Below are 57,671 nucleotides of genomic sequence, written 5' to 3' on the forward strand. Positions count from 1 at the left end.
TTTTTTTACCGCTTGGCATAGTTTTAAGTTTTAAATGTTTTTATTAATCTGTTAATTAATTTTTATTCTTTAGTTCAGCCACCTTCTTATCAATGAATGAAGATAAGGTTGGGTTAGCCGCTAATTTTTTGCTTGATAGGTAAGCATTTACTGCTTCTTTATTTCTGCCTAAATTTTCTAAAGCTGTTCCTAAATAAAAATAGGCTTCAGGGGTCGGAGCAGTGGCAATTACGGTGTTAAAACGAGGAATTGCTTTATCAAACTGACCTGATTTTATGGAGAACAATCCTAAATTCATATTAGCCTTTACATTTTTAGGTTCTTTAGCAACAACTTCTAGCAACATTGCAATACCTTGCATTGGTGCGCCTAAGCCGTTTACTATCGTTACACCTAAGCCTGTTTTAGCTTCAATGTTTGTAGAGTCTTTCTCTAATGCATTTTTGTAAGACGCGTTGGCTTTCTGCAATAAAGCAGGCTGCGCTATGCTATCTTGTGTGCTTTCAAAAGCTTTTATAAATTGATTACCGGCAGCTAACCACGATTTTGATGATGGTTCGCCTTCGGCCACAACTTCTAAATATAGTGCAGATGGAGTAATTTGCTCAACATCATCCCATTTCTGAGCCAGTTGTTTAGCAAGTTCAATCTTCTCTGCACCATTTGCGCCTTTGTAGCTTTTTTCTAAAACTGTAATATCTGTAGCCAAATTCTTGTTGATTACATTCTTTGCAGCAGTAGACGAAGTTTCGAGGTTTAGTACCGATGTAGTTGATGGAGAAGCTGCTCCGGCCACTGGGCCACTTGAAGGCATTTTTCCATTTTCTTCCGTTGGTTTAACCAAACCCTTAATGTCTCTTGTAAATAAGAATGCAACAAGCAATACAATCGCTCCAATAACAATGGTTTGTTTTGATCTGATGTTGCTATTCATATATAAGACTTAGGCTTCTACGTTAATTTTTTTTGAATTGCTTTTCACTTTGTCAACAAATACTTTTGCTGGTTTAAAGCTAGGAACGAAGTGTTCTGGGATAATTATTGCAGTGTTTTTTGAGATATTTCTCGCAGTTTTTTGCGCTCTCTTTTTAACAACAAAGCTTCCGAAGCCTCTAACGTATACATTTTCACCGCCAATCATGCTGGTTTTGATAACCTTGAAAAATGCCTCAACTGTTTCCTGTACATCAACCTTCTCAATTCCGGTTTTTGTTGATATTTCTGAAATAATATCTGCCTTAGTCATATTTTATTATTTATTATATATTATGTTTTAATATTACTACTGTTTTGGGGTTGCAAAAGTATTGCTTTTTAATGAGATAGGGAAATAAAAGATGATTTTTTTATCACTAGACTTATCAGGCAATTGCAAGTTTTTTTTTAATCGGATAAATAGACCGTAATTTGCAGTAATGACATTTCAAAATGAACTCATCAATTGGTACCTGATAAACAAGAGAGATTTGCCCTGGAGGCATACCAATGATGCCTATACCATCTGGTTATCAGAGGTTATATTACAACAAACAAGAGTAGAACAAGGGCTTCCGTACTTTAATAAGTTTTTGGAGAATTTTCCTACAGTTGCCGATTTTGCCAATGCTACCGAAGCCAAAGTTTTGAAGCTTTGGCAAGGACTGGGTTATTATTCGAGGGGCAGGAATATGCATGCAACCGCTCAAATTGTGGTGAAAGATTACGGTGGAATCTTCCCAAACCTGCATGATGAGCTCATAAAATTAAAAGGAATTGGCGAATATACAGCTGCTGCCATTTCCTCATTTTCGTCTGGAGAAGCACGGGCCGTAGTAGACGGGAACGTATTTCGGGTACTCTCCAGGTTCTATGGTTTAGCTACGCCAATAAATAGCCCTGCCGGCAAAAAAGAGTTTTATGCGTTGGCAAATGATTTGCTATATAAAGAAGATCCTGCGTTATATAACCAGGCTATTATGGAGTTTGGGGCCATGCAGTGCAAGCCAAAATCGCCCAATTGTAGCGTTTGTCCGCTTAATCAGAGCTGTTATGCTTTTAGTCATAACCAGGTTAATGTGCTGCCGGTTAAAATTCGCAAAGCCGAACAAAAGCACCGGTATATTAATTATTTTGTTTGTTTTGAAGATGAAAAAGTATTGATCAGGGAAAGACAAGCAGGTGATATATGGCAGCATTTATATGATTTCCCTAGCATGGAAACCACAGAAGAATGCGAGTGGAGCGATTCGTTATTCATCGATCAGGTACAATCTGTATTCGGAAATAAGGCCGATTTTACATTTATAAGCGCCAAAAAGCACATATTAACACACCAAATAATCCACGTACAATTTTTTGCATTAAAAAATTATATATTTAACTTTAATAAACAAAAGGAACTTAATTGGGTTTCTTTAGGTAAATTAGATGAGTTACCGCAGCCAAAAGTAATCCATGATTTTGTTCTGGAATATTTTTATAACGACAAAATGGAGTAACTAACCATCTTGTCCGGTGCGCATTTAGAAAACGAAACAACTAACCAAAAATATTTATGTCTGGGATTAACAAAGTTATTTTAGTAGGCCATTTAGGCAAAGACCCTGAAGTGCGACATTTAGACGGTGGCGTAACGGTAGCCAGTTTTCCATTAGCTACCTCGGAAACATACAACAAAGACGGTAAAAGAGTAGAACAAACGGAGTGGCATAATATTGTGTTATGGCGTGGCTTAGCAGAAGTTGCTTCCAAATACCTTCAGAAAGGCAAACTAGTCTACATAGAGGGCAAATTAAGAACAAGATCCTTTGAAGACAAAGAAAAGGTTAAAAAATATGTAACAGAAATTGTGGCCGAAAACTTTACCATGTTGGGCAGAAAAAGCGATTTCGAGCAAAGTCCAACTACACCAACACATCAAAGTTCTGAAACTAAAATTGAAGATGAATTTACAATTGGCCCATCTGATGAAAATGGAGATCTTCCATTTTAATTAAAGGTTAAAATGCATAAAAAAGCTACCTGATGAGAGGTAGCTTTTTTTATGTGCTTTTATTCCGTAACCTTAAAATAATGATAAAAAAAACTCCTGCCAGTTTTGCTGACAGGAGTTTCTTATTCAACACTAAAATAGTTAATTGATTTTAGTGTAGTAAATATTTAACTTTATCTTGTTTGCAGTTGAGCTGGTTGCACCTATAATAGATCTTTCTGCAGATGTAGCAGTAGATGTTCTCTGGAAATCGGTATATGATGTAGGGGCCAGGAATGTACCCTCGTCTTCGATGTTTTTATCAATCAAATTCTGAACGTAACTGGTTATGATAAAGATGTAGCGTTTCTTTAACGAATCGAAATAACCGCCAAAAAGTGCTGCACCACCAGAGGCACTATTAGTGAATGTTGTATAATCAGGTATATCGGCTGGTTGATGTGCAATATCCCAACGATATAAAGAAAGGCGTTGAGCGGCATTAAAAGGGTATGCCGGTGCATTTTCACCAATCTCTACAACTAATTCTGCCTTATTGATAATTGCTTTCCCGTACGTATTTTTAAAGCTTGTCAATTCTGGGAAAGTTAGCTTTGTTTTTACACCGGCCAAGCCTTGTAAGTAAGTAACACTATATGGAGTAGTTGGATTAGGGGCATCAATTTGTGTTTTCACTTCTGTGCCTGTATAATCATGTTTAATATTAGCTGCTACACCAGAAATTACATTTGCAGTTTGCGCAGGATTTGTAACCATCTTACCAATAGGGAAATTTACACTGGTAGTATCTATGCCGTTTGATGAGTTCGTTTTTTTCCAGACCAGCTGCAGGTAAGAGTCTGTTCCCGAAAAGTTAAAGAATGCAATGCCTCCAACACCTGTAGAAGATGTTTTATTGATCTGTGCATACAAACCTTTAAACGATTCTATAAACTTAGCATCTGTTGCTGTTCCTGCAGTACCCAGGTTTAATATAGCACTTTGTATAAATGCCTTGTTTAAAGGAATTCTGATCTGTGCCGGTACAGTTTTTAAGGTGTCAGCTTTGCCTGGAACAATAATAGATATTTTCCTTTTAGTATTCGGTGCCAGTTTGCCTGTAAAATTGCCTAAAAGCGTGTTATTAATCGCTTGTACATCGGAGCTTTTATAAGTTGTAACCTTATTGGCTAACTGATAAACATCAATGCTGTATTTAGAATTGGTGGTATCGCCGTAAAATTTTGTTAGTGTAGATGTTGTATCTAATTTTAATACCAAAACAGCAGAATCTAATACTGGGGACGTACCGAAATCGGTATTAACAATTGGATAAACCGTTAATGCTAAAGCTGCCTCCGTTTTTCCGAAGGTAGGGTCTGTCATGTATCCCAATGGATAACGGTTTAATCCATAGGTATTGGCAGGATCTTCTTCTACAAGTTGAGACTTAACTTGCGATACCACCAGCGTTCCGGTGATTGCAGCGTTCGGATCAACATCTAAACCAACACCATCAGGGTTTTTGCACGATGCAAAAAGAAAAAGACCTATCAACAGGGTTAATAAGTCTTGTTTTGTAAATTTCATATTTAAAATAATAATACCTTAATTAAGCAAGTGAAACCAGTTCGTCATTCGAAATTTCTTCATAAAAAGTATAGAAGTTTTCGAAATTCTCGGTTAAGTTAAAAGCTAATGTTGGCTTATTGGAATCTTTAACAAATTTTAACACATCTTTATTTAGGTTTTCATCTGCTAAAACTACTGCATCAGAGTGTGTTATCGCACCAATGTGCATGCTGTCGCAATCAGATGGTAAGAATGCTTTAGTATCATCCTCCGTCATATTTGCCATCACTGCTTTATTCGCGAAATTAGCATTTAATTTCTCTGTAAAGCCATCCTCATAAACAGAATATACCACTTTAGAATTCTTAAAAGTAGGATCGTTTTTATAAGTTGTTTTGATATAGGCAGGAACTAATGCACTCATCCAGCCATGACAGTGAACGATATCTGGTGCCCAGCCTAATTTTTTAACGGTTTCCAATGCGCCTTTGCAAAAGAAAATGGTGCGTTCATCATTGTCGTCGAAGAATTTCCCGCTTGCATCTCTAAATACTTGTTTGCGTTGGAAATATTCTTCGTTGTCTAAGAAATAAACCTGCATGCGTGCAGCTGGGATGGAGGCTACTTTAATGATTAAAGGATTATCGTTGTCATCAATTATGATGTTCATTCCCGATAAGCGGATTACTTCGTGTAAACGATTTCTTCTTTCGTTGATATTACCAAATTTAGGCATCAAGATGCGGATTTCGAATCCTTTTTCTTGCATTGCTTGTGGTAATTGGCGCGTGATTTCAGAAATTTTAGTAAGCTCGAGGAAAGGCGACATCTCGTGTGTAACAATCAGCAGCTTCGTTTTTGCCATCTCCATATTCTAAGAAAATATTAAGTTAAATAAAAGATAATGAGCTGCAAAGGTAAGCATAATAATACTATTTATCAATATAGCAAGCATTTGTTTGGTTTCGTTTAGATTAATTTACACCTTTACGGCTTTAATTTAGTTTGTCCAAATTGGAAATATTTAAAACCAAAGCAGCGCTTAAGGCTTTTTTAAAACCCTTAAAAGCATCAGGTAAAAAAATAGCACTTGTGCCTACCATGGGTGCCCTGCACAATGGCCATATATCGTTGATAAAACTGGCCCAACAAAATGCCGATATCATTATCTGTAGCATATTTGTAAATCCAACGCAGTTTACAGATCCTAAAGATTTAGAGAAATACCCGCGCCCAATCGAACACGATTTAGCCATGTTGGCCGATGCCGGTTGTAACGGTGTGTTTATGCCAAATGTAGATGAAATGTATCCTGCCGGAGCTGATGAAGCTTGGCACATTGATTTGGGTAATGCCGAATTTCTATTGGAAGGTGAATTTAGAAAAGGCCATTATCAAGGTGTAACGCAGATTGTAAAAAAATTGTTTGATGCCGTTGAACCAGATGTAGCCATGTTCGGACAAAAAGATTTCCAGCAGGTATTAATGATCAAGAATATGCTGGCTTATTTTAAGCTGCCTATTACCATTATTACCTGTCCAATTATCCGCGAAGCCGATGGTTTGGCGATGAGCAGCCGAAATATCCACTTATCAGCCGATGATCGCAAGCATTCGCTCGTGCTGAGTAAATCGTTGCAGTTCGTTATCGATCATTTTAACGAATATTCACTGTCAGAATTAGAAGATAAGGCCAAAGCACTTTACCATAATATTGATGACGTTGAACTCGATTATTTTACCATTGCCAATGGCGATACACTGGAACCAGCCAAATCAAAAGATGAAGATAACCTGGTTGCACTAGTTGCCGCAAAAGTGGGCTCAACCAGGCTGATCGATAATATGATTATCAAATGATGGGTAATGTAGTCGGTTAAAGCTTCATCGTCTTATGGTTGATGACCATGGCCCCTAAGCGATCAACTATGGACCATCAACTATCAACCTTTACACTCTGCTGCTTTGCGAAACTCCAAACTGATGACTGAAAACTCCAAACTGATTACTAACTTTGCCGAATGGTTATCACAATATTAAAATCGAAAATACACCGTGTTAAGGTAACACAAGCCGAATTGAACTATGTAGGCAGTATTACGATAGATGAAGATTTGATGGATGCAGCTAACATTATCGCTAATGAAAAGGTGCAGATTGTAAATAATAATAATGGTGCGCGTTTCGAAACTTATGTGATTAAAGGCGAACGCGGTACCGGAACCATCTGTCTAAATGGCGCAACAGCCCGTTTGGCTCAGCTTGGCGACATTCTCATCATTATGTCTTACGGCTCATTACCAATAGAAGAAGCCAAAAAATACAATCCAATATTGGTTTTTCCTGACGATAACAACCACTTGCTAAAATAACCTTGTGATATTCGACCTCAAAACAGCGCTAAAATATATCATCCTGTTTTTAATCGGGATAGGGGTTTTATATTTAGCTTTTAGAGGTCAGGATTTAGGAAAGATCTGGCAGGAAATTAAATCCGCCAACTACTTTTGGGTAATTACTTCTGCATTTGCCGTATGGATTGCGCATGTATTACGTGCTTTGCGCTGGCAGATGCTCTATCAGTCTATCCATTACAAAGTAAGTTTCTGGAATGCCTATCATGCCGTAATGATCGGTTACCTGGCTAATCTTGCTTTGCCACGCTTCGGAGAGATTGGCCGTTGTTCGGTTATCCACAAAGCCGAAAAGGTACCTATGTTTGCTTCTATAGGTACCGTAATTACTGAGCGGTTATTTGATGTGCTGGTACTTTTTCTAACCAGTTTGGCGATGCTGATTTTTCAGTATGATATTGTAGCCGATTTTCTTTACCAAACCATATATCTCAATCTTGTTAAAAAATTAAGTACGGTTAACTATTTGTGGTTGGTTGGCTTAGGTATCGTTATACTACTGCTCATTGCTATTGCAATATATTTTCTCCGTCAAAAATTCAGTAAAAAATTCTTGCGCATTTTTGTAAGCCTGCGTCAAGGATTTGGCTCATATAACAAGCTAAAACAAAAGGGATTATTTTTGACCTATACACTTGGAATATGGCTTTTCTATTCACTTTCCATGTATTTCGCCTTTTCTTCTATCCAAGCTACTTCAGGATTACATTTTAATGCTGCATTTACTGCAATTGTTTTCTCTGGGTTTGCTATGGCAGCCCCTGTTCAGGGCGGTATTGGTGTTTTCCACTGGATGGTTGCCCAATCATTGGTGTTGTATGGCATATCTTTTAAAGATGGGTTAGCATATTCAACCATTATTCACTCTTCGCAGGTTTTGCTCATATTGATTTTGGGCTGTTTGAGCCTTGTGCTGATTTTATTTAAGAAACAAAAGGGTAATTAATTTTTTTTAATTGGCCCTGTTCTCTTCTTCGCTTTTTTTGTTTTCTCTGGCTTTGTAAGTCGAACTTCCGAAATTACAAGTTAAACTAAAAACCAGTCTTTGCGAAGCGAAATAGTGGTAGAAATCGTTGTTGATAATACTTTTCTCTCTAAAAATAAGCCTTCTTTTAATGTTATCAAATGCATCGTAAAGTGTAAGTTTAGTATTGATCCTGTTTTTTAACCAGGCTTTTGACACACCAAAATCAATTCCATAAACTGGAGCCATAATATAAAGGCCATTGCCACTTTTCGATTCATAGGTATAACTTACATCCAATATCCAGTTTTTTAAGGTAAAAACCTGACTGCCATTCACCGTATAATTATATATGGGTATTTCGTAGGTAGCTCCAAAGTAAGGTGTTAGTTCCTTGTTGTAATAGAAGGCGATGTTGTTGTTCATTCGCCACCATTTGTTTACAGTAAGGGGAGAACTTATTTGCAAGTTTGCAAATTTTCTGTAGGGTAGGTTCCTGCCCAAAAAAATCAGTTCATTAGTTACTGGATTATATTCGGGATAACGCCCCATTGGATCTGTTTCCTTTCCTGCATTTAGCGAAATATTAAGGCTTTTTCTACTGTAAGACAGCGCGAAAAGACTAGTTGTAGAGGGCTGTAGGTAAGGGTTACCGATCCAATAATGCCGTGGACTGTAATAAAAACGAAAAGGATTTAACATGGCAAAGGTTGGCCTTGTTAATCGTCTGGTATAACTGAAATTGAGCTGTTCGCTTTCATTAATGGCATAAGTAATGTTTAAACTTGGGAGCCATCTTATATACTTTTTTTCTGTAATACTGCCAGTAGTAATCGAATTGGCTATGGTGTGCGTATGTTCTGCTCTTAAACTTAAACTGTAACTAAACTTACTCCATTGTCCAATATAAGAAAGGTAGCCCGCACCAATATACTCTTGATAACGGAACTGGTTACTCCGGTTGGGATCTAAGTCAAAAACATTATTGGCTAGTGTATCATAGCGGAGGTCGTTCTGAGTTTTTGTATATGCAAATTTTCCTCCGTATTCTAGTTTTCCTTTACCTATTTTTTGCGAGTAGTCTGCTTGTGCAACATGGATCATTATACTGTTTCTAGAGTCTGTTTTCCAGTAATTTAACAATTGATTGTTAAGTACATTATGATTCTGAATATCTTCGGTTTGTCGATTGTCAATTTGGGACAAAGAGGTAATTACGTGAAGTTCGCTATTCTTAAATTGGGCATCGTAATTGAGGCCGCCTGAATAATTATGTTGCTTAGGAAAGGCATTATTATCGCTTTTAACAAGCGCAATGGTCTTATCTAAGTTAGCGGTTTGGGTAAGCAATTGATTGCCAGACACCGCATTTCTGTCCATTTGGTAGGTGCGTACAAAAGCTTCAAAGTTTTGCCCTTTTTTTACCTCATAAGTTACCCTTGCCTGCACATTAAAGTTTTGGTTGGAGGTAATGGTTCTGGTATCGGTAGTCATCGCGTTTGTATTAGCTAAATACTGCAAAGAATAATACTTATAAAAAGTGCTTCCGCCGGTATGGCCCAACCTTAAATCGTACACAAACCGGTTTGTTTTAAGCACCAAGGATAGATTATTATCCAATAAACTGTAATTATTTCGCTGAAAACGGACATTATAGGTGCCTCTTACGCCTAAAGACTGATTTCTCTTCAGTTTTACATCGATAATTCCCTGATATTCTCCATCATATTTTGATGAAGGCTGGTTAATCATTTCAATCGATTCGACCATATCTGGCGACAAGCTACTGAGGTAGGAGATGATTTCATCGTTGTTCATATTTGTCGGCTTGCCATCAACAAATAAGGTTGGAGTCGCCCTGCTTGCCATTAATATTGTTCCATCCTCGTTAACCTGCAAGCCCGGTAGTTTCTTAAACACATCTAACAAATTAGAAGCAGACTTGAAAAACACATTATTGGCAATGCCGATTTTAATCTGACCATTTTTTGTGCTAAAATTTGGTGCTCCCCCTGTTATGGTTACTTCTTGGAGTAGGTTAGTGTCTTCCTCCATTAAAATGTCGCCCACATCAATTGTTTTCAGGCTGTTCTCATTTATCAATAACTCTTTTTGTGTTTTTTGGTAACCAACTAAAGTAACCGATAAAACGTATTTTCCGTTTGGCAGGTCTCTAAATTCGAAGAAACCGGTGGTATCGCTATTGGTATGTTTGATCACTGTAGGATGGTCTTTGTTGGCCAAAGCCAAATTGGCTAAAGGGATAGTCTGCTTGGTTTTACGGTCAATCAGTTTTCCTTTAATCGTTTGTGCATTTAGAAATAGAGGTATAAATAAGAATAGGCAGAATAACAATGTCGGTTTCATCTTCGTGTATTTGGATTTTGCAGAATGTTCCAAAACTAGAAGAGAAGGATAGATAAGGGGTTTTGAATCTCAGATTTAGGCGTTCAGAATTATAAAACGAGACCAAATTTAGTTTGATGAAACAACTAATAGTTGTTCCTTATAATGCATCGGGGTTGTTTGTTTGTGTTTTTTAAAAGCAGTGTAAAATGTAGATTTGGAGTTAAAGCCCACCTCATATCCAATGGCTTCGAGCTTAATGCCCCTGTCGTTAACAATCAGTTCACAGGCTTCGTTTATTCTAAATTCGTTAATGTAAGCCGCAAAGCTTTTACCTAAATTGTCGTTTAGCAATTGCGAAAGCTGGTGACCCGAAATGTTAATTTTTTTGGCTAAATCATTTAATTTTAGGTCTGGGGTCTTGTAAAGTTCGTCTTCCAAAATAATCTTCTGCAGTCTTTCTGTTAGTGTTACGGCATGTTCGTCGGTTATCTTCTTGTTGGCATAACGAACCAAATCCTGGCTGCCAGAAAAAAGATTGCTATTTTTTCTTCTGCTAATAAACAAGAAAGTGTTTAAGTAAAGAACGGCTGAGAAAAATAAAGCCCCACTTATGCAAGGGCCATTAAAAAATGAGAAGATGGGTAACTTAAATGCAGCAGGCACTATTACATTGCCAATAAATACAGATAGCAATAGTGTCTCTGTTGTAGAAATCTTGCCCCCTTTGCCGAAAATTTTGCGGAAAACATTTCTGAGCAACCAGGCAGATAGTGCAATATAAACGGTAAATTGTATTGAAATTATTCTACCGATATAATTTTCCCATATATCAGGCTTACTGTCATAGGGTGCAATTATACTGGCAATTACAATTGCAAAAATCCAAAAAAGATATGTTCCTTTCCGTGTAGTTTTATGCTTTGGATCTTGCTCCAAAGCCGATTGAATAAAATAAAAAAGCGAGGGGCCAACCAATGAACTTCCTAAAATGCCAATTTGAATATAAATGCCAGGTAAGGCCGGATAGAAATAAAAAAGAAGCGACTTGCTGATCTTTAAACAAAGAGAAACAAGCAAAAGCCCAAGAAAAAAAGAAGATGTGGATTTTGGTTTTTTGAAGAATAACAAATATGCACTAATGATAAAGCCATTAAATGCGCCCAGGGCACTAAAGAAAAATAATATTTGTTGCCCTAGGTTCATTTAACAAAAATAATAATCTTACATTAACACAAAGCCTATTCTAGCTAATACTTTCATTTTAAATGTGATAATATTTTTAAGGATTGTTTAACAAATTATAAAAGTATCATGAGATAAAATAAATTACTATGCAGCCATAGTAATTTCGATCATTAATGCTACATTTGATTTACTAACCTTTTATACATAAATGTTATGCATTTTGAATTAAGTGAAGAACAATTAATGATCCGGCAGGCTGCCCGCGATTTCGCGCAGCAAGAATTAAAGCCAGGTGTGATCGAACGAGACGAACATCAGAAATTTCCGGCCGAGCAGGTAAAAAAACTTGGAGAACTTGGTTTTTTGGGGATGATGGTGAGCGAAAAATATAACGGAAGCGGACTCGATGCCATTTCTTACGTTTTGGTAATGGAAGAGCTTTCTAAAATAGATGCCTCTGCATCGGTAGTGGTTTCGGTAAACAATTCATTGGTTTGTTATGGATTAGAGGCCTATGGCAGCGAAGCCCAAAAAGAAAAATATTTAAAGCCGCTTGCAGCCGGAGAAAAAATAGGTGCCTTTTGTTTATCGGAGCCCGAAGCCGGATCTGATGCTACCTCGCAACGTACAACCGCTGAGGATAAAGGCGATTATTATTTGCTGAATGGTACAAAAAACTGGATCACCAATGGAAGTACCGCATCAACCTATCTGGTTATTGCACAAACCCATCCTGAATTAAGACATAAAGGCATCAACGCTTTTATTGTAGAGAAAGGAATGGAAGGTTTTACTGTTGGACCAAAAGAAAATAAACTGGGCATTCGCGGATCTGATACACATTCTTTAATGTTTAATGATGTTAAGGTGCCAAAAGAAAATAGGATAGGTGAAGATGGCTTCGGTTTTAAGTTTGCAATGAAAACTTTAGAAGGCGGGAGGATCGGTATTGCGGCCCAGGCGCTAGGTATTGCACAAGGTGCTTTCGAGTTGGCCACACAGTATGCTAAAGAGCGTAAATCATTTGGCAAACCAATTGCTGAACATCAGGCTATTGCTTTTAAACTGGCCGATATGGCGACACAGATCGAAGCCGCAAGGTTACTGGTTTATAAAGCTGCGTGGTTAAAGGATCAGGGATTGCCTTACACACAGGCTGGTTCTATGGCTAAGCTGTTTGCTTCAAAAGTGGCGATGGATGTAACCATCGAAGCAGTGCAGGTTCACGGTGGTTACGGTTTCGTAAAAGAATACCATGTAGAACGTTTAATGCGCGATGCTAAAATTACCCAGATTTACGAAGGAACTTCTGAGATCCAGAAAATGGTGATATCGAGAGAAGTGATCCGGTAGTTTCCAGTTATTAATTTTCAGTTGGCAGTTCGAATTGAAAACCGCCAACTGAAAACTGAACTATTCCTTCTCCCCAACTACAGCGCTAAACACGGCTTTAATTAAGGCTACAACTATTGCCAGGAATGCAGCAGCGATAAAACCTGAAGTGTTAAAAGAGGTCATCATGTTATCAACCAATAAAATCATTAAAACGGTAATGATAAATGATACCAGTCCGAGCGTTAAAAAATTAACAGGGAATGTTAATAATCTTAAAATAAACCCGATGGTTGCATTTGCAAGTGCAATTAGCACGGCGGCAATTATTGCGTTTCCATAACCATCAACGCTTACGCCCGGCACTAGCTTTGCGCCTATAAAAAACGCCAGTCCTGTTAAAAGGATTTCGATAATAAATCTCATAATTGTTTATTTTTGTAAATGTTTAAATGCTTTTTTAAATACCAGGCTGTAATTGCTGTTGGCCTATTCGCACTTTCATGTTCGAATACAAACAACAGGCCAATAATTAAGTTTTCTGGGGATAGTTCATCAATAATAATTAAAAATATTGATGAGGCGAGTCTCTTACAGGTTAAAAATGCCTATCAGGCTAATGCAGATACACTTAATGTGATCTCAGTTTTGATAAAACCAGGCGACTTGGACAGTATTCAGGATGAGCTTGAGGTGCCTGGCGAGGTTAAGGTACTTGGCGATTCAGTCATATTTAATCCAGATCAGCCATTTCTTAAGGGTAAAGAATATCTGGTTGAGAGTTACATCGGAATAAAATTTGCAACTGTGGGCGATCTGATTATGGGGAAGGGTAAGCAGAATTTAAAAGCGCAGCGACAAACACTTAAACGGTAATAATCAGCATAATAATTAGCGCAAGTGTTTGATTTTTTCTAAAAAATTACTACATTTGCATCGTAATCGAAGAAAAGAGAAGGGGACAATGTCCCCTTTTTCTATGAAATCAGGTTAAAATATGCAGGTAGAAAAGAGAGTTGCAGCCCTCGTTGAGGAAAAAATAGCAGATCGGCCAGAACTCTTTCTGGTTGAAGTAAAAATGTTGCCAAACAATAAATTGATTATCCATGTTGATGGCGACGAAGGTATTAGCATACAGGATTGTGTGGCCATAAGCAGGCATGTTGGTTTTCATCTCGAAGAAGAAAACGCTATAGAACAGGCTTATAATTTAGAAGTTTCTTCGCCAGGTGTTGGCGAGCCTTTAAAATTAATCCGTCAATACAATAAAAATATTGGTCGTACGGTAAGCATTAAGCTGAAAGAAGGATTAAAAAAAGAAGGGAAACTGCTAGCGGTTACAGAAAATAATCTGCTGATTGAAGAATCGGTTAAAGAAAAAGGGAAAAAGGCGGTAGCAATTCAAACAGCTGTTCCGTTTAATGATATATTAGAAACAAGTGTGTTAATTTCATTTAAGTAAAAATGAGTACTACAACAATTAATTTGATCGACTCTTTTCAAGAGTTTAAAGATTTCAAAAATATAGATCGCCCAACGGTGATTAGTGTGCTGGAAGAAGTTTTTCGTAGCATGTTGCGTAAAAAATACGGAACAGACGAAAACTGTGATGTTATTGTGAATCCGGATAATGGGGATTTGGAGATCTGGAGAACAAGAAAAGTAATGGAGGATGGATTTTCTGAGGATGATGATTTAGAGATTGAGCTTGCTGAAGTTTCTAAATTAGACAGCAGTTTAGAAGTTGGCGATGATTATATCGAGCAGATTACTTTAGAGAGCTTTGGCCGTAGAGCAATTTTAGCTGCCCGTCAAACTTTGGTTTCTAAAGTATTGGAATTAGAGAAAGACGAAATCTTCAAAAAATATAAAGATAGGGTAGGCGAAATCGTAACAGGTGAGGTTTATCAGGTTTGGAAAAAAGAAACTTTGGTTTTAGACGATGAAGGTAACGAACTTTTAATGCCTAAAACAGAGCAGATTCCAGCAGATTATTTCAAAAAAGGAGATTCTGTGAGAGCGGTAATCTCTAAAGTAGAAATGATCAACGCTAACCCGAAAATTATCATTTCGAGAACAGCACCAGAATTTTTGCAACGCCTGTTCGAACAGGAAGTTCCGGAAATTTTCGACGGTTTAATTACCGTTAAGAAAATTGTTCGTGAACCGGGAGAGCGTGCTAAAGTTGCAGTTGAATCGTACGATGACCGTATCGATCCAGTAGGTGCTTGTGTGGGTATGAAAGGATCACGTATTCACGGTATCGTTCGCGAATTGAAAAACGAAAACATTGATGTGATTAATTTCACCAATAATATTTCATTATATATTACCCGTGCGTTAAGCCCGGCAAAAATCACCTCTATTAAATTGGATGATGAAACCAAACATGCATCGGTTTACTTAAAACCAGACCAGGTTTCATTGGCAATTGGACGTGGCGGACACAACATTAAACTGGCCGGTAAATTAACTGGCTACGAAATTGATGTGTATCGCGAAGCTGGAGAAGAAAACGACGAGGATGTTGATTTAGAAGAATTCTCAGATGAGATTGATAGCTGGATCATTGATGAATTAAAGGCTATCGGTTGCGATACTGCTAAGAGTGTACTAGCACTTACAGTAGAAGATTTGGTAAAACGCACCGACCTTGAAGAGGAAACCATTAAAGAAGTGGTTCAAATTTTGAAGTCAGAATTTGAATAAGTGGTGTAATTGCCAAATAAACACTACTTTTGTATTAAATAAAAAACAATAACAGGAGCTAAATGTCAGACGACAAACCAATCATTTTAATTAAAGCTATTAAAGAACTTAATATAGGCATGGGTACGGCCGTTGAGTTTTTAAACAAAAAGGGATTCTCTGCCGAGAAAAGCCCTATGTTTAAACTTACGGGAGATATGTATAATGCCTTATTGAAAGAGTATCAGGGAGATAAGATCGTAAGAGAAGAAGCCAAACAAATAGTGATTGGTAAGATACGTCGTGACGAGCCTGAGACTGAAAAGCCAGTAGAAGCGCCGAAGAAGAATACCGATTTTGAGAAAAATGAAGAGATTTTAATTAAAAATGCTCAATCATTTACACCTCCGGTAGAGAAACCAAAGGTTGTAGAAACCCCTAAGGTAGAAACACCAGCGCCAACACCGGCCCCTGCGGCAGCAGTAGAGCCGGTAAAAGAAACTAAGGCAGAAGATAAGGTTGAAGAAACTGGATTGCCAGGGGTTAAAATTGTAGGAAGGATCGATTTAAACGATCTTAACTCGAAAACACGCCCGGCTAAGAAAGAAGAAACACCTGCTGCACCGGCACCTGTTGTAGAACAGCCAGTGGTTAAAGCACCTGAGCCTGTAAAACCAGTTGAACAACCTAAAGCGGAAGAAAAACCGGTTGAGATTAAAAAGGAAGAAACACCTGCTGCACCAGCGCCAGTTGTAGAGCCACCAGTGGTTAAAGCACCTGAGCCTGTAAAAGCAGTTGAACAACCTAAGGTAGAAGAAAAACCAGCTGAAGTAAAACCGGTAAGCAACGAGCCTGAGGTAATTAAAGCACGTACCGTTAAATTAACCGGTCCGAATATTATTGGTAAAATTGTTTTACCAACAACGCCGGATAGAAGAAACGGTCCAGTGGCATCATCTAGCGATAGTGAAGCCGCTAAACGTAAGCGTAAACGCAAAAAAACTCCGGGAGCACCGGGTCAACCAGGTCAACACGGTGGTCAAGGCCAGCAAGGACAGAATAATCCTGCAGGTCAAGGTCAAAGTGGTACACCAGGACAAGCCCGTACACCTTATCAAGGTAATAGACCAGGCGGTGGAACTCCATACCAGGGTAACAGACCAGCCGGACAAGGCGGAACTCCTTATCAGGGAAATAGAAATAATAACAATAACAGACCAGGTTTCCAAAATAGAAATGCTACACCAAGCGGACCTAAAGAAGAACCTACTGAGAAAGAAATTCAAGATCAGATCAAAGCAACACTTGCCCGTTTAAGTGGTGCGGGTAAATCAGGTAAATTTGCACAACGTGCTAAATTACGTCGTCAGAAACGTGATGATGTAGCATCGAACGCAGAAGAGGCTGCAAATGAGCTAGAATCGCAATCGAAAATATTAAAAGTAACAGAATTTGTTACGGCTAATGAGTTAGCGAGCATGATGGATGTACCGGTTACCAAAATTATTGGTACCTGTATGAGCCTTGGTATGTTCGTTTCCATTAACCAGCGTTTAGATGCTGAAACCTTAACCATTGTTGCAGATGAGTTTGGTTACGAAATTCAATTCGTTAAACCGGATGAGGATGAAGAAAATGTAATTGAGGAAGAAGATAACGAGGCAGATTTAATCGAAAGAGCTCCGGTTGTTACGATTATGGGTCACGTCGATCACGGTAAAACCTCATTGCTGGATTATATCCGTAAAGCAAACGTGGTAGCTGGTGAGGCAGGTGGTATTACCCAGCACATTGGTGCTTACATGGTAACTACACCGACCGGTAAAAAAGTAACCTTCTTAGATACTCCGGGTCACGAAGCCTTTACAGCGATGCGTGCACGTGGTGCTAAGGCTGCCGATATTGCCATTATTGTTATCGCGGCTGATGATGCGGTGATGCCTCAAACAAAAGAGGCGATTAACCACGCACAGGCTGCGGGTGTACCATTGGTATTTGCTTTCACTAAAGTAGATAAACCAGGTGCAAATGCAGATAAGGTACGTGAGCAGTTATCAGTAATGAATATCTTGGTTGAAGATTGGGGCGGTAAATATCAATCGCAGGAAATCTCAAGCAAAAGCGGCTTAAATGTTGATTTACTTTTAGATAAAGTATTATTAGAAGCCGAATTATTAGAACTGAAAGCAAATCCGAATAAGAGAGCTACAGGTACTGTAATTGAGTCGGCATTAGATAAAGGACGTGGTATCGTAACTACAGTATTGGTTCAGGCCGGTACATTAAGAGTGGGAGATCCAATCTTAGCGGGTAGTTATAGCGGACGTGTAAAGGCATTAACCAACGAGCGTGGTGCTAAAGTAGATTCTGCAGGTCCATCGCAACCGGTACAGGTTTTGGGTATGCAGGGTGCACCTACAGCAGGCGATCGATTTAATGCTTTAGAAAGTGAAACCGAAGCGCGTGATATTGCAAACAAACGTATGCAGTTACAACGTGAGCAGGGATTACGTACACAGAAACACATTACACTGGATGAGATCGGCCGTCGTTTGGCTATCGGTAACTTTAAAGAGCTTAACATCATTGTTAAAGGTGATGTGGATGGTTCAATCGAGGCATTAGCCGATTCATTATTGAAACTATCAACTGAGCAGATCCAGATCAATATCATCAGTAAAGGTGTTGGTCAGATTTCAGAGTCTGATGTATTGTTAGCTTCGGCTTCTGATGCGATTATTATTGGTTTCCAGGTTCGTCCATCAACAGGTGCACGTAAACTTGCAGAAGCTGAGCAGATCGATATCCGTTTATATTCTATCATCTACGATGCAATCAATGAGATTAAATCAGCGATGGAAGGTATGTTGGATCCAGAATTTGAAGAGAAAATTGTGGCTAACGTTGAGATTCGTGAGACTTTCAAAATTACTAAAGTGGGTACCATTGCAGGTTGTATGGTATTGGATGGTAAGATTACCCGTAACAGCAAAATCCGTATCGTTAGGGACGGTGTTGTAGTGTACACAGGTGAACTGGCATCGTTAAAACGCTTTAAAGATGATGTGAAAGAGGTTAATAAAGGTTACGAGTGTGGTTTAAACATTCAGAACTTTAATAACATCGAAGTTGGCGATATTGTAGAGGCTTACGAGCAAGTAGAAGTAGCTCGAAAACTGTAACAGTTTTTAAAATATAGAATTTAAAGTGGCCTCAAAAGGGCCACTTTTTTTATGTTTATAATATTTTAATCTTAAAAATATCGGATAATATTAAGTTTACATCTTAAAAATATCGGATAATATTAAGTTTATGTCTTAAAAATATCGATATTTGTACTTATGGAAAGATCAGAAGCACTAAAATCTTTAAAGGGCCATTTGAGTAAGCCTCAGCATACTATCGTGATAGGTCCAAGGCAGATCGGTAAAACCACATTGGTTAAACAATTGGCTGAAGAGTTAAATCAAGCTAATGAACTGGTTTATTTTCTGACTTTTGAAGATCCTATTATTTTAGAAGCTGTAAATCATCATGCTGAAAATATCTTTAATTATACATTATTACCAGCTGATGTTCCTACAGATAAAAGATTATATATTATTATTGACGAAGTTCAATATGCAAAAGATCCCAGTAATTTTTTAAAACTTTTGTATGATAAGTATTCCCCAAAATTGAAAATCATTGCAACAGGAAGTAGTGCATTTTACATTGATAAAAGCTTTAAGGATAGTTTAGCCGGAAGAAAAAAGGTGTTTGAATTTTTTCCTTTGGCTTTTGATGAGTTCCTGCACTTTAAGGGTGAGGATAATTTAATTGCAGAGTGGGAGCAGATGAAGAAAAGGGCTGCATATCAGGGGCTTCAACGCAACCGTATAAATTCACTTTTTGAAGAATATTTAGTTTATGGCGGTTATCCAGCCGTAGTTTTGGCAGATACTGAACAGGAAAAGCAGGAAATGCTTAAAGAACTTGTAAATAGCTACATGAAAAAAGATGCTTTAGAAGCGGGCATTAAAGAAGAATTAAAGTTTTTTCAGCTGGCAAGGTTATTGGCCGATCAAGCAGGTAATCTGGTGAATAATCATGAACTGGGAAATACCTTGCAAATGGCCGGTTCTACGATAGAAAACTACATTTATTTAATGCAGAAAACCTTTATTGTACAATTGCTTTCTCCTTTTTACGGCAATGTTCGGAAAGAATTAACCAAAATGCCAAAGATTTATTTTAATGATAATGGCCTGCGTAATGCATTGTTAAATAACTTTTCTAAACTGAACGATAGAGCAGACAAGGGAGAGTTGTTAGAAAATTATGTCTATTGTAGGTTAAGGCAGTTATTTGATACAGATAATCTGCACTTTTGGCGTACTGCTGATGGTAATGAAGTAGATTTTATTGTAGAAAAACACTTAAACAAAGGTATGGCTTACGAGGTGAAGTATAATGATATTCAGTTTAAGCCAACCAAGTATAAAAAATTTGTAGAGGCATATCCTGATTTCGATTTAGAATGTGTTTGTAAGATACTTACAAAAAATGATTCGATAGAGGCTATCAGATTATAGCTTGTTGATGGGATGATGATATCAAATGACACATTAACAACGCTGACGCCCTTTTTTTACTGGGCAGTAGATTAATAGGAGATATTACTACAGGCAAGATATATTTTCAAGATGGCCCAGTGTTTTAAGGTATATTACGGGCCCAGCAGTAGCTGATAGATATAGTATTAATTTAGCATATGCACAAGAAATTAATGGCTTAGGTACATACATCGTGGGTGCTTCTTTACAATAGTTCTACGGGAGGACATTTCTATACTCTTAATAGAAGCCCAGGATTTGCTGGATGCTCTTATAATAGTCAGTTTTTTATGCCTTCGTTAATTAATTATTTTAGGAATAGAATTAAAATAATTTTGTACTGTAATATTTTACATACATAAATGTTAAAAGAGTTCCGAATTAATTCGGAACTCTTTTTTTTAACAGATATTTGAGATTTATCTACCTATACTATTTAATGGATTCTGAATTAAAAACCTTACAAACACAGCAGAAAAAGAGTTTTAACTTCGTTGATACAATTCGGTGCATTTCAATGATAGGAATTGTTTTTGAGCATTCTGCAATACTTTGGGGGGCTAAATATAACAATACAACCGATGTTTGGCTACAAGTTACTACTATGCAATTTTGGAAGTTTGCTACAATTGCCTTTTTCCTTATTGGTGGTTTTTTAATTAATTACAAATTTACAGAGTATACACCAGGCCAATATTTATCACGGAGATTTAAAAATACTATCAAGCCATGGCTATTCTGGATCATCGTATTGGTTGGCCTCAATCTCATTCATAAAGTAGTATTAAATATTAAATCTGGGGACTCTATATTCAACGGAAATCCTATTGGTTATTTTGCTGAAGAATTTAGGTATATCTTGTTTGAAAGCAGTTTTTGGTTTATTCTTAATTTCTTAATTTGTATAAGCATCCTACTTATCTTTAAAAAATATCTATATAAGCTTTGGTTTGGGTTAATTTGGGCAATTATATCGCTTCTATATAGTCTTAATTTATATTACGAGTGGTTTGTGACTCATCATTCAGCCGCCCTGTTTGGATTTGTATTTTATTTATGGCTTGGTGTTTATCTAAATCGCTATTTCGACAAAGTAATGGCTTATGTAAAGCAGTTAAAATGGTCTCATATTATTTTGGTTAATATTATCTTTTTTTCATTGGCATGTTTAGAAGTAATGTACTTAAATCATCATGGTTCTAAAGATGAATACAATACCCTTCGGGTTACCAATATTTTTTATTCATTAACTATGTTTACTTTACTTTTAAAAATGGGCGGAATAAAATTTATTGATAATATATTGAAGCCTAGACAATCTACATTTGGAATTTACCTTATCCATCAAATTTTAATTATTATATTACTTCCAGAGATCTTCAAATGGGATAAGTGGAATTTCAATTACTTTTCTGTAGAACAAAATATCTTGTACTCGATATTCAGATTTTTGGTCGTTTATACGATTGCTTTTGGAATTACAAGATTGCTGCTTAAAACCAAAATTAAATGGACTGTTGGAGGTTAGTTAAGAGAAAAATACAACTGGAAATTCAGCCTTTTGGAGATTGTTATAAAAAAGATAAAGGTTAAATAATCTTTCTGAAAAGAAACCAAAAATTCGTCTTTGGTATTCATATTCACTTAATTTTACCGTCTTCTCTAACTCAAATAGTATTGGAAACAACCAATTACAATAATCAATTAGAACCTCTTTCCTGGCTATAAACATGTTATAGCAATGCATTTTTTTTTCTGTGTCGAAGAATTCATTGAATGCCTTTTCCATATCTGGATAAAGTTTTACGACCGCATTTTTCATCAAATACCAATCTTCCCTTATGTGATAAAAGATATAATGCATCTTTATTGATACCTCTCCAGATAATTCAAGCGCTAAGGGAGCTGCAGTAGGTACAACTACTTTTCCAGAATGAAGTTGATTAAGCAGTGCATCTTTTAAACTTTCATTGTTTGCTGTTTTTAAAGCCTCTTCGCTAAAAGGGGCATAATAAACATCTCTAGGATCAACAATGATTTTTGTATTGAATAACTTCTTCTTAACTCGTACTTCGGGCAATGTGAAATATCGTCGGTAATGACATAAGCCTACAAATTCCGAATCAACTTTTTCTATGTTTTTCCAAATCCAAAATAATGCCGTTAGTTCACTAAACGTTTTGTTCTTAACAGCTATATTTTCGCCTATATCATCAGATATAAAGCCTAATTCTAGTTTAGAAAAAGTTTTTCCAACTTGAATAGGCTGGATGTAATCGCAATGAGGAACCGCAAATTCTTTATGATAAACAGAGTAAATTGTTAAGTCTTTATTCACTTCTTAATTCTTTTTTTGATTTTGCTAGAGCAGATGCAATCACCTGATGCATGTCATAATATCTATATTCAGCTAATCTTCCTCCAAAAATTACACCAGTTTCCTTTTCAGCTAACAATTGGTACCTTTTCAACATAGCCATATTCTTTTCGTCATTAACCGGATAATAGGGCTCAGCATCTTTGTTATCCTTTAACGGGTACTCTCTTGTAATTACCGTTTTAGGCTGTGCGCCAAATTCAAAATGCTTATGCTCATAAACACGGGTATAAGGGGTTTCTGCATCTGTAAAATTCATCACAGCGTTGCCCTGGTAGTTTTCGGTATCATGAACTTCCAACTCGTACCTTAAACTTCTATACTCGAGCTCGCCAAAACGGTAATCGAAATAAGCATCTATCTTTCCTGTATATACAATTTTTTCTGCTACATTTAGCCATTCAGATCTATTATCAAAAAAGTCGGTATTTAATCTCAGCTCACAGTCAGTTAATAAACCATCTATTATCTTGTTGAATCCACCAATAGGGATTCCCTGGTACTTGTCATTAAAATAATTATTATCGTAGGTAAATCTAACAGGAAGACGTTTAATGATAAATGCTGGGAGAGCTGTTGCTTTTTTGCCCCATTGTTTTTCGGTGTAATGTTTGATCAGCTTTTCATAAATATCTGTACCTACAAGTTTTAAGGCCTGTTCTTCCAGATTTTGTGGCTCTTCTATATTCAAATGTTTAATCTGTCTGGCAATTTCTTCCTTCGCCTCTTTCGGGGTTTTTGTTCCCCAGAGCGAATAAAAGGTGTTCATGTTGAACGGCAGATTATACAGTTCTCCTTTGTAATTGGCTATTGGCGAATTAGTGTAGCGGTTAAAATCGGCAAACTGATTTACATAGTCCCATAAAAACTTATCATTCGTATGAAAAATATGGGCACCATACCAGTGCACATTTATATCCTCAATTTTTTTACAATGGATATTTCCCCCCGCGTGATCCCTTTTATCAATAACAAGGCATTTTTTGCCAGCTTTGGTCATCTCGTGTGCGAAAGTGGCACCAAAAAGTCCAGAACCAACAATTAAATAATCATATTTTTCTTCACTTTTCATTTATTATTATGGCTTATTGATTCTGTTTTCGATAGTAGACCTCATCTTATCAACCGCACATTGGTAGGTGAGTTTCTCATGGGCAAATTTTAATGCGCTCTCCGTAATCTGTTTATAAAGCATGGGGTCTTTCTCGATCCGGTGGTATTGGCTCACCAGATCGCTCAGGTCGTTGTTTACAGGGATATAATGCTCGTATGGCCTTAAATCATAATGGAAGTATTCTTTCCACTTTCTTTCCTGTAAAAATACAACCCTCTGGCTGTAAAAAAGAAATTTTAAGCGGGCAGAATAGCTATTGCCTTCCACATCTATTAAATATTTGTACCGGGTATGTTGGGGCAGGGTAAAATATGGAACATCCTTTTTATGGATAAAATAATCATCCACATAGGTATTATAAAAGTCAAAAATATCTGGGGCCTTATTCCCGATTTCTATCAGTTTCTCTCTGATTATATTGGTTTTGACATTTCCGGACCAAAATATACGTGGGTCAGCCCAGGTTTCTTTTCCTTTGGCCTCAATTTCGGCCACTGTATCCGAAAAACTGTTGATACCTGCTTCTTTCCAGCTTTCAAAGGCAAAATCAGGGATCAGAAAATCCTGCTTTTGATCGTCGTCTATGCAATAATAAAAAGAATCATCTTCATAACCACCGGCAGGTTTATCATTGATGAAAAATTTAAAGTGCAAGTCCTTGTCCGTAACCAGTTCTTTAAGGCAGTCGATCAAAATCTTTGCTGTAGCCTGTCCCCTCGTCTGACTCTTGCCTACCAGGTTAACTGCCGTAAAACCGTTCTTTTTTACGAGTTCTACATGTGGCCATAGGTTTCTGTATTTTTTTTCTAGAAACTTATGGGTAACGCTTATTTTATTGATCTTCTTATAAAGAAATGAGGTTAAACCCATACCGAATTATAAATTTGGATGCAAAGGTATCTGATTTTCTACAATAGGTACTGTTTTTTATTTTATTTTTGAAGGAAATGATATCAATAATTATAGCCTCCGTAAATAAAGATCAGCTTTCTGATATTAAGGAGAACATTGCCGCAACCATAGGAGTTGAACATGAAATTATCAGTTTTGATAATGCTGATGGAAAACGTGGATTATGCGAAATTTACAATGAAGGGGCAAAGCGGGCCAAATATCAGCTACTTTGCTATATGCACGAGGATATCAGTATTAAAACGAAAGACTGGGGTATTATTGTTGCGGATATTTTTAATGAAGATCAGAAAATAGGATTGATTGGCATAGCCGGAAATAGTTATAAAACTAAAGTTCCGTCTGGATGGTTTTGTAGCGCCGGTGAAAAAAAAATCAATTATGTTAATATCCTTCAACGCTATAAATTTAGCGAAGAGAAAACAAAACACATTTCTCAAAACGTAAAAAATGAAAAGTATTCAAGCGTAGTTGTTGTAGATGGAGTTTGGTTCTGTACCAAAAAAGAAATAGTTGAAGCTAATAATTTTGATGAGGAAACATTTAAAAAGTTTCATTGTTATGATCTGGATTTTTCACTTCAAGTACATAAAACACACCGTGCCGTTGTAACTTTTGAAGTATTATTAGAACATTTCTCAGAAGGAAATTATTGTAAAACCTGGATAGAGGAAACATTAAAATTACATGAAAAATGGGCCGCTGATTTACCGATAGATGTAGAGGGGTTATCAAAAAAAGAAAGTTTCTTTGCTGAAAAACATGCATTCAAATTCTTTCTAAAGCAGATGAAAATATCTGGGTATAAAAAGATCGAAATATTTAAAATATTTTGGCGAAGTAAACTAAGAAAAAACAACTTTAGTCTATTTTTAATGCTAAATAAAGAAATTTGGCGCAGTTAAATCTGATAACCTGCTTCTTTAAAGTATGGTTGCCAAAAATGGATGTTTTTGTCCCACGCATGGCAACCAAAAGGCATGTTTCCTTTAATTAAAGCCATTGCCCTTTGTGGAGCTGTTTCAATGGAAAAGTTTAATGCCTTTTTGTAAGTAGGGATCTTTATTCTCTTCTTCTTTCGATTCACTTCTACGGTCCAAAACATGTCTTCATGATAATCGCTGCTGTTCCGGCCAACGTAATTTTCTACGAGTTCTTTTTCTTGAATACAGATATTATAAAAAGATTCAACTTTTCTCAACGAAAAGCCTCCATTGCCGACATGATTGTACAATTGTCGCTCGATATCAGGTCGACCTTGTTTATCAAGTAAATTATATCTTCTATGCAGGTAGGACCTAAGTTTCTCTTTAGTCTTTTTAAATAAAGTTGGGAATTCTTTTTCCCTCAACCATGGAGCGCCTATATAATCATAACCTAAACTGCACCAATATTTTAGTTCATTTTTAAACACGAAGGCATCCAATTGATAGATGAGTAGATAGCTATAATTCAAGAATTTCTCATAAAAGAGTTCCGAAAGCATTAAATCGTTGTAACTAAATACGCTCTTAAAATAAAAACTTGGTAAAGACACCTCACTATAAGAGAATCCTATCTGCATATTCGATATGTCTAAATCATCTGGTTTGAGTATTACAATATCATAATCAGACAATAACTTTCCACATTGGGTCAAAGCTATCTTTTCATAAAATGAAAGCTCGGACTTATAAACTGGTATTACAATTACACAAGAACTATCCATTTTAATTTCTATTAAACTTTGGCAAAAATAAAAGTATAATATTCATGAAGCCTTTCAAAATCTTATAAGCTATCGGATATTTTTTTATATGCATAAATTGTTCTGCCTTTTTAAACTTTATCTCTTTCAAATATTCATAGTCCTTAACAAATTCAGGGAAATATCTGTTCAAAGAAGCATCTCTTTCTTTATCGATTTCTGGATGATTCTTTGAATTTGCGGATATTCCAGTTCCATCATAAGCTACAATTACACAATCTAAGTGTTTGTATGAAGCCTCGCGTTTGCAAATTGCATAGGTGAAGAATTCCCAATCAGCTACAATTTTGAGGTTTTCATTATATAAAAAAATATCCTTAAATAACTTTGCCTTAATAAAACTTGCCTGATGAGAAATATTTTGTTCATAAAAAAAAGCGAAATTTAGCTTTTTAGGAAAAGTGCGAATCTCTTGTTTTATTCCATCAATGTGTAGGATATCTCCATAGTAAATATCATATTGACCATTTAATTTGGCATTCAATCTCTCTAAAATGGTATTGTCAATTAAAGAATCTCCACTATTTAAAAACATTAAATAATCGCCTGTTGAAATCTTAATGCCCTTATTCATTGCGTTATAGATACCACTGTCAGGCTCAGATACATAATAGCTAAAAAATGAAGAATATGTATTAAGAACATCTTTACTTCCATCCAAACTATTTCCATCAATAACGATAAACTCAAAATCTTGCCAAGTTTGGCTTACCACGCTTTGAATTGTTTTTTGTAACCCCGCCTTATTGTTGTAATTGATAGTTATAATTGATAATTTTTTACTCATAATAAAAATTTTGAAAAAATGTACTTTTATCCACTATTAATGACTTCATTTTATTAAAATAATTTTGGCTAATACACTATATCTAGGTATGCTTTAATTTATTCGCAATCGATTTCTTTAATTCATATCTCTATTAAATTATCTTGAAAGAACAGCCTTTCCATTGTACTTCCTTACAACAAAAAGGTTATTAATACCCTCAACTTTATTTGAGTGATTAAACTATTTCAAAAACAGTTTATCAAGATTTTTATAACAGCGTTCCTTTTCGTAATTGATGTTAAAAGCAGCAAAAGCATTTTCTGCCTGTTTTTTATATTCCGATTCGTCTGTTAAAAGTAGCATGATATTATTTCCGAATTCAACGGGGTCATCACTAACCAAACAGCCATTGTCGGTCTTGTTGATCAGCCCATCGATCCCACGGGTATTACAAACGATTGGCAAACCATAAGATAACGCTTCTACTACTTTTATCTTGGTTCCAGTACCGGTAAGCATAGGGCATAGTGCTATTTTAGCATTTTGGTAATAGATTGATAGATCTTCGGCAAAGTTTATGGAAACAATATTTGGTGCCTTTATTGAAAGATGCTCGTTTATCTGCCCAATGACGCATATCTGCAAGCCGGTTGGTAATAACGGATACACATGCTTAAAAAACCACTTAGCGGCTTTTTGATTATGTACATTATCGCTGGCCACATATATCAGATCAAACGACTTCTCTTTTTCAACATGAAGGTTTTCAGGTTTATCGAGCATCATTGGCGCTAACACCACCTTGTTCTTACAGAATTGACTAAAGATATACTGTTCTTCGACAGAAATGGCTAAAGTAATATCAAACAAAGAAATCCTTCTGATTTCTTCTTTAAAAGATTGGCCAATATTAACTTTTTTTTGAAGTTGAGCGGTTATAAAATCGTGTGTATCAATTATTTTTATCGATTTTTTTGTGAAATGGTTATCCTCTACCAATGTAGCCCAACTGGCATAATTGATAAAGATGTAATCGTAATCGTTGTTTTTTAGAATTTTTTTGAAAGCCCTTTTAAACCTTAAGGTGACCAATTCAGGAAATTGAAGCGGGAAGAACCAAGCCTTATTCTGATAGAAAAAATTGGGCAGTTTATAAAAAAGCAGATAATAGAGTATGTTTTTTTTAGATGGTTTTTTTTTAATTACATAAGTATTACTGGCCAGGCCTGCTTGCTCAAATGCTTTAATATCTGTTTCGTTCCATTTTCCGGTGAAATACTCGCTTACAAAATCAATTTCAAAATCCCTTGATTTAAAATAGCTTAACATGCTTAAAGCCCTGGTCCTGTTGCCCGCATTTTTTTTCAGCGGATTATCAGGCATAAAAAATAATACTCTCCTCATCTAAATATTTAGTCGTTAAAGGCCTGCATGTCGATTAAGCGCCTATATAAACCATTTTTGTTCATTAGCTCATTGTGGCTTCCGGTTTCTACTACGCTGCCTTTATCTATAACAACAATTTTATTGGCATGTTGTATCGTACTTAAACGGTGAGCAATTACAATTGAGGTGCGGTTTTTCATCAGGTTATTTAAGGCATCCTGAACTAATTTTTCAGATTCTGTATCTAAGGCTGAAGTGGCCTCATCCAACAACATGATTGGTGGATTAGCCAATACAGCCCTTGCAATACATACACGCTGTTTCTGGCCTCCTGAAAGTTTATTTCCTCTATCGCCGACAAAAGATTGATAGCCATCTTCTGTATTCTCGATAAAATCGTGCGCATTTGCAATTTTCGCTGCGGCAACAACTTCTTCCATTGTGGCATCTGGTTTGGCAAACGCGATGTTATTAAAAATGGTATCGTTAAATAGAAAAGATTCTTGATTAACGGTTCCCATTTGTGCCCTGATGCTTTCGACAGTAAGTGCTCTATAATCGTGGCCATCAATTTTAATCGTTCCTGATTTTGGATCATGGAAACGTGGAAGCAGATCCATTAATGTGCTTTTTCCGCCTCCGGAAGGCCCCACAAGAGCTACTGTTTGTCCTTTTTCAATATCGAAGCTTATCGAGTTAAGAATTTGTTTTTCCCCATAACTGAACGAAATATTTTGAAGGCTGATTGTACTGTTAAAATCATCAAGAACTTTCGAATCGGGTTCATTAACCAACAACGGTTTGGTGTCTATTAGGTCTAAAACCCGTTCGCCTGCAGCAATTCCAGAATGGATTCCACTAAATGAATCTGTTAATGCTTTTGCAGGACGCATTACCTGGGAAAAAATAGCGATGTAAGCAATAAAATCTGATGCTGTTAAAGCATTTTTATCATTATGTAATATTAATGATCCACCATACCAAACGATAATAGAAATCATTAAAACACCTAAAAATTCAGAAACTGGTGAGCCGAGTTGTTGGCGTCTGACCATTTTGCGTGTTAAGTTGGAATAGTATATATTTTCCTGGTTAAATTTGTCTTTAATTCGTTCCGTTGCATTAAAGGCCTTTATGATTTTAATCCCGCTTAATGCCTCATCTAAAAAGCCAATCATTTTTGCAAAAGATTCATGCGATTCTTTTGCCTGCTGCTTTAACCTTTTTACAATTTTACTGATAATAAATGCAGAAATTGGAATCACCAGTAAAGAGAATAAGGTAAGCTTTGCTGAAATATTAAATAAAAGAATAACATATACAATTAGTGTTACAGGTTCTTTAAAAACAACCTGTAATGTATTGGTAACCGTAAATTGAACCACCTGTACATCAGAGGCTACTTTAGAAATAATATCGCCTTTTCTCTCATTGTTAAAATATCCTACATGAAGATTCATCACATTGTTAAAGACCCGCTTTCTAAAGTTTAGCAATGTATGAACTCTCAGATCTTCCATGTAACGCTGAGAAAAATACCTGAACAAATTGGAAAGCAGTACAGAGATAACAATGATAATACAGATGTACATCAGTGTACTTTCTATAGTGTTAACCTTTATTGAATAGTTAACAAAATCTCTTAACTTGCCCAATAAGCTAAATGAGGAGGCTGCTTTATCTGTTAAGCTTGGCGTTTGGCAAGCTTGCTTGTTTGCATTTAAAAGTGTTTCGAACAGCGGCGATAACAAAGCCAGGTTAAAGGTTCCGAATAGAATAGAAAGTAAAGTTGCAATAACGTAAGGTATGGCAAACTTTTCAATAGGCTTGGCAAATGATAATAAACGAAAATAAGTTTTCATTAAATATTGTATATATAACAGAACCCAGGAAGTACCTAGTCAGGAAAAAATATAATAAAATCCGAGCAAATGTACGGTTTTTCATACATATGAATAAGATACTGAAACCCAACAAAATTAAAATTACAATTCTTGGGTTATGGCTGGATTGAAACGCTGTTTTGTGGGGATGTTTGCGCTAACAGTTGGCGCTAATTATTTGATTCTTAACATATAATGCGGGGGCGGGAACTGTTACTATAACCTATGTATATTTTTACACCTGTTAATTTTGCCGTTAAAACTTACTTTTTGTTATTTTTCCAAACATTCCTGATATAAATTAAGATACTGGTTGGCTGCAATTTCCCACGAAAACTTTTCTGCTTGGGCAATTGCTTCTTTAGCGCGGTTATTTTGAGCAAAATCATCCATTCCTTTTTTAAATACTTCCTGCATGTGTTCAGGTTCAAAATTATCAAAGTAATAAGCCACGTCGCCACCAACCTCTGGGAGTGAGGTGAATTTTGAAAGGAAAACAGGTTTTCCAAAGTGCATGGCCTCTATTACAGGAAGACCAAAACCTTCAGCAACGGAAGGGAATAAAAAAGCAGCGCAATTTTTGTAGTACCAAGCTTTATCTTCATCACTAATTGGCCCGGTAATGTGTACCCTATCCAAACAATTATGTTTTTCTGCTTCTTCTAAAATCCGCTGTTTATGAGGTGTTTCCCTTCCAGAAATTACCAGTTCAAAATCGTTATCTTTTAATAATGCAGGTAATAAGTGAAAACCTTTTTGTACCGAAAGCAAACCAATGGTAAATAGGAATTTCTTTCTAGGTTTAAAAGCTGGCTGATGATTTTCATCTGAAACTAATTTATCGGCCCCGTTATAAATTACACTGATTTTATTTGCTGACTCAGGGAAATAGTGTTTCACATCATTTGCAACAAACTGCGAAATACATACAATTTTATCACACTGTGATATTAGCTTGCCTAGTTTTTTTAGATATACCTGAATTCTGTGTGGCTTGCTAAACTTTAAATGAACCTTATTCATGTCATGAATGGTCATTATTTTTTTTGCATTAACTTTTTTTGGCCGTAATCTGCAGGTCTGATCAGAGAGATGAACAACTTCGAAATCATTTTTTTTCTTAAAAAATAACCGATCTAATCTCGAAAGATAAATGATATCAACTAAGCCGTTAAAAAGATATTTTGTCTGTTTGAAAAGATAAAATTTTAATTCAAACTTTCCTTTGTTTTCCTGGATTAATGCATCGCCTAATCCTTTCCCAAATGAAAAATAACCACAATTGGCATCTTTCATCGAATCAAAAGTTACTAAGACCTTAGGCTTTTCCATTAATTAAATCGTGTATTTAGAAGAAAACAATTCTGCAAATATAGCCAGATTTAAATTGTAGACTACTTTACAATTTTATAATTCCGGTATTCGAACAAACGTATTCCTGTTAAATCTTCAATTTTTTGCAAGACTCTCCTGCGAAAATTCATTTTTGGAGTTTCTTGAGTTAAATCTTTTTCAAATTTCCAGTTTGCAGCAGCAATTCTTTGCTGCATTACTTTTGGATGGCTACCCTTAAAATGAACTAAACGATCGGCATTGTGCATATCATAGGTTTCCTGCACAGGATAATGCTCTTCAATCCATTCTTCTGTTTGATAGAACTGATTAAAGTTTCGCACTTTGCCTTGTAATCCTTTTGGTGGTTTAACCCAGCCATAGTGATAGATGTAAGCATCAATTAGCTTAACCTTAAGTTTTCTGTCATTAATTCTGAAGCCTTGCGCGTCGCGGTAAGATTTTACCCCGGGTAAATTTTTTATAATCCGAACCTCTCTTCTATACCATCGTCTGGATTCAGCCAGATAATCATAAGAAGCATAAAAATGTTTGTATTTTAGAAGTAAGGCCTCTACATTGCTGTTGTTAAGCGCTAGCTCCATTTCTTTTTTGATCAAGGGGAGATAATCTTCATGTATGGCTTCGTCACCTTGAATGTAGATCATCCAGTCGGTATCTTTCCCTATTTCTGCTAAGGCTTTGTTGGTTTCATCAGCAAAAACACGACCGCCTTCCCTTATGCTATCATCCCAAACGGTATCGATGGTCCTGATTTTAGGATCAATGCTTTTAACCATTTCAGAAGTCTCATCAGATGAGTTGCCCAGCGCAACTATAAAATCGTCACACAAAGGTAATACGGAAAGTATGGCTTCTTTTGCGGGATAATCGTTTACAATTGCATTTCTTAAAAAGGTAAAACCGGTAACTTTCATTATAGGGATGCTTTGTAGCTGATAATTTTTGTTTATTTGTACAAAGATAGTTTTATTGATGAATACGCATCTATCCATTTTAAGCGAAGTAAAAGCTGGGAATTACAAGGTTTTGGCAAGAACATTAACCCTTGTTGAAAATAACATTACACCGGCTGATTCGATTTTAAGAGATTTAGATGGCCAGGTTAATGTGCCGGTTTTAGGCATTACCGGACCTCCAGGTGCTGGTAAAAGTACCTTGGTAAATGCAATAGCTGGTCATTTTGTGGCGAATGGAATGCGCATCGCTATATTGGCCATAGATCCCACCTCTCCATTTAATTTTGGTTCTTTGCTGGGCGATCGTATCCGCATGGCTGGTCAGTTTAACAATCCAAATGTTTTTATCCGTTCATTGGCTACCCGGGGCGCGCTGGGTGGTATTTCGGCGAAGACCATCGAAATGGTCGATGTTTTAAAAGCAGCTAATTTTGATCTGATTATCGTAGAAACTGTTGGTGTTGGGCAATCGGAGGTAGAAATTGCCGGATTAGCAGATAAAACCATCGTAGTGCTGGTTCCCGAATCGGGTGATGAGGTGCAGAATATCAAATCTGGTTTGATGGAGATTGCTGATTGCTTTGTGATAAATAAGGCTGATAGGGAAGGTGCAGCTATTTTTGCTAATAATTTAAAGAAAATTGTTCATCAGGGCACGAAGACTATCCCAATATTAAAAACAGTGGCCGATAAAAATACAGGTATTGATGAACTATGTGCATGGATAATCAAGCCGCTTCCTCATGATCATAACCGGAGGGCTTTTCTGTTTGCAGAGAAAGCCTGGAAACTCATTCAACACGAGAAAATGGGGGGTGTAGATAAAAAAAGGCTGCTAGAAAAAGTTCAGGCAGCCTTGAAAGAAGATGATTTTAATATCTATCGTTTTGCTGATGAATTTATCAGTAATGGTTAAGCTATAAATTGTTGCAAACGGTTAACGGAAAAACTGCCAAAGTAAATTGGATTAACTGTTCATAATATCCTCAATTTCTTCAGCTTCTAATGGGATATCGGCCATTAAATCTATATTTCCATTGGCGGTGATCAGAATATTGTTTTCTAAACGGATGCCTAAGCCTTCTTCCGGAATATAGATTCCTGGTTCAACAGTTAAAATATTGCCTGCTGCAAATGGTGTGTATCTTCCGGCAAAGTCGTGTACATCAATGCCTAAATGGTGTGAATTGCCATGCATAAAATATTTTTTATAAGCTGGCCACGCTGCCGTTTGGTTTTTCACGTCTGTTGTCGAAATAAGTCCAAGCTTAACCAGTTGTTCAGTCATAATTTCGCCAACCTGTTCGTGGTAGCTATTCCATATGGTTCCTTCGCCAATTAATTTAATCGACGCTTTCATTACGTGCAATACTGCATTGTATACCTGCTTTTGTCTTTGGGTGAACCGACCGTTAACGGGGATAGAGCGGCTCATATCTGCATTGTAATTGGCATATTCGGCCCCAAAATCAAAAAGTATAACGTCGCCGTCTTTACATTCCTGATTATTATCATTGTAGTGGAGGATGTTTGCATTATGACCGGAAGCAATAATAGGGGTGTAGGCATGGCCTGTTGCGCCCTGGCGGATAAATTCGTGGATAATCTCCGCTTCAATTTCATATTCCTTAACACCAGGCTTGGTGAATTTTAATACCCTGATAAAGGCATCACGTGTTATTGCCGAAGCTTTTTTAGTTAGTTCAACTTCAACATCTGATTTAACTGCACGTAAATTTCGCATAATTGGTGCCGAACGTTCATAATGATGCAATGGATACTTGGCCCGCATTTTTTCAATGAAACGGATATCGCGATAAGGAACTTCATGGGCATACCTATCGTTTTCATTTGTATTTAAATAAATATATTCAGCATAGTTAACAATACTATGCAATATGTTATCGAAATCTTCTAACCAATATACTGCTTGAATACCCGATGCGGCTTTAGCCTGCTCTTTAGTATACTTGTATCCTTCCCAAACTTTAATGTAATCGTTGGTCTGTCTTAAAAACAGGACTTCTCTGTACAATGGATTAGGACAATCAGGAAATAATAGCAATATTGTTTGTTCTTGATCAATTCCAGATAAATAAAATAAATCAGGGTTTTGCTTAAAAATAAAGTTCTGATCACCGCTTCTAGGAAATTCATCGCTTGAGTTGAATATAGCTAATGAATTGTTTTTTAGGTTGTTAGTGAATTTTTTTCTGTTTAAAATAAATAATGACTGATCAATAGTAGGATATTTCATGAAAATGGTATTTTTATATGGGCAATGGCCAAATGTAATAAAATGATTAATTACTGTGAAGTTTGGAACGGAGTTTGTATAAAAGTTTGAAAATTTAAAATTTTGTTTAATTTTGGCATTACTAAAAAATTAATCAATTAAATTGTTTAACCCTTAAAAAAGAAAAAGATTATGAATTATTCTACTTTAAAGAAAAGTGTTGCGCTTTCTTTAGTGGCATTAACAGGAGTTGCTTCTCTTGCTGTCGCTCAAGATGCACCTGCAACAACTTCTGGCGTCAAGGTATTTGGCGGTAGAGGTCAGTACAGAACTTGGTCTATCGGTGTACATGGTGGTGTTTTAATGCCAGTTGTTGCTATCGGTGGTACTAACGACTTCAACAAATGGGATGCTAACTTAGGTTACGGTTTAAACATCCGTAAACAATTAGGTCACTCATTCGGTTTGGAATTAAACGGAACGCGTGGTAAACTTTCAGGTACTAACGAAGGTATTTCTAACCCTGCTGTTAGAGAATTTGAAACTGAATTACAATATGCTGTAGATTTACGTGGTGTTGTTAATGTTGGTTCTATTGATTTCTTACGTCGTGAGAACTCTGTAGGTTTCTTCTTAACAGCTGGTGCTGGTTATATGGCTTATGCTCCAAAAATCATTACTGGTGCTGGTCAAACTATCGACTGGAAAGGTAAAGCTGTAGGTCCTGCTGATGACAGACATGATGCTAAAGATTACGTAAAAGGTTTCTATATCCCAGTTGGTGCTGGTGTTAAATTCAAAGTTTCTGAGCGTGTTAACTTTAACTTAGGTTACACAATGAACTTTGTTGATGCTGATAACTTAGACGGAGTTTATGCAAAAGGTCAAACTAAAGATAAATTCTCTTACGGTTATGCTGGTTTAGAATTCTCTTTAGGTTCTTCTGCTAAACCAAGTTTAGAGTGGACTAACCCATTAGCTACTATGTACGATGAGTTAAAAGATCCAACTTTACGTCAAGAAGTTGAAGCATTGAAAAACCGTGTTTCTGCTGTTGAAAAATCTGTTGAAGATTTGAAAAAAGATACTGATGGTGACGGTGTTGCTGATCAATTCGATAAATGCCCAGGAACTCCTGCTGGTACTGCTGTTGATGGTTCAGGTTGTCCTCTTCCAAAACCACAAGTTGATTCTACTGCTACTAGCAATGTAACTGGTTTCGAAAAAATCGGTTTCGATTTCAACTCTTCAGTTTTAAAAACTGAGTCTTACCCTACTTTAGATAAATTATCTTCAGTGTTACGTGAAAACGGTGGTAAAGTAACTGTAAACGGTTACGCTTCAAGCGAAGGTACTGCTGCATATAACTTGAAATTATCTAAAGACAGAGCTAACTCTGTTAAAACTTACTTAGTAAACTCTGGCGTTAACGCTAGTCAAGTTGCTACTAAAGGTAATGGCGAAGCTAATCCAATTGCTTCTAACGATACTGAAGAAGGTCGTATCCAAAACCGTCGTGTTGAAACTGCTAGAAACTAGTATTTCAATATAAGATTTAAAAAAGTCCTGATGAAAGTCAGGACTTTTTTTGTGCCTTTTAATTTTCTGTGTTAAGCTTTTTAGCTAAGTTTGTGTTATGTACTTCTTTAGAAAAAAGGATCCGAACAGACCAAATAATATCAATCTGAAAATTATGCATTTTATAAATGCATTGGCCATCTTAATTTTTCTTGCAGGTATCATCTACAAGCTAATCCAATGGCTTGCTAAATAACCCCAAATTGTATGAAACAAATTATTAAAACAACTAATGCTCCAGCTCCAATTGGACCATATAGCCAAGCTGTACAAGCCGGAAACTTTTTATTCGTATCAGGCCAGGTAGCTATTAATCCTGAAAATGGAGAATTAAATATTGGTAATATTGAAGAAGAGACACACCAGGTAATGCGTAACCTTAAAGCAGTTTTGCTTGAAGCAGGTTTAACTTTCGATAACGTAGTAAAGTCTACCATCTTCTTAAGTGATATGGGTACCTTTGCTCAGGTAAACGAAGTTTATGGGCAGTATTTTACGGCTGATTTCCCTGCACGCGAAACGGTTCAGGTTTCGGTATTGCCGAAAAATGTTAATGTAGAAATTTCTGTAATTGCCATTGTAGGCTAATTTTGGCAGATAGTAAAAGCAAATATTTTATAGCGGGCATTGTTCCTTACATTATCTGGGGAACAATGTCTATACCTTTGCGTAACATCAAAGGTTTTCCGCCACACGAAATTTTATACTACAGGATATTTATTTCCATTATCGTAGTTTGGGCAACCATTCTTTTATTCAGAAGGGAAGCATTAAAGGCTGATCTGAATTTCTTAAAATCGTTAAGCACCCGTCAGAAAACCAGACTATTGCTGCTTACTGTAGTGTCGTCATTTCTGATCACGGGAAACTGGTTTACCTATATTTATGCGGTAAATAGTGTAAGTTTAAAAGCAGCTGCCTTTGCCTATATGGTGTGCCCACTGTTAACTGCACTTTGTGGATTTATCATTTTAAAAGAGCAGTTAACTAAGTCTAAAATTATTGCCCTGATCATTGCATTTATAAGCATCATTCTATTGGCAACGGGCTCTTTACACGAAGTAATGTGGGCCATTATCATCGCATCGTTTTATGCCATATATGTTATTGTGCTAAAAGTAATTAAAGATGTAGATAAGTTTAACTTTTTAGGCGTTCAGTTAATTTTATCAGGATTAATGATGCTGCCTTTGTATTTTCTCAACGCTGCGCCTTTTCCTACCGAAACCTTCTTTTGGTTGCATATATTGTTGATTGCCATTGTATTTACCATTATCCCACTCTTTTTAAATTCTTATGCACTGTTGGGCATGCCTTCGTCGGCCTTGGGTATTTTAATCTATCTCAATCCAATAGTTGCATTTACCGTTGCATTTTTCTACTTTGAAGAGAAAATAGATCTGCACCAATTTTTTGCCTATTTGCTTTTGCTGCTATCGATCGTTATTTTTAACGTACAGTTGTTAAAGAGTGTTGTTTACAAGAAACAGTAAAATATTTTGTTTAATCCGGTATTAGATACACCTGTTGAGTTTTTAAAAGGCGTTGGGCCAAGCCGTGCCGATGTTTTGAAAAAGGATCTCGGCCTTTTCACTTATCAGGACATGCTTGCCCACTATCCGTTCAGGTATATCGACCGTACAAAATATTTCAAGATTAACCAGATCAATCCTGATTCGCAGTATATCCAGATTATTGGACGTGTGATCAGCAAAAAGGTAATCGGCGATAAAAGAGCAAAACGTATTGTTGCTGTTTTTAAGGATGAAACCGGAATTATGGAATTGGTTTGGTTCCAGAGCCTAAAATGGGTTGATGATAATATCACTGTTGGCACCGCTTATGTGGCCTTTGGGAAACCAACCATCTTTAACGGAACATTCAGTATCTCGCACCCAGAAATGGAACTGTACCAGCGTAAACAGGTGGGACGAGGGAATTTAACCTTGCAGCCGGTTTATAACTCAACAGAGAAGCTTAAAAAATTTAATCTCGATTCAAAAGGCTTACAACGTTTAATTGCTGGCTTGTTGGATCAGATTATTCCCCAGGTTCCCGAAAATTTGCCACAATACATTATTGATAAGTATCAGCTGCCGGATAAGAGATTGGCTCTGCTGAATATTCATTTTCCTAAAAATGTGAAGGATTTAAGTGCAGCGGAAAGACGCCTTAAATTTGAAGAGTTATTCTTCATCCAATTACAGCTTTTGCATAATAAACATTTACGCCAGTTAAAATTTAAAGGTGTAACTTTTGAAAAGGTAGGTGAAAAAGTAAACCGCTTTTATAATGAATTTTTGCCTTTCGAATTAACCAATGCGCAAAAGCGTGTGGTTAAAGAAATTAGGATAGATACACAGCGTGGTGTGCAAATGAACCGGCTTGTTCAGGGCGACGTAGGAAGCGGTAAAACTGCGGTTGCACTAATGAGTATGCTTTTGGCAAATGATAACGGCTACCAGGCTTGTATGATGGCTCCAACAGAAATTTTGGCCCGCCAGCACTATGCCTCTATTACAGAACTTGTAACCAACGACCTGGTACGTGTTGCTATCCTTACTGGAAATACCAAAAAGAAGGAGCGTACTGTTTTGCATGAGCAATTGGAGAATGGAGAAATCGATATTCTGATCGGAACACACGCCCTGATTGAGGATAAGGTTCAATTCAAGAACTTGGGGCTGGTTGTGATTGATGAACAACACCGTTTTGGTGTAGAGCAACGCGCTAAGCTTTGGCGGAAAAATATTATTCCCCCACACATTCTGGTGATGACCGCTACACCAATTCCACGAACTTTGGCCATGACCTTGTACGGCGATCTTGATGTTTCGGTTATTGATGAATTGCCCGCGGGCAGGAAACCGATAGAAACCAAACACCTTTTTGAAAGCCAACGCCTCAGGATGTTCGGTTTTATGAAGCAGGAAATAGCCAAAGGCAGGCAGGTTTATATTGTTTATCCTTTAATTAAGGAAAGTGAAAAATTAGATCTTTTACATCTCGAAGCCGGAATTGAGCAATTGAGTTATCAGTTTCCAAGGCCAGATTACCAAATGAGTATTGTACACGGGCAGATGCCCAATACTGATAAACAGTTCGAAATGCAGCAGTTTATTGATGGTAAAAGCCAGATTATGGTTGCCACCACCGTAATAGAGGTGGGCGTAAACGTACCTAATGCTTCGGTAATGGTAATTGAGAATGCCGAACGGTTTGGGCTTTCACAACTGCACCAGTTGCGTGGTAGGGTAGGCCGCGGTGCAGAACAGTCTTTCTGTATATTAATGAGTGGAAATAAACTGAGTAAAGAAGGCAAGATCCGTTTAGAAACGATGGTAAGAACCAATAACGGCTTCGAAATATCAGAAATAGATTTACAGCTCCGTGGCCCAGGTGATATTACAGGAACTCAACAAAGCGGTGTTTTAGACCTGAAGCTTGCCGATTTGGCAAAAGACCAGATTATTTTGTCTGAAGCACGTAATACGGTAATCGCACTTTTTGAGGACGATCCGCAGCTGGCAAAACCAGAAAATGCAATGCTAAAAGCTTATCTGCAAAAATTGGAAAGAGGCATTTCGTTCGATAAGATAAGTTAACCATCAATTTCTCTAATTTCTTATCCTGCTTACAATAATATTTAGTTATGTATTATTTGTCCTACTTCGTGTAGTTTTGTAATCGTTTTTTTACGAGTCAACCCCTTATAATTATTATTTTACCCCCTTTTTTTAATTCCTAATATCCCTATCTTGCATAATAGCCAAATATGAAATGTTTAGTCGGTAAGTCTAAGTCAGCATACATCCTATTCAGCAGTTTTTACTAAACCTTAATTGGTTTTTTTATCAGATATGAGGGATTCATAATGGTTAACAGCGATTTATTGGTCAACAGAGCGGGAGGAAATAGTTTTCTTATGGGAAATTTTTGTAGATAATTGTCTCAATATATCAAATTATTAATAATGCAAATATTGACCGTTCATGATTACTCATGAGTATTAAATTGTATTACAATCAATATCTAACCAAAATAAATTGAAAACTATGAAAAAAAATCTATTGAGGACTTTTGCCAGAAGTAGCATGTTTCTTGTTTGCGGTGGTTGTCTCGTTTTTTCTCCACTTGCCAGCATGTCTGCCAAAGCATCATTACACGAAAAAGAACCCTTTGATTTTTACAGACCTCCGCTTCAGGACATCATTGTGAAAGGACAGGTTACTGATGCCAAAGGCCCCATTCCTGGTGTAAGTGTTAAGTTAAAAGGAGGGGCAGCAACTACAGTAACAGATGCTTCCGGAAAATTTAGCATAAAAGTACCGGAAGACGCTACTTTAGTATTTACCTATGTAGGTTATGTAGACCAAGAAATTCAGGTAAAAAACCAAAGCAATATTAATGTCCGGTTATTAGAGAACAACCAAAACTTATCTGAAGTAGTGGTGGTAGGGTATGGAACCCAAAAAAAGGCAGTTGTATCTGGTGCTGTAGCATCGGTTAAAGGTACAGAGCTGGCCAAATCATCCTCAGTAAATTTAACCAATTCATTGGCTGGTCGTTTACCTGGCGTTACGGCACTGCAAGGAAGCGGGGAGCCTGGATACGACGGCTCGACGATCCGGATTCGCGGTATAAATTCGCTTGGTAATAATAATGCCTTAATTGTAATCGATGGAATACCTAACCGGGCAGGTGGGATCGAAAGGTTAAATCCGAACGATATAGAAAGTGTATCGGTGCTAAAGGATGCATCTGCAGCTATTTATGGCTCGCAGGCTGCAAATGGGGTAATCCTCATCACTACTAAATTAGGAAAATCGGGGAAACCACAATTTTCTTACGATTTTAGTTATGGCCTACAACAACCTACACGTATACCAAAAATGGCCAATTCCACTCAGTATGCTGAGATTTTAAATGAACTGAATATTTTCGGCTCTGATCTTAATCCGAATGAATGGTCGGCAGCGTGGAATAGTTTCAAAACAACAGGCACTTATTTATCTACCGGCGGTAAAACGATTAATGCTGCTTACAAACCAGATGAAATCCGGAAATTTGGTGACGGCTCAGATCCGCTAAGGTATCCCAATACTGATTGGTTTAAAACTGTTTTTCAAAATTGGTCGCCTCAACAAAGACATAATGTTCAGATTAATGGTGGCAGTGAAAATGTGAAATATCTGGTTTCACTCGGCTATCTTGATCAAGATGCATATTATAAGAATTCTGCTACTGGCTATCAGCAATACGATATGCGTTTTAACCTGGAAGCAAAAGTAAGTAAATATATTACCACCACATTGGGCGTAACTGCGAGGGAGGAAAACCGCAATTTTCCGACGGTTAGTGCGGGCGATATATTTAGATTTTTAATGAGAGGACGTCCTAATGAAATAGCCATATGGCCTAACGGTTTGCCGGGTAGAGATATTGAATATGGTTATAATCCGGTGGTTTCTACTACTGATTTAACAGGGTACAATAAAGATATCAGAGATTACTTTCAAACAACAGGGAAAGTTGAAATTAAAATCCCAGGGGTAGAAGGATTAAAAGTAACCGGAACTGCAGCCATAGACAAATATTCTGGCAGGCAAAAAAACTGGCAATTACCATGGACACTTTACGATTGGGACAAGAAGACTTTTCAAGCGGATGGAGTAACGCCTGTATTAACAGGTACAATAAGATCTCAATATACCGATCCAAGACTTAGAGAAACAGCTGGCGGCCAATTGGCTGTAAACTTAACGGGTATGATCAATTATGATAAAAAAATCGGCGATCATACTATAGGATTAATGGCTGGTGTAACCCGCGAGAAAATAACGAATGATGGTTTTACTGCATTCAGAAGGTATTTCTTGTCATCAGCAATTGAGCAATTATTGGCGGGTGATGAGAAAGAGCAGTCGTTAGGTAATAATCCTGGCGACCCGAACAATTTATTCAACCGTGCACGATTAAGTTATTTCGGACGCGCAGGCTATAATTATAAAGAAAAATACCTGGCCGAATTTCTTTGGCGTGTAGATGGTTCTTATATTTTCCCAACAGCCAGACGTTTTGGTTTCTTCCCTGGCGTATCGGTGGGATGGCGCTTATCTGAAGAACTCTTTTTTAAAAACAATGTTAGGTTCGTGGATAATCTAAAATTGAGAGCTTCTTGGGGACAAATGGGTGCTGAAGCCTACTTCGGAGATGCCTTGCAGGAGTACCAGTACCTCAGCTTAATGAATTTTGGAAGTTATGTTTTTAATGATTTGATTACAAAATCTTTGACCGAAGGCAAGGTGCCTAATTTAGATTTCGGATGGGAAGTTGCTAACAATACGAACATTGGTTTGGATGCATCCTTTTTGAAAAACAAACTCTCTCTTGAGTTCGACTATTTCTACAATAAACGTACAAATATCCTCATCAGCAGAGGAAGTTCTGTGCCTGAAAGTTCAGGGATTACAGACCGTTTACCGCCTGTTAACTTGGGTAAAGTAAATAACAAAGGTTTCGAATTTAAATTAAGTTATAACGACCACGTGGGTGATTGGAATTATGGCGTGAGTGTAAATGGTGGTTATGCTAAAAATAAAATCATATTTTGGGATGAAACACCGGGTGCCCCAGAGTGGCAACGTTCTACCGGTAGGGTAACTAGCTCATGGTTGGTATACGATTATGATGGTGTTTTTAAAGATCAGGCAGAAGTTAATGCCAATACGCTTAATTATAGTGCACTTACCGGCAATCTTCGCCCTGGCGACATGAAATTTAAAGACATTAATAATGATGGTAAAATCAATGCAGATGATAAAATACGTTTAGACAAAAACGGAACACCAACCTTCACGGGAGGGTTAAACTTGAATTTGCAATATAAAGGATTCGACCTTTCTGTACTTATCCAGGGGGCCACAGGGGGGATGCAAATCGTAGGGATAACCGAATCTGGGGATATAGGTAATTTCTTAGAATGGTCGTATCAAAATCGTTGGAGTATCGAGAATCCGAGTTCAGTAAACCCACGTTTATCAAACAGGGGCGCTACTTATTATACCGATAGTAATAATGCCTTAAATAATACCTATTGGCTGCGCAGCAACAATTACATCAGGCTAAAAAATGTCGAGTTGGGTTATACATTGCCAACCACATGGGTTGAAAAAATTGGACTAAACAGTGTACGGGTTTATGCAAACGGCCTCAACTTGGCAACGCTTGACAAAATCAAGATATGGGATCCTGAATCAACCAATACAAGTGGTCAGTACTATCCTCAGGCAAGGGTAATCAACATGGGAATTAAGGCCGCTTTTTAAAATGTATAATAGTTTATCAATTACAATGAAACCATCATCATTTTCAAAATCACACAGTGAATATTTAAATCATGATAGCTTCATCGCAGTTGAAAATAAATTTAAAGGATGAAAAATATGAAAGCAACAAACAAAAATATAAATCTATATATATTGGTTTTTATAACTTTTCTTGCAGTTTCTTGTAAGAAAGATTTTATGGATGTAAACCCACCCGATAAAATATCTTCGGAGCTGGTTTGGAAAGACCCTGCACTTGCACAGGCTTTTGTAAACGATATCTATAACGGATTGGGGAATGGTGGTTTTTCTGAGGAAATGCTGGCTTCTGTTTCTGATGAAGCGATGTTTACCCACCCCACAAGAGGGATCGATTTAGTCAATAACGCTACCATTAATCCATCTACATTAGGTTGGGTAAACGATACCTGGGCTTATAAACAGATGTATAATCGAATCAGAGCCTGCAATACCACTGTTGAAAGAATTGTTGGCGGCGACAATGCACTTTCTAGCCAGTCTTTAAAGGATCAATTACTAGGTGAAGCCTATTTTTTACGTGCTTATTTTTATCAGCAGTTGTTGCGTTATTACGGAGCCGTACCCATCATCACCAAAACATATGCTTTAACTGATGATTTTAAAATAAAACGCAACACTTACGAAGAATGCGTGAATTTCATTATTAAAGATTGCGATGAAGCCAATAAGCTGTTAGCAGGTAAAACACTCGATAAAGGCCGTACAACGGCACTTGCTGCTTTGGCGCTAAAATCGAGGGTACTGATTTATGCTGCAAGCGATTTGCATGACAGGACGAAACTTAATGCTAAAATTCCAGGAATAGCTGCTCAAAAATTAGATTTCTTAAGCTATGCGAGTGGAAATCAGACCGATCGGTATAAGTTAGCACAAACTGCTGCCAAAGCCGTTATGGATTTGGGTACAGGCTATAAATTAAATCTTTCTGCTCCCGCTTCGGTAATAGATGGCCAGTTAAATTTTAAGAGTATAGCTATGGGTGGAGCGAGTAAAGCACCAAATATAGATGCATCAGCTGCATCTGAACTTATTTTTGCCCGCTATTTTATTATTCAAAGTAATATCAAACATGCACAGCAAAATGGTCCGAACGGTTACCACAACTGGGCAGGTAATACACCAATAGGTTTATTGGTTGATGATTACGAAATGGCGGACGGGACAAAGTTTAGCTGGAACGATCCGGTACAGAAAGCAAATCCTTATGTAAATAGAGACCCACGGTTTTACGCCACAATTTTATACGATGGTGCCGGTTGGAAACCTCGCGATAAAGCATCAGGTAATGTTGATCCTGCCAGTCAAATCCAAACTGGAGTATACGATTTAATGGATAACAATACGAGAATTGACTTTAGAGGTTTAGATACACGTGCAAGTTCTATCGAAAACTGGAACGGCAGCTGGACAGGTTATTACTACCATAAATTTATCGATCCAGATCCAACTATTGTAGATGCCTCGATGTCGCAAAATGTGCCCTGGCCTTTCTTTAGATATACCGAAGCGGTATTTAATTATATCGAAGCGAGTATTGAGCTTGGCGAACTGAGTAATGCTACAAACTGGTTAAATAAAATTCGTTTCAGGGCGGGTATGCCTGCGGTTACAGCAACAGATCAGGCTGGCCTTAGAGAGGTTTACCGCCATGAGCGCCGTATAGAAATGGCCTATGAAGAACAACGTTATCACGATACGCGCAGGTGGTTAATTGCTGGCGAAACACTAGGCAGAAAGGTTACTTATATCAAAGTTACGGGTAAATTTAAACCAGGTAAAACGATGTCTGCCCCTTACCATTATGACCCTACTGTATATGATTATACTTATAGTCCAGTTGTAGAAAATGCACAAGAAAACAGAAGTTGGGACAATAAACTTTATTTCAGGCCATTTAGCCGCGATGAAGTAAACAAAAATAATTTACTAGAACAAAACCCCGGTTACTAAGCTAACCAATCTAGATACCCGATGGATAATATTATTCATCGGGTTTTTTATGCAATAATATCTGGAGCTGGCCGATCGGGTATTTTTACTTTTCAATAGAAAAAACAGGTAAGCTTAAGCCTTTGGCCATTCCCGTATTTAATTTTCAAAGCGTAGTTTTGCAAAAAAAAACTTTTTTCTGTGGCAGATTCAGACCCCAACTCCGTTATTGTAAAACCAGATCCATTCGCGGCCCTGCGATATAAAGAATTTAGATCATTTTTGGGCATGCGGTTCTTTTTTACGCTGGCTTACCAAATGCAGGCCGTTGTTATTGGTTATCATATTTACGATTTAACACACGATCCGCTCAAACTCGGTTTAGTTGGTTTATGCGAAGCTATTCCTGCCATTGGGATTGCATTGTACGGGGGCTACATTGCTGATAAAAGCGAAAAACGCGGGTTGTTAATCAAGATTTTCTCAGGTGTTTGGCTGGCTTCAGTTTTAATGTTGATTATTACCAGTAAATATCTTCACCTTAAGGAAGACCTTATTGTACTTATTATGTATGGATTGGTTTTCTGCATTGGCTTAGCCAGAGGTTTTTTTGGCCCGGCAACATTTTCTTTAATGGCCAAAATTGTACCGAAAGAATTGTATCCAAACTCAAGTACTTGGAACAGTAGCAGCTGGCAACTGGCTACTATTATCGGCCCATTAGTTGGAGGTTTGGTAAATTGGTTGTGGGGAATTACAGCAGCATATAGTGTAATTGTAGGTCTTGTTACCATATCATTGATCTGCATATTTACCTTCAAAAAACACCCAGCCACCTATGTGCCTACACAGAATATATTCCATAGTTTAAAAGAGGGTATCCAGTTTGTTTTTAAAACCAAAATGATGGTTTGGGCCATGAGCTTAGATCTGTTTTCTGTCTTTTTTGGTGGGGCTGTAGCCCTGTTGCCTATGTTTGCCAAAGATGTTTTTCACTTAGGCTCTTTTGGATTGGGCATGATGCGCGGTGCAGCATCTTCGGGCGCTGTAATTACCATGCTGGTCATGACCCGCTTTTCGCCAATGGGAAAACCCTGGCGCAACCTGTTAATCGCCGTAACCGGATTTGGCCTCAGCATAATTTGCTACGGTTTATCTAAAAATTTCTATTTAACATTATTTTTTTTATTCCTGGAAGGATCATTTGATAGTGTAAGTGTAATCATCAGACAAACAATTATGCAATTACTTACCCCTGATGATATGCGGGGACGGGTTTCAGCAGTAAACAGCATGTTCATTGGTTCATCAAATGAGATTGGCGAATTCGAGTCGGGTTTAACGGCTAAGCTGATGAACCTGGTTCCGGCGGTTGTATTTGGAGGGAGTATGACGATCGCCATAGCGGGTATTACCTGGCTTAAAACACGATCTTTAACCAAGTTGAGTTTGCAGGATATCAATGAGCAGACAACCAAGGCTGCTTAGTTCCTAAAAGTGTGGTCAACTTTAATAGGCAGTTTGCCAGAAAGTTAACAACGCTGGAATTCAACAATAAATTAAGTATTATTGTGATGAAAGACAAGAATGGTCCGTGGGGACACGAACCAAGGCTATAACATCATTAGGCCCAGTTTGTTGCAAATAATTTGGGCATGCCCCAAGCTGCGCAAGGGTCGGGCTATCCGTTACAATCTTTTTTGAAGAAAAATCAAAAAAGGATTTCCACTGCTATCCCTCATGCAAAACTATCGACGCCCGCATGCTATTTAACTTTTATTGTGCCCTAGTTTCTTGGTGGTGAAAAAAAATGGTCCGTGAGGGCACGGACCATGGCTAAAATTAAAATTTCTTATTCTTACCCCAGATCAGGTAGATAATGGAACCTAAAAAGGGGGCAAGCAGGATAATGATAAACCAAAGTACTTTTACCGAGAAACCAATGCTGTTATTTCGCGATATATGGTACAATGCCGCTAATATTAATGCCAGCCAAAGTATGGCTGCTATAATAATGATAATTGCAATCTGGTTGCTTTCTATTTGAGCTAGTAACATGACAAATTCTTTTTGTTCCTAAGCTTCAACAACTCTTTCGCCAATTTGTTGGCGCCACATGGCCTGATATAAACCATTTTGTGCAATTAGCTCTTCATGTCTTCCCTGCTCAATAATGTGGCCTTTCTCTAAAACATAAATTTTATCAGCATGTTTTATCGTTGATAAGCGATGCGCGATCAAAATGGTAATGTGATCGGTTAAATCTGATACCGAACGGATGGTTTTGGTAATTTCTTCTTCTGTAATCGAATCCAACGAAGAAGTGGCCTCATCAAAAACCAAAATATCTGGCTGACGGAGCAGCGCCCTCGCAATAGATAAACGTTGTTTTTCGCCACCAGAAACCTTAACCCCACCCTCACCAATTAACGAATCTAAACCTTTATCGGCACGGGCCAGCAAAGTTTGACAGGCTGCCTGATTTAAAACTTTATAACATTCTTCATCCGTAGCATTAGGGTTAACAAACAGCAGGTTTTCCCTTATTGTACCAGAGAATAATTGCGTGTCTTGCGTTACGAAACCGATTTTCTCGCGTAAAGCATCAAGATCGATATCGTTGCTTGGAATACCATTGTATAAAATCTCACCATCTTTTGCCGGATATAAACCTACCAATAGTTTAACCAGTGTACTTTTTCCAGAACCTGATGGGCCTACAAATGCAATGGTTTGCCCGTGATGGGTTTTAAACGAAATATTATCTAAAGCATTTCTATTGGCTGTTAGGTGTTTGAAACCCACATTGCTAAAGGTTAAATCCTTAATTTTTGCTATAGAAGTTGGATTCTCAGGTTTTTTATCAATCGGTGTACTTAAAATCTTTTTAAAGTTGCCTAACGAAACTTCTGCCTCACGCCAGGTTAAAATCACATTGCCCAGCTCTTGTAGCGGTCCGAAAAGGAAGAACGAGTAAAAAAGGAATGAGAAATACTGCCCGGCAGAAATCGTATTGTCGAAAATAAGTAGCAGTAAAACGAGTACCATTGTACTGCGTACCAGGTTAACGGTAGTGCCCTGAACAAAACTCATACTGCGCACATATTTCACTTTTTTAAGCTCCAAGCCCAAAATTTTGTATGTGGTTTTATTCAGCCGGTCAATTTCCTGATCGGCCAAACCTAAACTCTTAACCAGTTCGATGTTTCTTAACGATTCTGTAGTAGATCCTGCCAAAGCAGTGGTTTCGCCAACGATAGAGCGTTGGATGGTTTTAATTTTGCGACTTAAAAACCAGCTTACGAAACTGATAATCGGAATAGCCGAAAAATAAACTAAGGTAACTTTGTAGCTTACCGAAACCGAATACACGATAACGAAAATCATTCCGATTAAACTTACAAAAAGGATACTGATAAAGGCAGTGATAAACTTTTCCGAATCTAAACGTACTTTTTGTAAAATACCGAGGGTTTCTCCACTGCGTTGATCTTCGAAAACCTGATAAGGCAGTTTTAGAGAATGTTGCAAACCATCAGCATACATTTTCGCGCCAACTTTTTGAACAATCACACTGGTGAAATAATCCTGAAAGTTTTTAGCGATACGCGAAACCATGGCTGCACCAATAGCCAGCCCGATTAAACCAAGAGAGCCCCAAAGATATTGGTTATAGGTTAACGAATCTTTTTTATTGATGAAGCGGTCTAAAATGCGACCGGTGATGTATGGATCTAAAAGTGAAAAACCAATATTTATGCCTGCCAGCAATAACGCTAAAGCCACAATCCACTTGTGGTTTTTCAGGTAGTTAAGTAATAATCCCATTAAGTTTTGTTGTTTGTTAATGCAAACATAAAAAAAGGGAACGGATAAAAATCCATTCCCCTTTTTTATGACTTTAAGCTAAGAAACTTAGCTAAATCTTATTTAGAATCCGTAGCGTAAACCAATTTGTATCTGCCAAGGGTTACCCGATGGCGTAACAATACCAGTGTTATTTACACGGTAAGTATAAGCTTTGTTTGTAGCATCGAATGCGCTAACGGCATATAAAGCCTGGTTGCCCAAAGTTTCATTTACACCCCATTTTTTGTTAAGTAGGTTTGCAAAATTAAATACATCTCCGGAGAATTCAATGCTATGCTTTTTATTTAACTGTAGTTGATAGCTTAATTTTAAATCAACAATACCAAAAAAGTCATTTACTCCGCCATTTCGCTCTGCTATCTGACCAGAATATTTATTAATATAATCTTTTAAACTTTGGCTTGCGCTTGGATTATCCAATAATGCCTGTAAGCCTGTTCGGATATTTGCAGGAATATTTTGATTGTTTCTATCGAATACAAAAGCTAAATCATTTGTAGCCACAAAATCTCCATTAATATTGCCGCCAGCCAATAAGCTATATCGTGTACCGCCAATACCAGAGTAACGAACGCCTAATCTAAAGCCATAAAAACTTGGCGACGTTCCATAAATAACAACCTTATTACGGAATTGATTATCCGAATAAGACATTTTGCTCAAATCTCTTGGATCATCTTTAACAGGTAGTGATAAAGTAGCAGAGTTTGCCACGTTGCCATTATACGAGGTATTATCTTTCGTGTCGTTATAAGTATAACTTGCAGAGATTTCTCCGTCTTTAAAATAATTCCAGGTCGCATCTAACACTACAGCGAATTGATTTACTTTACCTTTACTATTTAATTCTAACACACGGCCAAACTGATTAGTTAAACGACCGCCTTTCCAATCGGCAACACCATTACTTGCTGTGATACTTGAAGTTGGCACAAATACACCACGGTTACCTTCATTAGATAGGGTAAAGAATGGATTTGCTGCCATATTTCTGTCAACATACATGTAGTTGTTACGGCCTAATGTGGCGTAACCCGTAATCCCAACCTTAAATTTATCGGTAATTAATTTACTGTATGATAAGTTGGCTTTATAAACCACCGGAATTTTTGCATCCTCTGCATAAGTATTGATGGTTGGTACCTGTAAAGCACTTAATGAAGGTGTTGCAACAGTACCATTTCTATAACCTATAAAGTTTGGTGTTGGCACATCTGCTCCAAAAACATCAACTGTTGCTAAATGTTTACCATCAAAGGTTAAGTTATTAATGGTCACATAATTGTTCACATCCGAACCGAAAATACCTGCTCCGAAACGAACAAAGTCTGTTCGGTTTTCATTAATATCCCAGTTAAATTGAATTCTTGGCTGAATTAAAAATTGTTTCAACTCATGGTCTGTTCTCACGCCAATAGCATCAAATAGTTGCTGATTAAGGGGCGATTTTGGATAAGAGCTGTAATCAATACGTAAACCACCTATAAAATCTAAACCTTTTGCTAATTTAGTCTGCATTTGGCCATAAATAGCGGCGTTCCAAATGCCTGCTTTAACCGTTGGGTCGGCAACCAAAGGTACTTCGCGATAAAATCTGTTCGGAGCAAGGTTATTAAAGTTTGTAATTGCAGGAACTTCGATCTTTTTTGTAGGGTCATTTGGAAAAGCGGGGTCTTGAATCTGAGAAGTTGAGTATTCGAAACGGCCATTAACCTCACTGCCATAAAGAGATTTTGCATTCGTATACATCACATCAACACCAAATGTATATTTAACTTTATCGGTATTATAATAAAAATTATCTACCAATTGAAAAACATTATTGGTAAAACCTTCCTGCCCGAAACGGTGACCACCAATTTGTATTGCAGTAGAGATCCCCTTGGTGCCATCAGCAAGGTCAGATTTTATATTTCCTACAATTGCTCTTGGAATGGCACCTGTTAATTCATCATTTTGGGTACTTGCCTGGAAAGTATATAAATGTTGTATTTTTAATTCGTTAGTGATTTTGCTGCTTATGGTTGACCGTAAAGTTGCCAATAAATTATTGTCAACATTTTTATCGTTACCGTAACTTTCGTAGAAATTTATCGCGGTGTTATCTGCTAAACCTAATGGATTTCTATCGTTTGTGTAATTATCACGAATGGTTAATAAATTTCTGTCGTTAATTTGCCAATCTACACGGGCAAATGCAGCATCCGAACCACGCTTTTTATCAAAAGAACCATATTGAGGTGTATTTGCTACTCCATATTTAGTGCGGGCAACATCCAAAAACTGTGCTAAAGTGCTATTAGTGATTCTGAAACGTGCTTCATCAGCGGGGCCATTAACATCGGCAATAATTAATGGGCGAGCATCTTTCTGATGATCTAAACCAACGAAATAATGTAATTTATCCTTAATAATTGGACCACCTAAAGTAAAACCGTATTGATAAGTAGAGAAATCGTTATCACGTTTTACACCTCTAATATCGTAACGGCTGGCTAACCAATCTGCACGGCCATAACCAAAGGCGCTTCCGCTTACTGTGTTTGTACCTGACTTTGTTACTGCAGTTACGGTACCTCCACCTGCTCTGCCTAAAGTAACATCGTATTGATTGGTTACTACCTTAAACTCCCGAACAGCCTCAATAGAAATTGAATATGGCGCACCACTACGACTCGTGGTACTGCCAGCTGATGTTGGGTTTTTGGCATTCATTCCGTCAATGGTATAATTCGTAGAAGAACCTAACTGCCCCGAAATATTTCCGCCACGGCTTAAAGGAGATAGATCCATTAAGTTAGAAAAATTACGCCCGTTTACAGGCAATTGGTTCATTGTTTTGGCCGAAATTTCTGTAGAAGCACCAAAGTTTTGAACTTTGTTCCTCAAACCCGAAGCCACTACCTGTACGGCGTCTAAATCCTGCGAAGCTTCCTGCATGGTGATACCCACCTTAACTACATCGCCAAGGTTTAACATATAACCATTTCTGGTCTGCTCGCCGAAGCCTACGTAAAGGGCTTTTACCGAGTAAGGGCCACCCAAAGGAAGTTCTTTAAAAGTATATTCGCCCTGAGCGTTGGTAGATGTTTTAGTAGTGAAACCTGTTGAATTGTTTCTGATCTGCACCGAAACTCCAGGAATAGGTTTCTTTTGTTGATCGGTGATTACACCCGAAATTGATGCCTGGGTTGTTTGTGCCAGAACCCGGTTTGGGACAAAGCAAAACAGCAGCAACACTGCAATAAGTAAATTTTTCATCATCATTTGTTTTTTAGCGGTTATGAAGCTTGCCCGAACATGTTATTTTTTGCTGCTCAGGCAGGTTTCATCAAAATTGGTTTTCTAATTTTTTATGATGGCAAAGATGTTAATGTAGTGTTAAGTTGAATTGGATTTTATATTATGAAATGGTTTACAAATTTGGTCAATGTTAAGAAAATAGCATCAGTAGTATTCGGATAGTTTGTTTGTATGTTTTTCCAGATTTATAGCTGTCTCATAATGTATTAAATTTGTATATAAATTTTACATAAAAGTAATTTTAGTATTACGTGTGGTTAATTTTAAAACTGTCTTTTTAAGAAAAAAACAGATATGAAAAAAATTAACACTCTATTAGTTCTATTGGTACTAATTGTCTCATCTTGTAAGAAAGAACAGCAGATTCCAAAGGAAACAGCATTGTTTTCAAGATCTAATTCCAAGTTAACCAGTTCACGCCCACTAAATCCGGGTGATCCTAATTTGGATGCAACCTGGGATTGGACCCAGCACAGTTGGACTGCTTATTTTAACAACGCCAATGGATCTGTTGGTAGTGTTACAACTTTGAATCCTTTTATTGATGGTGCTCAAAAAGTTTATGGCAATGTTGATGTTTCAAAAGCAGATATGTATCCTGCCAATGGATGGATGCTGGTATCGCGCGATTTTGGAACGCCAACGGAAGCTAATGCCTATCCGTTTTTATTGCTTTATAATAAACATAGGGGCATTTTGAGGGTGTGTGTATTGAGAACTTATGATGTTCAGTCCTCTTATCAACAAATCACCCTTGGTTATGCTACAAATACAACGTATCCAAGATTCTTTTTATACAGTAGCACAAAGCCTCCTTATGCTTGGACTGTTGAATATCCGGCTAATCCGGTTAATACTCAAAGCAGTGAATACAAGCAAACTGCAGTTACTTTTGCAGGGGTGCAACAATGGATGATTGCAGATTTTGATGTCAGCGGATACAGCTCAACTTTTGATGAAAATACCTCATTTAATATTGGTGTTTCAGAAGTGACACAATCTGACGTTGTTTTAAATGGAAATATACAATTAGATGGTACTGCCCAACCACAAGCAGCTGGTGGCCCTAGTGCATTAGGTATAATTAAAAATGCGGAAAGCTTTTATGCTAAAACTGCAGAAGGCGTAGCAAAGGTTTTAAAAATACCTGAGACAGATGCTGCAGGAAGAATTGCGGGAGGTGGCGCGCTATTTTTAAAGAGTATATTGGGGTTAATAACAGGTTTTTCGGGAGGGGAATCGGCAGTGCCTTATAATATTAAACTGAAAGGAACAATCAACCAAACTGGATCGATTAAGTTAACATCGCCAAAAACGTCTTTTAGCGTGTATTTAAAACCATTAACAGGTAGTGTGGCCTACCGCGCCGTACAAAATATACCCTGGGGAGTTTTTTATCTGGAAACTGCAAATGCGGTTGTTGAGGAGGTTACGCATTACACTTGGGTAACGGATGAATATGGCTATCCAGGAGAGGTTTATGATGGTTTTAGTAGATCAGTAAAATTCAATCCAAATTTCTTTGCTAATTCGCTAGTGATTAACCCGGCGATTGCTAATGATGTAGCAAGTGTAGAAGCATGGGGTGCCAATACGGGGGTTGATTTTGTTCCAGTATCTGTATTTGACCAAGCCGAAAGGTCGATATGGGCTGCTAAAAATGAATATCCATTACAACTTGGCGTAAAAATTACATTTAATAATGGAAATATTGTTTACAAGCTTTTTTCATTTTAATTCTGATAAAGGTTAGTTATAAAAATGGATTTACCTCTTATTTTATAATTCTCCAGTTACTTAACACAAACGGCCGATAAATCAATATCGGCCGTTTGTGTTAGGCTTTAACAATTAGCCAATTTGAATAATTAAACAGTTAACCATTCAAAAATTTACTTCTTCTCTGCAGTAAATTTATCGCTGAATTTTTTATCCAATTGTTTGTGTAGATTATCAAGATTAATGTCTCTCCCCTGAATAAATGCCTGCTCCACTTTGTTGGTGCGCATATCTAAAGCATCACCAGCAGAGATAAAGAAAGTAGCATCTTTGCCAGTCTCAATGCTGCCAGTGGTTTTATCAACGCCCATCGCTTTGGCCGCATTTAAGGTAATGGTTGATAATGCTTTTTCTTTGTCTAAGCCCCAGGCCGTAACCGTACCCGCCATAAAAGGCAGGTTGCGCTGTTGCCAGTAACCATCAATACTCAATACTACATTTAAGCCTGCGTTGGCCAATACTGCAGCATTTTTGTAAGGCATATTTACATCGTCATCATTGTTGTTGGGTAAAGCATGGGGCTGTTTCACCACCAGGGTAATGTTGTTTTCTTTCAGGAAATCGATAATCAGGTAAGCTTCATCAGCACCTGTAATTACCGGGGTGATGCCAAATTTCTTAGCGAAATTAACTGCTGCAACAATATCCTTCTGACTTTCGGCCGCAATGAACAATTTTTCGTTGCCAGTGAATACTTTTTTCATCGCTTCGAATCGGGTATTAATTACTTCTGGTTTGCCCATTTCCGAATAGGCTTTTGCCTCAGCAAAGAAAGAAGTTAACTGTGCAATGGCCGCTTGTGTACGTTCGGCTAAGCTTTCTGGCGATTGCTGCGGCCTGCCGAAACCACCAAAGCCACCTCTAAAACGCGGTGTAACCGGCCAGGTCATGTGCATAGCATCATCGGTTTTAAGTGCTGCATCTTCCCAGTTCCAGGCGTCGAGCTGAACAACGGATGAACTGCCAGAAACCGTGCCGCCCTGGGGTGTTGGTTGTGCCATTAACACACCATTGCTGCGCAACGTGGCTGGAACTTTAGAATCGGTATTGTAAGCGACAATGGAGCGGATGTGTGAATTAAAATCCCCAATTTCCTGAAAATCTAATGTTGCTTTTACGGCTTCAATTTCTGTTAAACCCAGATTGGTGGTTGCAGCAATAAAACCAGGGTAAATGTGTTTACCTGTAGCTACAATGCGCATTACATCATCTTGTGGTACCTGCCCGTTGGCGGTAACTGAGATAATTTTTCCATTGCCAAAAAGGATGGTTCCGTTTTCGATCACTGTTCCATTGCCAACATGTACGGTTGCACCTGTTATGGCGATGGTTTTACTTTGTTTTTTCGCTGGCGAAATGTTTGCCTGTGCAAAACACATCAGGCTTGTTGCCGATAAAGCCAGACTGAGTAAATATTGTTTAGTGTGCATGTTCTTTCTCGGTTAATTCTGCTGAATAGTTTTCTAAAGTTTCGCAATTGTACAGGCGTGGTGCATCACCCAATGGACGTTGTGTACGTCCACCTTTGCTTTTACTCTCTAACATCTTTTGGATCAGACGTGCTTTCTCTGTTTGCTGGGTTTTGATTACCTGAGCATCTTTCTCGATATCCCAATAAGCAATACCGTCTACAAAAGTTTTCTCTGCCCTGGCATAGATAGAAAGTGGATTGGCGGTCCAGATCACCACATCTGCATCTTTACCCGCTTTTAAACTGCCCACTTTATCGTCGATGTGCAGCATTTTTGCCGGGTTTAAGGTTACAAACTTAAAGGCATCTTCTTCGGGTACATTACCATATAATACCGATTTACCTGCTTCCTGGTTTAAGTGACGGGCCATTTCGGCATCATCAGAGTTGAAAGCCGTAGTTACACCAACATTATGCATAATTTTTCCATTGTAAGGGATGGCTTCGGCCACTTCGTTTTTATAAGCCCACCAATCGGAGAAGGTAGAACCTGCAATGCCATGCGCTTTCATTTTATCGGCCACTTTGTAACCTTCTAAAATGTGCGTAAAGGTATTGATCTTGAATCCTAAGCTATCAGCCACATGAATTAACATGTTGATTTCGCTCTGCACATAAGAATGGCAGGTAATGAAACGTTTGTTGTTCAGAATCTCAACAATAGCATCTAACTCTAAATCTTTACGTACGCTGTTGCCTTTTACGGATAAAGCTTTTTCGTATTCTTTTGCACGGGTAAATTCATCCACAAAAGTTTGCTCAACACCCATGCGTGTAACCGGGAAACGGGCACCTGTGCCGAAATTACTTTGTTTCACGTTTTCGCCCAAAGCAAATTTAATGAAGCCATCGGCACCTGCAAATTTCAGTTCCTCTGGCGATTTGCCCCAGCGCAGTTTAATCAATTGCGATTGGCCACCGATCGGATTGGCCGAACCATGTAGGATTTGTGAAGTGGTTACACCACCGGCCAACTGGCGGTAAATGTTTACGTCTTCTGAATTGAGGATGTCGGCAACGCGTACTTCAGCAGAAACCGATTGCGCACCTTCGTTAATACCACCAGCGCCTGCTATATGCGAGTGCTCATCAATAATACCAGCGGTTACGTGTTTACCGGTAGCATCGATCACTTTAGCGCCGCTTGCCGAAAGGTTTTTACCAACCGCTTTAATTTTCCCGTTTTCTAAAAGTACATCAGCATTTTGAAGAATTCCATCTTTTTCATTCGTCCAAACGGTTCCGTTTTTAATTAAAACCGTTTCTTGTTTTGGTAGTTCAGTGTTTCCGAACGCAGAAAAAGGATAAATTACCGGACCCATGGCCAAAGTGCTTTTTGGCTCTTCTTTTTTAGGCATTTCTTTTGCAGCTTCTTTATAAGTTGCTGTAAACTTTCCGGTAGTACCATCTGCCAGTGCCGATTCGCCTTTTATGGTAACCGGGTTTGCCGAAGTAATGTAACCACTTAAACGGACATCACCCTTTGGGTTTTTCTTTAAGTTGAAATTGATGCTTATCCAATCGCCATTTCTGGTAAAAGTTGCTGTGGTTTTAACACTATCTACACCAGTTCTTTCAATTGCAGC

General features: G+C 37.5%; 45 protein-coding genes (1 of these 45 running past the window's edge). 23 read left to right on the forward strand and 22 right to left on the reverse strand.

The genetic code is table 11. The features are described from left to right. Positions 1-55 precede the first annotated feature (55 nt). Complete coding sequence (locus tag AC1RJ8_RS02790; RefSeq protein WP_492952432.1) at positions 56-934, reverse strand: tetratricopeptide repeat protein; 879 nt, start codon at positions 932-934, stop codon at positions 56-58. Between the two features lie 9 nt (positions 935-943). Then, positions 944-1,246 (reverse strand): HU family DNA-binding protein, encoded by a 303-nt coding sequence (locus AC1RJ8_RS02795; protein WP_025143406.1) that lies wholly within the window; start codon positions 1,244-1,246, stop codon positions 944-946. A 169-nt stretch (positions 1,247-1,415) separates the two neighbouring features. On the opposite strand from AC1RJ8_RS02795, the gene mutY reads away from it, so the two are divergent. Both mutY and AC1RJ8_RS02805 read left to right on the forward strand, forming a co-directional pair. After that, complete coding sequence (mutY, locus tag AC1RJ8_RS02800; RefSeq protein ID WP_492952433.1) at positions 1,416-2,477, forward strand: A/G-specific adenine glycosylase; 1,062 nt, start codon at positions 1,416-1,418, stop codon at positions 2,475-2,477. Between the two features lie 56 nt (positions 2,478-2,533). Continuing rightward, positions 2,534-2,971, forward strand: a complete 438-nt coding sequence (locus AC1RJ8_RS02805) for a single-stranded DNA-binding protein (RefSeq protein ID WP_131028222.1) — start codon at positions 2,534-2,536, stop codon at positions 2,969-2,971. A gap of 141 nt (positions 2,972-3,112) precedes the next feature. On the opposite strand, the gene AC1RJ8_RS02810 is transcribed toward AC1RJ8_RS02805, so the two are convergent. Both AC1RJ8_RS02810 and AC1RJ8_RS02815 read right to left on the reverse strand, forming a co-directional pair. Further along, a complete protein-coding gene (locus AC1RJ8_RS02810) occupies positions 3,113-4,540 on the reverse strand; it encodes a DUF4270 domain-containing protein (RefSeq protein ID WP_492952434.1) in 1,428 nt (475 codons plus the stop codon). Positions 4,541-4,562: 22 nt separating this feature from the next. Further along, positions 4,563-5,387, reverse strand: a complete 825-nt coding sequence (locus AC1RJ8_RS02815; RefSeq protein ID WP_426327147.1) for a glycogen/starch synthase — start codon at positions 5,385-5,387, stop codon at positions 4,563-4,565. A gap of 149 nt (positions 5,388-5,536) precedes the next feature. Between AC1RJ8_RS02815 and panC the strand changes: the two genes are divergently transcribed. The 3 genes from panC to AC1RJ8_RS02830 all read left to right on the forward strand — a co-directional run bounded on the left by panC (position 5,537) and on the right by AC1RJ8_RS02830 (position 7,882). Then, the gene (panC, locus tag AC1RJ8_RS02820) at positions 5,537-6,382 is read left to right on the forward strand and encodes a pantoate--beta-alanine ligase (protein ID WP_492952435.1); all 846 of its coding nucleotides are present in this window, start codon (positions 5,537-5,539) and stop codon (positions 6,380-6,382) included. A gap of 161 nt (positions 6,383-6,543) precedes the next feature. Beyond that, positions 6,544-6,894: an aspartate 1-decarboxylase gene (gene panD, locus AC1RJ8_RS02825; RefSeq protein WP_055909206.1), complete on the forward strand. Its 351-nt coding sequence runs from the start codon at positions 6,544-6,546 to the stop codon at positions 6,892-6,894. Between the two features lie 4 nt (positions 6,895-6,898). Then, on the forward strand, positions 6,899-7,882 hold the full coding sequence (locus tag AC1RJ8_RS02830) for a lysylphosphatidylglycerol synthase transmembrane domain-containing protein (protein ID WP_492952436.1): 984 nt from the start codon (positions 6,899-6,901) through the stop codon (positions 7,880-7,882). Between the two features lie 6 nt (positions 7,883-7,888). On the opposite strand, the gene AC1RJ8_RS02835 is transcribed toward AC1RJ8_RS02830, so the two are convergent. Beyond that, on the reverse strand, positions 7,889-10,267 hold the full coding sequence (locus AC1RJ8_RS02835) for a TonB-dependent receptor (RefSeq protein ID WP_492952437.1): 2,379 nt from the start codon (positions 10,265-10,267) through the stop codon (positions 7,889-7,891). A 108-nt stretch (positions 10,268-10,375) separates the two neighbouring features. Continuing rightward, positions 10,376-11,452: a helix-turn-helix domain-containing protein gene (locus AC1RJ8_RS02840; RefSeq protein ID WP_492952438.1), complete on the reverse strand. Its 1,077-nt coding sequence runs from the start codon at positions 11,450-11,452 to the stop codon at positions 10,376-10,378. A 195-nt stretch (positions 11,453-11,647) separates the two neighbouring features. On the opposite strand from AC1RJ8_RS02840, the gene AC1RJ8_RS02845 reads away from it, so the two are divergent. Then, positions 11,648-12,787, forward strand: coding sequence for an acyl-CoA dehydrogenase (locus AC1RJ8_RS02845; protein ID WP_492952439.1), 1,140 nt, complete (start codon positions 11,648-11,650; stop codon positions 12,785-12,787). A gap of 60 nt (positions 12,788-12,847) precedes the next feature. Here AC1RJ8_RS02845 and AC1RJ8_RS02850 read toward each other — a convergent pair whose 3' ends face one another. Continuing rightward, positions 12,848-13,192 (reverse strand): phage holin family protein, encoded by a 345-nt coding sequence (locus tag AC1RJ8_RS02850; RefSeq protein ID WP_492952440.1) that lies wholly within the window; start codon positions 13,190-13,192, stop codon positions 12,848-12,850. 18 nt (positions 13,193-13,210) lie between these two features. On the opposite strand from AC1RJ8_RS02850, the gene AC1RJ8_RS02855 reads away from it, so the two are divergent. The 6 genes from AC1RJ8_RS02855 (at position 13,211) to AC1RJ8_RS02880 (ending at position 21,577) form a co-directional block, all read left to right on the forward strand. Then, entirely contained in the window at positions 13,211-13,642 is a 432-nt protein-coding gene (locus AC1RJ8_RS02855) for a hypothetical protein (protein ID WP_492952441.1), read from the forward strand. Positions 13,643-13,763: 121 nt separating this feature from the next. After that, positions 13,764-14,228, forward strand: coding sequence for a ribosome assembly cofactor RimP (gene rimP / locus AC1RJ8_RS02860; protein WP_440825112.1), 465 nt, complete (start codon positions 13,764-13,766; stop codon positions 14,226-14,228). Positions 14,229-14,230: 2 nt separating this feature from the next. After that, positions 14,231-15,475 (forward strand): transcription termination factor NusA, encoded by a 1,245-nt coding sequence (gene nusA, locus AC1RJ8_RS02865; RefSeq protein WP_492952442.1) that lies wholly within the window; start codon positions 14,231-14,233, stop codon positions 15,473-15,475. Between the two features lie 62 nt (positions 15,476-15,537). Further along, positions 15,538-18,636, forward strand: a complete 3,099-nt coding sequence (infB, locus tag AC1RJ8_RS02870; protein WP_492952443.1) for a translation initiation factor IF-2 — start codon at positions 15,538-15,540, stop codon at positions 18,634-18,636. Between the two features lie 159 nt (positions 18,637-18,795). Next, positions 18,796-20,028, forward strand: a complete 1,233-nt coding sequence (locus AC1RJ8_RS02875; RefSeq protein ID WP_492952444.1) for an ATP-binding protein — start codon at positions 18,796-18,798, stop codon at positions 20,026-20,028. Positions 20,029-20,488: 460 nt separating this feature from the next. Beyond that, positions 20,489-21,577, forward strand: a complete 1,089-nt coding sequence (locus AC1RJ8_RS02880; protein ID WP_492952445.1) for an acyltransferase family protein — start codon at positions 20,489-20,491, stop codon at positions 21,575-21,577. On the opposite strand, the gene AC1RJ8_RS02885 is transcribed toward AC1RJ8_RS02880, so the two are convergent. Genes AC1RJ8_RS02885 through AC1RJ8_RS02895 form a run of 3 tightly spaced genes read right to left on the reverse strand, consistent with a single transcriptional unit; the run spans position 21,578 to position 24,410 of the window. Then, complete coding sequence (locus AC1RJ8_RS02885; RefSeq protein ID WP_492952446.1) at positions 21,578-22,387, reverse strand: DUF4422 domain-containing protein; 810 nt, start codon at positions 22,385-22,387, stop codon at positions 21,578-21,580. Beyond that, on the reverse strand, positions 22,380-23,498 hold the full coding sequence (gene glf, locus AC1RJ8_RS02890; protein WP_492952447.1) for a UDP-galactopyranose mutase: 1,119 nt from the start codon (positions 23,496-23,498) through the stop codon (positions 22,380-22,382). The genes AC1RJ8_RS02885 and glf overlap by 8 nt, the downstream gene beginning before the upstream one ends. Positions 23,499-23,504: 6 nt before the next feature. Then, the gene (locus tag AC1RJ8_RS02895; RefSeq protein WP_492952448.1) at positions 23,505-24,410 is read right to left on the reverse strand and encodes a glycosyl transferase family 90; all 906 of its coding nucleotides are present in this window, start codon (positions 24,408-24,410) and stop codon (positions 23,505-23,507) included. 77 nt (positions 24,411-24,487) lie between these two features. Here AC1RJ8_RS02895 and AC1RJ8_RS02900 point away from each other — a divergent pair, with 77 nt between their 5' ends. Further along, positions 24,488-25,357 (forward strand): glycosyltransferase, encoded by an 870-nt coding sequence (locus AC1RJ8_RS02900; protein ID WP_492952449.1) that lies wholly within the window; start codon positions 24,488-24,490, stop codon positions 25,355-25,357. Here AC1RJ8_RS02900 and AC1RJ8_RS02905 read toward each other — a convergent pair. From AC1RJ8_RS02905 to AC1RJ8_RS02930, 6 genes are all read right to left on the reverse strand, one after another. Next, positions 25,354-26,160, reverse strand: a complete 807-nt coding sequence (locus tag AC1RJ8_RS02905) for a DUF5672 family protein (protein WP_492952450.1) — start codon at positions 26,158-26,160, stop codon at positions 25,354-25,356. The two genes, AC1RJ8_RS02900 and AC1RJ8_RS02905, sit on opposite strands and share 4 nt — an antisense overlap. A gap of 1 nt (position 26,161) precedes the next feature. Beyond that, positions 26,162-26,986, reverse strand: coding sequence for a glycosyltransferase family 2 protein (locus AC1RJ8_RS02910; RefSeq protein WP_492952451.1), 825 nt, complete (start codon positions 26,984-26,986; stop codon positions 26,162-26,164). Positions 26,987-27,208: 222 nt separating this feature from the next. Beyond that, the gene (locus tag AC1RJ8_RS02915) at positions 27,209-28,372 is read right to left on the reverse strand and encodes a glycosyltransferase (RefSeq protein ID WP_492952452.1); all 1,164 of its coding nucleotides are present in this window, start codon (positions 28,370-28,372) and stop codon (positions 27,209-27,211) included. 8 nt (positions 28,373-28,380) lie between these two features. Next, positions 28,381-30,216 (reverse strand): ABC transporter ATP-binding protein, encoded by a 1,836-nt coding sequence (locus tag AC1RJ8_RS02920; protein WP_492952453.1) that lies wholly within the window; start codon positions 30,214-30,216, stop codon positions 28,381-28,383. Between the two features lie 294 nt (positions 30,217-30,510). Continuing rightward, the gene (locus tag AC1RJ8_RS02925) at positions 30,511-31,569 is read right to left on the reverse strand and encodes a glycosyltransferase family 4 protein (RefSeq protein ID WP_492952454.1); all 1,059 of its coding nucleotides are present in this window, start codon (positions 31,567-31,569) and stop codon (positions 30,511-30,513) included. A 62-nt stretch (positions 31,570-31,631) separates the two neighbouring features. Beyond that, on the reverse strand, positions 31,632-32,507 hold the full coding sequence (locus AC1RJ8_RS02930) for a glycosyltransferase family 2 protein (RefSeq protein WP_492952455.1): 876 nt from the start codon (positions 32,505-32,507) through the stop codon (positions 31,632-31,634). 58 nt (positions 32,508-32,565) lie between these two features. Here AC1RJ8_RS02930 and meaB point away from each other — a divergent pair, with 58 nt between their 5' ends. Then, positions 32,566-33,465, forward strand: coding sequence for a methylmalonyl Co-A mutase-associated GTPase MeaB (gene meaB / locus AC1RJ8_RS02935; protein WP_492952456.1), 900 nt, complete (start codon positions 32,566-32,568; stop codon positions 33,463-33,465). 51 nt (positions 33,466-33,516) lie between these two features. Here the strand turns inward: meaB and AC1RJ8_RS02940 are convergent, their stop codons facing one another. After that, the gene (locus AC1RJ8_RS02940; protein WP_492952457.1) at positions 33,517-34,806 is read right to left on the reverse strand and encodes an aminopeptidase P family protein; all 1,290 of its coding nucleotides are present in this window, start codon (positions 34,804-34,806) and stop codon (positions 33,517-33,519) included. Between the two features lie 171 nt (positions 34,807-34,977). Between AC1RJ8_RS02940 and AC1RJ8_RS02945 the strand changes: the two genes are divergently transcribed. The 8 genes from AC1RJ8_RS02945 (at position 34,978) to AC1RJ8_RS02980 (ending at position 47,150) form a co-directional block, all read left to right on the forward strand. Next, positions 34,978-36,324: an OmpA family protein gene (locus tag AC1RJ8_RS02945; protein WP_492952458.1), complete on the forward strand. Its 1,347-nt coding sequence runs from the start codon at positions 34,978-34,980 to the stop codon at positions 36,322-36,324. 97 nt (positions 36,325-36,421) lie between these two features. Beyond that, positions 36,422-36,559: a DUF6728 family protein gene (locus AC1RJ8_RS02950; protein ID WP_317130071.1), complete on the forward strand. Its 138-nt coding sequence runs from the start codon at positions 36,422-36,424 to the stop codon at positions 36,557-36,559. 11 nt (positions 36,560-36,570) lie between these two features. After that, positions 36,571-36,951 carry a RidA family protein gene (locus AC1RJ8_RS02955; RefSeq protein ID WP_029274517.1) on the forward strand — a complete coding sequence of 127 codons (381 nt, stop codon included), beginning with the start codon at positions 36,571-36,573 and terminating at the stop codon, positions 36,949-36,951. 2 nt (positions 36,952-36,953) lie between these two features. After that, entirely contained in the window at positions 36,954-37,856 is a 903-nt protein-coding gene (locus AC1RJ8_RS02960; protein ID WP_492952459.1) for an EamA family transporter, read from the forward strand. A gap of 6 nt (positions 37,857-37,862) precedes the next feature. Continuing rightward, positions 37,863-39,968 carry an ATP-dependent DNA helicase RecG gene (gene recG / locus AC1RJ8_RS02965; protein WP_492952460.1) on the forward strand — a complete coding sequence of 702 codons (2,106 nt, stop codon included), beginning with the start codon at positions 37,863-37,865 and terminating at the stop codon, positions 39,966-39,968. Positions 39,969-40,418: 450 nt separating this feature from the next. Next, positions 40,419-43,691: a SusC/RagA family TonB-linked outer membrane protein gene (locus AC1RJ8_RS02970; RefSeq protein WP_492952461.1), complete on the forward strand. Its 3,273-nt coding sequence runs from the start codon at positions 40,419-40,421 to the stop codon at positions 43,689-43,691. A gap of 117 nt (positions 43,692-43,808) precedes the next feature. Beyond that, positions 43,809-45,683: a RagB/SusD family nutrient uptake outer membrane protein gene (locus tag AC1RJ8_RS02975; protein ID WP_492952462.1), complete on the forward strand. Its 1,875-nt coding sequence runs from the start codon at positions 43,809-43,811 to the stop codon at positions 45,681-45,683. Between the two features lie 180 nt (positions 45,684-45,863). Beyond that, a complete protein-coding gene (locus tag AC1RJ8_RS02980; protein WP_492952463.1) occupies positions 45,864-47,150 on the forward strand; it encodes an MFS transporter in 1,287 nt (428 codons plus the stop codon). 354 nt (positions 47,151-47,504) lie between these two features. Here the strand turns inward: AC1RJ8_RS02980 and AC1RJ8_RS02985 are convergent, their stop codons facing one another. The 3 genes from AC1RJ8_RS02985 to AC1RJ8_RS02995 all read right to left on the reverse strand — a co-directional run bounded on the left by AC1RJ8_RS02985 (position 47,505) and on the right by AC1RJ8_RS02995 (position 52,793). Further along, entirely contained in the window at positions 47,505-47,720 is a 216-nt protein-coding gene (locus AC1RJ8_RS02985; protein WP_215129583.1) for a PLDc N-terminal domain-containing protein, read from the reverse strand. An 18-nt stretch (positions 47,721-47,738) separates the two neighbouring features. Further along, positions 47,739-49,490, reverse strand: a complete 1,752-nt coding sequence (locus AC1RJ8_RS02990) for an ABC transporter ATP-binding protein (RefSeq protein WP_492952464.1) — start codon at positions 49,488-49,490, stop codon at positions 47,739-47,741. A 102-nt stretch (positions 49,491-49,592) separates the two neighbouring features. Beyond that, complete coding sequence (locus AC1RJ8_RS02995; protein ID WP_492952465.1) at positions 49,593-52,793, reverse strand: TonB-dependent receptor; 3,201 nt, start codon at positions 52,791-52,793, stop codon at positions 49,593-49,595. Between the two features lie 336 nt (positions 52,794-53,129). On the opposite strand from AC1RJ8_RS02995, the gene AC1RJ8_RS03000 reads away from it, so the two are divergent. After that, positions 53,130-54,572 (forward strand): hypothetical protein, encoded by a 1,443-nt coding sequence (locus tag AC1RJ8_RS03000; RefSeq protein ID WP_492952466.1) that lies wholly within the window; start codon positions 53,130-53,132, stop codon positions 54,570-54,572. A 155-nt stretch (positions 54,573-54,727) separates the two neighbouring features. Here the strand turns inward: AC1RJ8_RS03000 and AC1RJ8_RS03005 are convergent, their stop codons facing one another. Together AC1RJ8_RS03005 and AC1RJ8_RS03010 are read right to left on the reverse strand one after the other, a co-directional pair. Then, positions 54,728-56,044, reverse strand: a complete 1,317-nt coding sequence (locus AC1RJ8_RS03005) for an amidohydrolase family protein (protein ID WP_492952467.1) — start codon at positions 56,042-56,044, stop codon at positions 54,728-54,730. Continuing rightward, positions 56,034-57,671, reverse strand: the 3' portion of a protein-coding gene (locus AC1RJ8_RS03010; RefSeq protein ID WP_492952468.1) for an amidohydrolase family protein. It continues 1,383 nt past the right edge of the window; only the last 1,638 of its 3,021 coding nucleotides appear in the window; its start codon lies beyond the right edge, outside the window; it ends in the stop codon at positions 56,034-56,036. The genes AC1RJ8_RS03005 and AC1RJ8_RS03010 overlap by 11 nt, the downstream gene beginning before the upstream one ends.

The sequence above is a fragment of the Pedobacter sp. GW822-FHT03F06 genome, assembly GCF_058801365.1.

Coding starts and splice junctions, on each gene's coding strand:
- AC1RJ8_RS02835 (WP_492952437.1), bottom strand. CDS start 10,267: ATGAAACCGACATTGTTATTCTGCCTATTCTTATTTATACCTCTATTT.
- mutY (WP_492952433.1), top strand. CDS start 1,416: ATGACATTTCAAAATGAACTCATCAATTGGTACCTGATAAACAAGAGA.
- AC1RJ8_RS02900 (WP_492952449.1), top strand. CDS start 24,488: ATGATATCAATAATTATAGCCTCCGTAAATAAAGATCAGCTTTCTGAT.
- AC1RJ8_RS02975 (WP_492952462.1), top strand. CDS start 43,809: ATGAAAGCAACAAACAAAAATATAAATCTATATATATTGGTTTTTATA.
- AC1RJ8_RS02940 (WP_492952457.1), bottom strand. CDS start 34,806: ATGAAATATCCTACTATTGATCAGTCATTATTTATTTTAAACAGAAAA.
- AC1RJ8_RS02925 (WP_492952454.1), bottom strand. CDS start 31,569: ATGGAAAAGCCTAAGGTCTTAGTAACTTTTGATTCGATGAAAGATGCC.
- AC1RJ8_RS02805 (WP_131028222.1), top strand. CDS start 2,534: ATGTCTGGGATTAACAAAGTTATTTTAGTAGGCCATTTAGGCAAAGAC.
- AC1RJ8_RS02855 (WP_492952441.1), top strand. CDS start 13,211: ATGTTTAAATGCTTTTTTAAATACCAGGCTGTAATTGCTGTTGGCCTA.
- nusA (WP_492952442.1), top strand. CDS start 14,231: ATGAGTACTACAACAATTAATTTGATCGACTCTTTTCAAGAGTTTAAA.
- AC1RJ8_RS02795 (WP_025143406.1), bottom strand. CDS start 1,246: ATGACTAAGGCAGATATTATTTCAGAAATATCAACAAAAACCGGAATT.
- glf (WP_492952447.1), bottom strand. CDS start 23,498: ATGAAAAGTGAAGAAAAATATGATTATTTAATTGTTGGTTCTGGACTT.
- AC1RJ8_RS02970 (WP_492952461.1), top strand. CDS start 40,419: ATGAAAAAAAATCTATTGAGGACTTTTGCCAGAAGTAGCATGTTTCTT.
- AC1RJ8_RS02920 (WP_492952453.1), bottom strand. CDS start 30,216: ATGAAAACTTATTTTCGTTTATTATCATTTGCCAAGCCTATTGAAAAG.
- AC1RJ8_RS02915 (WP_492952452.1), bottom strand. CDS start 28,372: ATGAGGAGAGTATTATTTTTTATGCCTGATAATCCGCTGAAAAAAAAT.
- AC1RJ8_RS02790 (WP_492952432.1), bottom strand. CDS start 934: ATGAATAGCAACATCAGATCAAAACAAACCATTGTTATTGGAGCGATT.
- AC1RJ8_RS02840 (WP_492952438.1), bottom strand. CDS start 11,452: ATGAACCTAGGGCAACAAATATTATTTTTCTTTAGTGCCCTGGGCGCA.
- infB (WP_492952443.1), top strand. CDS start 15,538: ATGTCAGACGACAAACCAATCATTTTAATTAAAGCTATTAAAGAACTT.
- AC1RJ8_RS03000 (WP_492952466.1), top strand. CDS start 53,130: ATGAAAAAAATTAACACTCTATTAGTTCTATTGGTACTAATTGTCTCA.
- AC1RJ8_RS02985 (WP_215129583.1), bottom strand. CDS start 47,720: ATGTTACTAGCTCAAATAGAAAGCAACCAGATTGCAATTATCATTATT.
- AC1RJ8_RS02990 (WP_492952464.1), bottom strand. CDS start 49,490: ATGGGATTATTACTTAACTACCTGAAAAACCACAAGTGGATTGTGGCT.
- AC1RJ8_RS02995 (WP_492952465.1), bottom strand. CDS start 52,793: ATGAAAAATTTACTTATTGCAGTGTTGCTGCTGTTTTGCTTTGTCCCA.
- rimP (WP_440825112.1), top strand. CDS start 13,764: ATGCAGGTAGAAAAGAGAGTTGCAGCCCTCGTTGAGGAAAAAATAGCA.
- AC1RJ8_RS02815 (WP_426327147.1), bottom strand. CDS start 5,387: ATGGCAAAAACGAAGCTGCTGATTGTTACACACGAGATGTCGCCTTTC.
- AC1RJ8_RS02810 (WP_492952434.1), bottom strand. CDS start 4,540: ATGAAATTTACAAAACAAGACTTATTAACCCTGTTGATAGGTCTTTTT.
- AC1RJ8_RS02845 (WP_492952439.1), top strand. CDS start 11,648: ATGCATTTTGAATTAAGTGAAGAACAATTAATGATCCGGCAGGCTGCC.
- AC1RJ8_RS02950 (WP_317130071.1), top strand. CDS start 36,422: ATGTACTTCTTTAGAAAAAAGGATCCGAACAGACCAAATAATATCAAT.
- AC1RJ8_RS02905 (WP_492952450.1), bottom strand. CDS start 26,160: ATGGATAGTTCTTGTGTAATTGTAATACCAGTTTATAAGTCCGAGCTT.
- panD (WP_055909206.1), top strand. CDS start 6,544: ATGGTTATCACAATATTAAAATCGAAAATACACCGTGTTAAGGTAACA.
- AC1RJ8_RS02910 (WP_492952451.1), bottom strand. CDS start 26,986: ATGAGTAAAAAATTATCAATTATAACTATCAATTACAACAATAAGGCG.
- meaB (WP_492952456.1), top strand. CDS start 32,566: ATGAATACGCATCTATCCATTTTAAGCGAAGTAAAAGCTGGGAATTAC.
- AC1RJ8_RS03005 (WP_492952467.1), bottom strand. CDS start 56,044: ATGCACACTAAACAATATTTACTCAGTCTGGCTTTATCGGCAACAAGC.
- AC1RJ8_RS02850 (WP_492952440.1), bottom strand. CDS start 13,192: ATGAGATTTATTATCGAAATCCTTTTAACAGGACTGGCGTTTTTTATA.
- AC1RJ8_RS02875 (WP_492952444.1), top strand. CDS start 18,796: ATGGAAAGATCAGAAGCACTAAAATCTTTAAAGGGCCATTTGAGTAAG.
- AC1RJ8_RS02945 (WP_492952458.1), top strand. CDS start 34,978: ATGAATTATTCTACTTTAAAGAAAAGTGTTGCGCTTTCTTTAGTGGCA.
- AC1RJ8_RS02880 (WP_492952445.1), top strand. CDS start 20,489: ATGGATTCTGAATTAAAAACCTTACAAACACAGCAGAAAAAGAGTTTT.
- AC1RJ8_RS02930 (WP_492952455.1), bottom strand. CDS start 32,507: ATGAAAGTTACCGGTTTTACCTTTTTAAGAAATGCAATTGTAAACGAT.
- AC1RJ8_RS02955 (WP_029274517.1), top strand. CDS start 36,571: ATGAAACAAATTATTAAAACAACTAATGCTCCAGCTCCAATTGGACCA.
- AC1RJ8_RS02895 (WP_492952448.1), bottom strand. CDS start 24,410: ATGGGTTTAACCTCATTTCTTTATAAGAAGATCAATAAAATAAGCGTT.